At 63.3% G+C, this 46,638-nt stretch carries 46 protein-coding genes, 2 tRNA genes and 1 riboswitch (1 of these 49 running past the window's edge); of the genes, 19 read left to right on the top strand and 29 right to left on the bottom strand.

Annotated elements, in window-relative coordinates; genetic code table 11:
- Window positions 1–74 precede the first annotated feature (74 nt).
- From ACE3QM_RS10055 to ACE3QM_RS10035, 5 genes are all read left to right on the top strand, one after another.
- Window positions 75–150, top strand: a tRNA-Asn gene (locus ACE3QM_RS10055).
- A 20-nt stretch (window positions 151–170) separates the two neighbouring features.
- Window positions 171–246: transfer RNA gene (locus ACE3QM_RS10050), tRNA-Asn, on the top strand.
- An 89-nt stretch (window positions 247–335) separates the two neighbouring features.
- On the top strand, window positions 336–1,184 hold the full coding sequence (locus tag ACE3QM_RS10045; RefSeq protein ID WP_374421583.1) for a DMT family transporter: 849 nt from the start codon (window positions 336–338) through the stop codon (window positions 1,182–1,184).
- Window positions 1,185–1,256: 72 nt separating this feature from the next.
- Window positions 1,257–1,715 carry a large conductance mechanosensitive channel protein MscL gene (gene mscL / locus ACE3QM_RS10040; protein WP_374421582.1) on the top strand — a complete coding sequence of 153 codons (459 nt, stop codon included), beginning with the start codon at window positions 1,257–1,259 and terminating at the stop codon, window positions 1,713–1,715.
- A gap of 34 nt (window positions 1,716–1,749) precedes the next feature.
- Window positions 1,750–1,935: riboswitch (yybP-ykoY riboswitch) on the top strand.
- Window positions 1,934–2,503 carry a TMEM165/GDT1 family protein gene (locus ACE3QM_RS10035; protein WP_048410593.1) on the top strand — a complete coding sequence of 190 codons (570 nt, stop codon included), beginning with the start codon at window positions 1,934–1,936 and terminating at the stop codon, window positions 2,501–2,503. (Overlaps the previous riboswitch by 2 nt.)
- Window positions 2,504–2,565: 62 nt before the next feature.
- On the opposite strand, the gene ACE3QM_RS10030 is transcribed toward ACE3QM_RS10035, so the two are convergent.
- The 3 genes from ACE3QM_RS10030 to ACE3QM_RS10020 all read right to left on the bottom strand — a co-directional run bounded on the left by ACE3QM_RS10030 (window position 2,566) and on the right by ACE3QM_RS10020 (window position 5,582).
- Window positions 2,566–4,386, bottom strand: coding sequence for a methyl-accepting chemotaxis protein (locus ACE3QM_RS10030; RefSeq protein WP_374421581.1), 1,821 nt, complete (start codon window positions 4,384–4,386; stop codon window positions 2,566–2,568).
- 192 nt (window positions 4,387–4,578) lie between these two features.
- Window positions 4,579–5,160, bottom strand: a complete 582-nt coding sequence (locus ACE3QM_RS10025) for a methyltransferase domain-containing protein (protein ID WP_374421580.1) — start codon at window positions 5,158–5,160, stop codon at window positions 4,579–4,581.
- Between the two features lie 29 nt (window positions 5,161–5,189).
- Window positions 5,190–5,582, bottom strand: a complete 393-nt coding sequence (locus tag ACE3QM_RS10020; protein ID WP_231461929.1) for a DUF1289 domain-containing protein — start codon at window positions 5,580–5,582, stop codon at window positions 5,190–5,192.
- A gap of 62 nt (window positions 5,583–5,644) precedes the next feature.
- Between ACE3QM_RS10020 and ACE3QM_RS10015 the strand changes: the two genes are divergently transcribed.
- A complete protein-coding gene (locus ACE3QM_RS10015; protein WP_374421579.1) occupies window positions 5,645–5,929 on the top strand; it encodes a hypothetical protein in 285 nt (94 codons plus the stop codon).
- A 98-nt stretch (window positions 5,930–6,027) separates the two neighbouring features.
- Here the strand turns inward: ACE3QM_RS10015 and ACE3QM_RS10010 are convergent, their stop codons facing one another.
- Window positions 6,028–7,317, bottom strand: a complete 1,290-nt coding sequence (locus ACE3QM_RS10010) for an FAD-binding oxidoreductase (RefSeq protein ID WP_231461930.1) — start codon at window positions 7,315–7,317, stop codon at window positions 6,028–6,030.
- A gap of 114 nt (window positions 7,318–7,431) precedes the next feature.
- Window positions 7,432–8,607, bottom strand: coding sequence for an ABC transporter ATP-binding protein (locus tag ACE3QM_RS10005; RefSeq protein ID WP_231461932.1), 1,176 nt, complete (start codon window positions 8,605–8,607; stop codon window positions 7,432–7,434).
- 744 nt (window positions 8,608–9,351) lie between these two features.
- Between ACE3QM_RS10005 and ACE3QM_RS10000 the strand changes: the two genes are divergently transcribed.
- From ACE3QM_RS10000 to sbcB, 3 genes are all read left to right on the top strand, one after another.
- Complete coding sequence (locus ACE3QM_RS10000; RefSeq protein WP_374421578.1) at window positions 9,352–10,140, top strand: alpha/beta fold hydrolase; 789 nt, start codon at window positions 9,352–9,354, stop codon at window positions 10,138–10,140.
- Between the two features lie 30 nt (window positions 10,141–10,170).
- Entirely contained in the window at window positions 10,171–10,959 is a 789-nt protein-coding gene (locus ACE3QM_RS09995) for an enoyl-CoA hydratase-related protein (RefSeq protein ID WP_048410586.1), read from the top strand.
- Window positions 10,960–11,046: 87 nt separating this feature from the next.
- Window positions 11,047–12,462, top strand: a complete 1,416-nt coding sequence (sbcB, locus tag ACE3QM_RS09990) for an exodeoxyribonuclease I (protein ID WP_374421577.1) — start codon at window positions 11,047–11,049, stop codon at window positions 12,460–12,462.
- A 238-nt stretch (window positions 12,463–12,700) separates the two neighbouring features.
- Here the strand turns inward: sbcB and ACE3QM_RS09985 are convergent, their stop codons facing one another.
- The 3 genes from ACE3QM_RS09985 to ACE3QM_RS09975 all read right to left on the bottom strand — a co-directional run bounded on the left by ACE3QM_RS09985 (window position 12,701) and on the right by ACE3QM_RS09975 (window position 15,942).
- A complete protein-coding gene (locus tag ACE3QM_RS09985; RefSeq protein WP_231461937.1) occupies window positions 12,701–12,976 on the bottom strand; it encodes a hypothetical protein in 276 nt (91 codons plus the stop codon).
- Window positions 12,973–14,016 (bottom strand): DMT family transporter, encoded by a 1,044-nt coding sequence (locus ACE3QM_RS09980; protein ID WP_231461938.1) that lies wholly within the window; start codon window positions 14,014–14,016, stop codon window positions 12,973–12,975. The genes ACE3QM_RS09985 and ACE3QM_RS09980 overlap by 4 nt, the downstream gene beginning before the upstream one ends.
- A gap of 210 nt (window positions 14,017–14,226) precedes the next feature.
- Entirely contained in the window at window positions 14,227–15,942 is a 1,716-nt protein-coding gene (locus tag ACE3QM_RS09975; protein ID WP_374421576.1) for a PAS domain-containing protein, read from the bottom strand.
- Window positions 15,943–16,371: 429 nt separating this feature from the next.
- On the opposite strand from ACE3QM_RS09975, the gene ACE3QM_RS09970 reads away from it, so the two are divergent.
- From ACE3QM_RS09970 to miaA, 4 genes are all read left to right on the top strand, one after another.
- On the top strand, window positions 16,372–17,841 hold the full coding sequence (locus ACE3QM_RS09970) for an aldehyde dehydrogenase family protein (protein WP_374421575.1): 1,470 nt from the start codon (window positions 16,372–16,374) through the stop codon (window positions 17,839–17,841).
- A gap of 49 nt (window positions 17,842–17,890) precedes the next feature.
- Window positions 17,891–19,573: a choline dehydrogenase gene (gene betA / locus ACE3QM_RS09965; protein ID WP_374421574.1), complete on the top strand. Its 1,683-nt coding sequence runs from the start codon at window positions 17,891–17,893 to the stop codon at window positions 19,571–19,573.
- Window positions 19,574–19,600: 27 nt separating this feature from the next.
- Window positions 19,601–19,861 carry a hypothetical protein gene (locus tag ACE3QM_RS09960; protein WP_048410580.1) on the top strand — a complete coding sequence of 87 codons (261 nt, stop codon included), beginning with the start codon at window positions 19,601–19,603 and terminating at the stop codon, window positions 19,859–19,861.
- Window positions 19,862–19,931: 70 nt separating this feature from the next.
- A complete protein-coding gene (miaA, locus tag ACE3QM_RS09955; protein WP_374421584.1) occupies window positions 19,932–20,909 on the top strand; it encodes a tRNA (adenosine(37)-N6)-dimethylallyltransferase MiaA in 978 nt (325 codons plus the stop codon).
- Between the two features lie 16 nt (window positions 20,910–20,925).
- Here the strand turns inward: miaA and ACE3QM_RS09950 are convergent, their stop codons facing one another.
- The 6 genes from ACE3QM_RS09950 to ACE3QM_RS09925 all read right to left on the bottom strand — a co-directional run bounded on the left by ACE3QM_RS09950 (window position 20,926) and on the right by ACE3QM_RS09925 (window position 27,585).
- Complete coding sequence (locus ACE3QM_RS09950) at window positions 20,926–22,143, bottom strand: M23 family metallopeptidase (protein WP_231461944.1); 1,218 nt, start codon at window positions 22,141–22,143, stop codon at window positions 20,926–20,928.
- Window positions 22,144–22,333: 190 nt separating this feature from the next.
- The gene (locus ACE3QM_RS09945) at window positions 22,334–22,681 is read right to left on the bottom strand and encodes a RidA family protein (protein ID WP_048410578.1); all 348 of its coding nucleotides are present in this window, start codon (window positions 22,679–22,681) and stop codon (window positions 22,334–22,336) included.
- A gap of 58 nt (window positions 22,682–22,739) precedes the next feature.
- Window positions 22,740–23,885, bottom strand: coding sequence for a PLP-dependent aspartate aminotransferase family protein (locus tag ACE3QM_RS09940; protein WP_374421573.1), 1,146 nt, complete (start codon window positions 23,883–23,885; stop codon window positions 22,740–22,742).
- Between the two features lie 59 nt (window positions 23,886–23,944).
- Complete coding sequence (locus tag ACE3QM_RS09935) at window positions 23,945–25,321, bottom strand: pyridoxal-phosphate dependent enzyme (protein ID WP_374421572.1); 1,377 nt, start codon at window positions 25,319–25,321, stop codon at window positions 23,945–23,947.
- Between the two features lie 78 nt (window positions 25,322–25,399).
- Window positions 25,400–26,236 carry a class I SAM-dependent methyltransferase gene (locus ACE3QM_RS09930; protein WP_048410575.1) on the bottom strand — a complete coding sequence of 279 codons (837 nt, stop codon included), beginning with the start codon at window positions 26,234–26,236 and terminating at the stop codon, window positions 25,400–25,402.
- Window positions 26,237–26,403: 167 nt separating this feature from the next.
- On the bottom strand, window positions 26,404–27,585 hold the full coding sequence (locus ACE3QM_RS09925) for a fatty acid desaturase (protein WP_269325978.1): 1,182 nt from the start codon (window positions 27,583–27,585) through the stop codon (window positions 26,404–26,406).
- A 222-nt stretch (window positions 27,586–27,807) separates the two neighbouring features.
- On the opposite strand from ACE3QM_RS09925, the gene ACE3QM_RS09920 reads away from it, so the two are divergent.
- Window positions 27,808–29,400 (top strand): YdgA family protein, encoded by a 1,593-nt coding sequence (locus ACE3QM_RS09920; protein WP_048410573.1) that lies wholly within the window; start codon window positions 27,808–27,810, stop codon window positions 29,398–29,400.
- An 80-nt stretch (window positions 29,401–29,480) separates the two neighbouring features.
- Here the strand turns inward: ACE3QM_RS09920 and bfr are convergent, their stop codons facing one another.
- Together bfr and ACE3QM_RS09910 are read right to left on the bottom strand one after the other, a co-directional pair.
- On the bottom strand, window positions 29,481–29,957 hold the full coding sequence (bfr, locus tag ACE3QM_RS09915) for a bacterioferritin (protein WP_048410572.1): 477 nt from the start codon (window positions 29,955–29,957) through the stop codon (window positions 29,481–29,483).
- Between the two features lie 162 nt (window positions 29,958–30,119).
- The gene (locus ACE3QM_RS09910; protein ID WP_082151095.1) at window positions 30,120–30,320 is read right to left on the bottom strand and encodes a bacterioferritin-associated ferredoxin; all 201 of its coding nucleotides are present in this window, start codon (window positions 30,318–30,320) and stop codon (window positions 30,120–30,122) included.
- Window positions 30,321–30,429: 109 nt separating this feature from the next.
- Between ACE3QM_RS09910 and ACE3QM_RS09905 the strand changes: the two genes are divergently transcribed.
- The 3 genes from ACE3QM_RS09905 to mnmA are packed head-to-tail and all read left to right on the top strand — an operon-like array spanning window position 30,430 to window position 32,529.
- Complete coding sequence (locus ACE3QM_RS09905; RefSeq protein ID WP_048410570.1) at window positions 30,430–30,882, top strand: NUDIX hydrolase; 453 nt, start codon at window positions 30,430–30,432, stop codon at window positions 30,880–30,882.
- 22 nt (window positions 30,883–30,904) lie between these two features.
- Window positions 30,905–31,453, top strand: a complete 549-nt coding sequence (locus ACE3QM_RS09900; RefSeq protein WP_231461949.1) for a hypothetical protein — start codon at window positions 30,905–30,907, stop codon at window positions 31,451–31,453.
- Window positions 31,450–32,529 carry a tRNA 2-thiouridine(34) synthase MnmA gene (gene mnmA / locus ACE3QM_RS09895; protein WP_374421571.1) on the top strand — a complete coding sequence of 360 codons (1,080 nt, stop codon included), beginning with the start codon at window positions 31,450–31,452 and terminating at the stop codon, window positions 32,527–32,529. Before ACE3QM_RS09900 ends, mnmA begins: the two co-directional genes overlap by 4 nt.
- 61 nt (window positions 32,530–32,590) lie before the next feature.
- Here the strand turns inward: mnmA and ACE3QM_RS09890 are convergent, their stop codons facing one another.
- On the bottom strand, window positions 32,591–33,853 hold the full coding sequence (locus ACE3QM_RS09890; protein WP_374421570.1) for an MFS transporter: 1,263 nt from the start codon (window positions 33,851–33,853) through the stop codon (window positions 32,591–32,593).
- Between the two features lie 101 nt (window positions 33,854–33,954).
- On the opposite strand from ACE3QM_RS09890, the gene ACE3QM_RS09885 reads away from it, so the two are divergent.
- The gene (locus ACE3QM_RS09885) at window positions 33,955–34,857 is read left to right on the top strand and encodes a LysR family transcriptional regulator (protein WP_374421568.1); all 903 of its coding nucleotides are present in this window, start codon (window positions 33,955–33,957) and stop codon (window positions 34,855–34,857) included.
- Here the strand turns inward: ACE3QM_RS09885 and ACE3QM_RS09880 are convergent.
- Window positions 34,841–35,590: an SDR family oxidoreductase gene (locus ACE3QM_RS09880; protein WP_374421566.1), complete on the bottom strand. Its 750-nt coding sequence runs from the start codon at window positions 35,588–35,590 to the stop codon at window positions 34,841–34,843. The genes ACE3QM_RS09885 and ACE3QM_RS09880 overlap by 17 nt on opposite strands.
- 2 nt (window positions 35,591–35,592) lie before the next feature.
- Entirely contained in the window at window positions 35,593–36,477 is an 885-nt protein-coding gene (locus tag ACE3QM_RS09875) for a prephenate dehydrogenase (protein WP_374421565.1), read from the bottom strand.
- Window positions 36,478–36,591: 114 nt separating this feature from the next.
- On the opposite strand from ACE3QM_RS09875, the gene ACE3QM_RS09870 reads away from it, so the two are divergent.
- Window positions 36,592–36,861 (top strand): DUF4936 family protein, encoded by a 270-nt coding sequence (locus ACE3QM_RS09870; RefSeq protein ID WP_374421564.1) that lies wholly within the window; start codon window positions 36,592–36,594, stop codon window positions 36,859–36,861.
- Here the strand turns inward: ACE3QM_RS09870 and ACE3QM_RS09865 are convergent.
- The 10 genes from ACE3QM_RS09865 to plsX form a co-directional block, all read right to left on the bottom strand.
- Window positions 36,846–37,721: an EAL domain-containing protein gene (locus ACE3QM_RS09865; RefSeq protein WP_374421563.1), complete on the bottom strand. Its 876-nt coding sequence runs from the start codon at window positions 37,719–37,721 to the stop codon at window positions 36,846–36,848. The two genes, ACE3QM_RS09870 and ACE3QM_RS09865, sit on opposite strands and share 16 nt — an antisense overlap.
- Window positions 37,722–37,983: 262 nt before the next feature.
- Entirely contained in the window at window positions 37,984–39,168 is a 1,185-nt protein-coding gene (locus ACE3QM_RS09860) for a dicarboxylate/amino acid:cation symporter (protein ID WP_374421562.1), read from the bottom strand.
- A 191-nt stretch (window positions 39,169–39,359) separates the two neighbouring features.
- Entirely contained in the window at window positions 39,360–40,172 is an 813-nt protein-coding gene (gene pabC / locus ACE3QM_RS09855; RefSeq protein WP_374421561.1) for an aminodeoxychorismate lyase, read from the bottom strand.
- Window positions 40,172–41,464 carry an aminodeoxychorismate synthase component I gene (locus ACE3QM_RS09850; protein ID WP_374421560.1) on the bottom strand — a complete coding sequence of 431 codons (1,293 nt, stop codon included), beginning with the start codon at window positions 41,462–41,464 and terminating at the stop codon, window positions 40,172–40,174. Before ACE3QM_RS09850 ends, pabC begins: the two co-directional genes overlap by 1 nt.
- A gap of 212 nt (window positions 41,465–41,676) precedes the next feature.
- Window positions 41,677–42,918: a beta-ketoacyl-ACP synthase II gene (gene fabF, locus ACE3QM_RS09845; RefSeq protein WP_231461961.1), complete on the bottom strand. Its 1,242-nt coding sequence runs from the start codon at window positions 42,916–42,918 to the stop codon at window positions 41,677–41,679.
- Between the two features lie 180 nt (window positions 42,919–43,098).
- Entirely contained in the window at window positions 43,099–43,338 is a 240-nt protein-coding gene (acpP, locus tag ACE3QM_RS09840) for an acyl carrier protein (protein WP_048410558.1), read from the bottom strand.
- Between the two features lie 106 nt (window positions 43,339–43,444).
- A complete protein-coding gene (gene fabG / locus ACE3QM_RS09835) occupies window positions 43,445–44,182 on the bottom strand; it encodes a 3-oxoacyl-ACP reductase FabG (RefSeq protein ID WP_048410557.1) in 738 nt (245 codons plus the stop codon).
- Between the two features lie 52 nt (window positions 44,183–44,234).
- A complete protein-coding gene (fabD, locus tag ACE3QM_RS09830) occupies window positions 44,235–45,164 on the bottom strand; it encodes an ACP S-malonyltransferase (RefSeq protein ID WP_048410556.1) in 930 nt (309 codons plus the stop codon).
- A 127-nt stretch (window positions 45,165–45,291) separates the two neighbouring features.
- Complete coding sequence (locus ACE3QM_RS09825; protein ID WP_231461962.1) at window positions 45,292–46,251, bottom strand: beta-ketoacyl-ACP synthase III; 960 nt, start codon at window positions 46,249–46,251, stop codon at window positions 45,292–45,294.
- 5 nt (window positions 46,252–46,256) lie between these two features.
- On the bottom strand, window positions 46,257–46,638 hold the 3' end of the coding sequence (gene plsX / locus ACE3QM_RS09820; protein WP_048410554.1) for a phosphate acyltransferase PlsX. Its footprint extends 656 nt past the window's final position; only the last 382 of its 1,038 coding nucleotides appear in the window; its start codon lies beyond the right edge, outside the window; it ends in the stop codon at window positions 46,257–46,259.

Raw genomic sequence — 46,638 nt, 5'->3', positions numbered from 1 at the left:
AGCGACGGACTGTTAATCCGCAGGTCGCAGGTTCGAGCCCTGCTCGGGGAGCCAAAAAACAAGCGCATGGATGATCCCTGATAGCTCAGTTGGTAGAGCGACGGACTGTTAATCCGCAGGTCGCAGGTTCGAGCCCTGCTCGGGGAGCCAAAAAACAAGCGCATGGATGATCCCTGATAGCTCAGTTGGTAGAGCGACGGACTGTTAATCCGCAGGTCGCAGGTTCGAGCCCTGCTCGGGGAGCCAGATTTCTAAAAGCCACAATCGCCAGATTGTGGCTTTTTCCGTTTCAGCTTCCGCCTTACAATCGGTGCACCCACCTACTTGGAATAATAATGATTTCCAGACCGATTGCCTTTGCCGGCGGCGCCATTCTGCTCTGGGCCTCGCTGGCGACGCTTGGCGCCCAGACCCGCTCCCTGCCCCCTTTCTTTGTCGTCGGCATTTGCCTGTTGATCGGCAGCCTGCTCAGCATTCGCCGCTACCGTGACTGGAAGGTTCCGCCACGTACCTTGCTGGTCGGCGTATATGGTTTGTTTGGCTATCACTTCCTGCTCTTCTTCGCGTTCAGGCACGCGCCGGCCATGGAAGCCAATCTGCTGAATTACCTATGGCCACTGCTGATCGTCATGCTGTCGCCCATCCTGTTACCCGGCACCGTGCTACACGGCCGCCACATCCTGGCCGGCATCCTGGGTTTCTGTGGCGCCGCGCTGATCGTCAGCGGCGGCAAGTTCGCGCTGTCCGGCGCTCATCTCGGTGGTTATTTACTGGCCATCGCCGCCGCCATCGTATGGTCGACATTCAGCCTGCTGACCCGTCGCCTGCCCAGCTTCCCAAATAGCGCGGTCGGCGGTTTCTGCCTGCTGTCCGGCCTGCTGTCCCTGTTGTGCCACAGCCTGTTCGAACCCAGCGTCGTCCCAAGCCAGACGCAATGGCTGTCCTTGATCCTGCTCGGCATCGGCCCCATGGGCGGCGCTTTCTTTTTATGGGACCGCGCGCTGAAGGAAGGCGATCCGCGGCAGATCGGGTCCTTGTCTTATGCCACGCCGCTGCTATCCACCCTGCTGCTGATAGGCAGTGGACAAGGTCAGCTCAATGCCGTTGCCGCCAGCGCCATTGTCTTGATCCTGGGCGGCGCCTTATTAGGCAGTCTGCCAAGCCGCGCCGTTTCCACCGCATGATGGTTTGCGGCTATAGAGAAACGGCAGGCTGATGTCTTATAATACTTAACGCTATTTAAACAGAGGTTAACCATGTCCATTATCAAAGAATTCAAAGAATTTGCCATGAAAGGCAATGTCATCGATCTGGCGGTCGGCGTGGTCATTGGCGGCGCCTTTGGTTCCATTGTCAAATCGCTGGTCGACGATGTAATCATGCCGCCCATCGGCCTGTTGATCGGCAATGTCGATTTTTCCAATCTGTTCTTCGTGCTGAAAGAGGGCAGCAAGCAGGTCGGCCCCTACGTATCGGTCGCGGCCGCCAAGCAAGCCGGCGCGGTCACCTTGAATATCGGCCTGTTCATCAATGCCATGGTCAGCTTCACCATCGTCGCCTTCGCCATTTTCATGCTGGTCAAGGCCATCAACCGGCTGAAACGGGAAGAACCCGCCGCCGCGCCGGCTCCCGCCACCAAGGAATGCCCGTTCTGCGCGTCCAGCATTCCGGAAAAAGCTTCCCGCTGCCCGCAGTGCACATCGCAGCTGCAGTAAGACGATTGCCGCGAACCCCCGCCTGATTTACAATCGCCGGGTTCTGGGGGAGTAGCCTCGGCGCAGATGACAGCGCCGGCATGCATCAACACACTTGGCCGCCACGGCCATGGTGCATGCGACGAAGACTTCCGTTTGGCAAGACCCATGACATGTCTGCGCAACGCGGGGCTGCGGCGCAGGCTTGTCATGGCGTATGCGCAGCCCCCGGAGTATTCATGGAAGCCTTTCTCATTTCTACCGGCATCGTTGCCCTGGCTGAAATCGGCGACAAGACCCAATTGTTGGCGCTGATGCTGGCTGGCCGTTACCGCAAGCCCACCCCTATCATCCTTGGTATTTTCGTCGCCACCCTGTTCAACCATTTCGCCGCCGCCGCGGTTGGACACTGGCTGATGAGCAAGATTGGCCCGGACATCATGCGCTGGGGCCTGGGGCTTTCCTTCCTGGCCATGGCCGGCTGGATGCTGATTCCCGACAAGCTGGACGAAGACAGCCGCTTGCTGGAGCGCTTCGGTGTGTTCGGCACCACCTGTATCGCTTTCTTCATTGCAGAGATGGGCGACAAAACCCAACTGGCCACCGTGGCCCTGTCCGCGCGCTTTCCCGAGGCCTTGCTGCTAGTGGTGGCCGGCACCACGCTGGGCATGATGCTGGCCAATGTCCCCGCCGTGCTACTGGGCGAGGTGGCCGCCAAGAAGCTGCCGCAAAAGCTGGTGCACACCGTAGCGGCCTTGTTGTTCGCGGGCCTGGGCGTCATCACCCTGCTGACCCCGCTGCAGCTCTGAAGGCTGGCATGGAAATAAAAACGGAGGCCGCGGCCTCCGTTTTTTTTATCCTACCCGATATCTCAGTGCCGTCCCGCTCCCTGTCCCAGCGACTGCAGCAATTGCTCCGGATTGAAGCCCAGGCGGAAACCGCCCCAGTGCTTGCCGGACAAGATGATGGGCAGTACCACTTCCGACAGTACTTCACCGGTGTCGCGCGTATAGGTTTGCAACAGGAAGGACTGGGTACTGCGCGCCGCGCGCAAACCGGCCACATCCGAGAACTTGCGCTTATCGCGGCTATTGATCAGATCCTTGTCCGGATCGCCGCTCAGGGGCTGGCTGTACCAGCTATTGTGAGTGGGCGCATAACCATTGCTATCCACCGCCAGACAGAACACGCCGCCTGGCACCGATTTGGCCGCGCGGTCGTACACCGGCTGCATCAGCTTCTCCAGCTTGGCATCATACTGGGTGCGGAATTTGGCCGGCTTGCTGCCGGGGATGGCCTGGTAGTTTTGATCGAACAAGGGCACGCCCAGGCCCTGTTGGGCTTCCATCATCGTTTGCAGCTCATCGCGCGCGCCGCGGGCCGCCTGCATGATCTGGTCGAACTCGCCCTCGCCCAGAATGAAGCGCGCCACCAGCTGCTGCACCTGCTCCGCCGCGCCGGACAGCTTGGTGGCCGAGTCCTCGGTGTGATTCAGACGGTCGGTCACCTTGTGGCCCAATTCATGGATTTCCGCCACATGCAGATTGACCTGGCCGTTGGCGGCGACGAATTCCGACATGGTGACCGCGATCTGGCTAAGACTGCTGGCGGTGCTTTCAAAATCCCCCATCATCTTGCTGAAGTGATCGGACGCTTTTGACACGATTTCACGCGCCGACTTGGTATCCTCGGTGATCTGGGCGGTCTCCACCTGAGTTTCCGACACCAGTCCCAGCATACCGTCGATATTGTGCGAGATCTCGTCGGTGGCCTGTTTGACCCGCTCGGCCAACTTGCGCACCTCGTCGGCCACCACGGCGAAGCCGCGGCCGGTTTCGCCGGCTCGCGCTGCTTCAATCGCCGCGTTCAACGCCAACAGATTGGTCTGCTCGGACACGTCCTTGATCAGGTCGACTATGGTCTTGATGCTGGAAGAACGCTGGCTCAGATCATCCACCGTATGGTTGAAATGCCCCACCTTCAGATTGATGTCGTAAATGCTCTCCGCCACTGATTTCAGTTCGGCATAGGACTCGCGCGCCACTTCCAGATTGGCCAGCGTGGTCGCCGAAATCGCCTGGGTCTGATCGGTGACCTGGCCCACGCCCTCGGTGCTCTGATCGCTGGCAGCGCGGACTTGGGTCGCCAATTGGTCCTGCTTACGCGCGCCGTCCAGAGACTCCACCACGTTCTTGCGGGTGCGCGCTGAATCCATTGCAATCCGCACCGTCATCAGCCGAACATTGCTGATGATCTCGCGCATCTTCAGCAGAAAGCGGTTATAGGACAGCGATAGCTCGCGGATTTCGTCATGGGTGATCGTGGGGATGTCCCGGGACAGATCGCCCTCGCCGGCGCCAATCTCATTGAAGATCTGTATGATCATCTTCAATGGCCTGACGATGAGGAAGCGCAGATACCACACCATGAAGGCGATGAAGACAACGCTGACCACCCATAGCGCCAGGGTCCAGAACAAAGCGCCGTCTATGCTGGACTCGATGCCGGCCAGCACTTGCGGCGAGCTGACCTGCCCTTTCAACGACCCCCGTATGTTTTCCAGCACGTAGTAGACATAAGCCACCATGCCCAGCTGAAACAGGCTAATGAAAAAGAAACTGCACAACTTCTTGGTCAACGTATCCCAAAACGTCTTTTCCACCAGGGTATACACGCGCCAGAACCACTGCATGACATCTCCTCTTGCTCCGCAATCCTTGTTCAGCAACGGGAGCTCGCCGGAACCTGCCCGCCCTCGCTCACCGCTGTCGCTTGGAATTATTGTTGTTTATCGACTTCAACCCGCCATCGTAAACGACGACGCGCTTATTGTCGCACTAGTCGGTGGACTATTGATTACCATCAAACCAGCAATGTCAATGTATTACAAATCCCCTGACTTGTGTTGCCTTCTCCACACCATCCAATACTCGCTGCCACCGAATACCGGCACGCCATCCGCCTGCTGCCGCTGACACTCCAACGTAAAAGCCGGCTCCAATAAAGCCCGCAGCGCCGGCATGCTCAAGCCGAACGGCGGGCCGCGTTGCGTGTCGGCAATGAAGAACACACCGGCCAGCACGCCTCCGGGCTTTAGCAGCCGCGCCATTTTGCTGGCGTAATCGGCATGCAGCCGCGGCGGCAACGCGCACAAAAACGCCCGTTCAAACACCGCATCAAAGGGCTTGTCCTCCGCCAGCGCGAAATAATCCGCCTGCCGGATAGAAGCTGCGGCCTGCGGCCATTGGGCCTGGGCGATCGCCACCGCCGCCTCGCTGAAATCGATGGCCAGCACCTGATGGCCACAATCCAGCAGCAGCGGCAGATCCCCGGCGCTGCCACAGCCGGGAATCAAGATTCGCCCCTGCGGCAGGCGCTGGAAAAAATCCAGCTCCGCCGCGCTCATGCGCGCCCCTTCCCAGGGGGTAACGCCATCGCGATAGCGCACATCCCAAAATCCGGTCAAAGAGCTGTCCTGAGCCATAAGCCCTCTCCTCAGTTGCTGTCCGTTTCCGCCTGCTCGCGCAAGAACGCGGCCACTTGCGCCGGTCCCCAGCCGGCGCAGTCGCGCTGACGGGCCGCCTCCTCTCCGCGCCGCCACCACAAGCAGTCCCCATCCATGCGAAACAGCCAGGGCAGGCAGGGAACGCTCATCCACTCGCCATCATCACGCGGGTGGAGTTGCGGCAGGCAGGCGAACACCGCGGCTATCTTCAGACCGCGCTGACGCAGCGGCAGTTGCTGCCACACCAGCTCCCGCTCCGCCTCATCCATGAAGCACCACTGCGAGATCTCGTCGAAGCTACGCGCGCAACCACGGCAGATATCGTCGCCAACCGCGGTGGAACACACGGCGATGCAGGGAGAATCAGGCCGCTTCGCGCTCATGCCCCACCCCCTGCAACAATAATGTCATATTTCTTGACGCACCAAACTAAAGTGTCAGATAAATGAATAGTCATAAAAATAAAATACCATCTGTCATGATCCGCAACGAGACCTTGATTTTCCGCACCCTACGCCTGCTGCAGACCATGCATGTTCAATATTTGGAGGAGCGTGGGCTGTTTTTGGCGCTGACGCGCGAATCGGGCGGCGAGTATAGCGCCGACGTCGTGCATGAGCACCTAGTCTACATGCAGCAAAACGGCCTGCTCAAACCGATACGCACCGCCGACAACCATACCGCCTATGCGCTGGATTGGGGCGGCTACGATTACCTTGACGCGTCCTGAGTACGCTCAAACCCCGCTTCGCCATGAGCTAGTCCTAATACAAAAGGCAGCCTGACGGCTGCCTTGAACGGGCGGGACATCTCCACTCCGGCATTGGATCACAGATAATCGCGCATCCGGAAATAAGCCATGCCCAACACCAGCGCCGGCGTGCGCAGCCATTTGCCGCCGGGGAAGTCATTATGGCGAATCCTGCCGAAAAGATCGAAGCGCGAAGCATCGCCGGCCACCGCCTCCGCCACCACCTTGCCGGCCAAGCCAGTGATATTGACGCCATGGCCGGAGAAACCCTGTAAGTAATAGATATTGCCGTCCAGCCGCCCAAAGTCCGGCGCCCGGTTCACCGTGATATCGCAATACCCGCCCCAGGCGTAATCGATCTTGACATCGGCCAACTGCGGGAACACCCGCAGCATATCGTTGCGCATGCCGGCGGCGAGATTGGCCGGCTCGTGTCCGGAATAGCTGACCTTGCCGCCGAACAAGAGCCGGTGATCGGCGGACAGGCGGTAGTAATCCAGCACAAAGTTGGTATCGCACACCGCCATGTCGTTGGCGATCAAGGCCGCGGCCCTCTCCTTCCCCAAAGGCTCGGTGGCGATCACATAAGTGCCGGCCGGCATGATCTTGCGCTCCAGCTCCGGCACCAGCGCGCCGATATAGGAATTGCAGGCCAGCACCACTTGGCCGCAGTTGACTACGCCGCGCTCGGTCGCCACTTGCGGCCGCGCCCCTCGCGTCAGCCGCAATGCCGGGCTTTGCTCATAAATGGCGACGCCGGCCTCGCGCGCGGCGCGGGCCAGGCCCAGCGTGTAGTTCAATGGATGCAGATGACCCGAGCGCGGATCGAACAAACCGCCCTGATAGCGCTCGCTGGCCAGCCGTGCGCCCAGCTCCGCCTTGCCCCACAGCTGCATGCCGCCATAGCCGTAGACTTGTTCCGCCTCGCGCTGCCAATCCTCCAGCTCCCGCATATGCCGCGGCTTCACCGCCACGCTGACATAGCCGCGACGCCAGTCGCAATCGATGCGGTGCCGGCTGACGCGCTGCTCGATGATTTCCACCGCCTCCACCGACATGTCCCACATCTGCCTGGCCAAGCCATCGCCTAGCTGCGCGCTCAAGGTGTCGATGCCGCAGGCGTAGCCGGCAATCACTTGCCCGCCGTTGCGCCCGGATGCGCCAAAGCCGATGCTCGCGCCTTCCAGCAGCGCCACCGAAAAACCGCGCTCGCGCAAATTCAGCGCCGCCGACAGCCCAGCCAGCCCGCCGCCCACCACGCAGACATCGCAATCGACACGCCCCTGCAACGCCGCTCCGGGCTCCCAGGGCAGAGCGGTGGCGGCGTAATAGGATGGAGCGTGAGCCTGATGGGCAAAGCTAAGCATGAAGACCTCTCAATGAAAGCAGGAATGGCGGCCAAAGCCGGGCGGATCAAACGCCTCGGGAAGAGAAGAAAAAGCGGATGCCATGCGGCATCCGCTGCGGCGCGTGCGTGGGCGCTAGCGCGTCAACACCACCGGCACATCCTGGCGCCAGCTGACGAAGACCGGATCTCCCCAGGTGGGCGCGGTTTCCGCCGCATCGTACCAGCGCGACGAAGGCACCACCGATTTGACGACCTTGCCGCTGGCCAGTTTCACGTGATAGATGGAATAGCTGCCCAGATAGGCGATATCCTCCACCACGCCGGCGGCGGTGTTCGGCCCCGCTGGCAGCGGCTTCACGTCCAGTCTCACATCCTCGGGACGAATGCTGGCCCAGACATGCATGCCCTTGGGGCCGGTGATGCCGTGATCCACGCGGATGTCTCCGCCCAGTTCCTGCGAGCGGATCTCCACCAGATCCGGCTCATCCACCACCACCGCGCCCTCGAAGATATTGCTCTCGCCGATGAATTCCGCGGTGAAGCGACAGTTGGGGTAGTCATAGATTTCCGATGGCGTGCCCACTTGCAGCAGGCAGCCTTCGCTCATGATGCCGATGCGGCTGGCCATGGTCATCGCCTCTTCCTGATCATGGGTGACCATGATGCAGGTCACGCCCACCTGTTCGATGGTATTGACCAGCTCCAGCTGGGTCTGCTGGCGCAGCTTCTTGTCCAGCGCCCCCAATGGCTCATCCAGCAGCAGCAGCTTGGGCCGCTTCACCAGGCTGCGCGCCAGCGCCACCCGCTGCTGTTGGCCGCCGGACAGCTGGTGCGGCTTGCGGTTGGCGTATTTGCGCATCTGCACCAGGTCCAGCATCTTGCCCACCCGCTCGGCGATCTCGTCCCGCGGCACCTTGTCCTGCTTCAGGCCAAACGCCACATTCTGCTCCACCGTCATGTGCGGAAACAGCGCATAGCTCTGGAACATCATATTGACCGGCCGCTCATACGGCTGCAGCCCCTGCATGTCCTCGCCGTCCAGGATGATGCGGCCCGAGGTCGGCGTTTCCATGCCGGCCAGCATGCGCAGCAAGGTGGATTTGCCGCAGCCGGAGCTGCCGAGCAGCGCGAAGATTTCATTCTTGCGGATATCCAGGTCGACATGGTCCACCGCCACATGGTCGCCGAATTTCTTCAGCACGCCGGCAATGCGCAGATAGGCTTTGTCGTCGGAACGGGCATTGGCGGCCTGGAGACTCTGGGCGGCCACGGCGGCCTGGGCCGGCTTGGCGGCAACAGCTTGCGTCATGATGGGCTTCCTCTCTTGCGATCTTGCAGCGGCGGGAGCCGGCTGCGGCTGCCTGTGACACTTTTATATAGATCGTCACGGCAGCGGTCGATTCCTTGCTTGAAATCGCGCCGGTCCAGACCGACGCGCTGACGGGCCTGATGCCCGGCGTCTAAGAGCCTGTTCAAAGTCTCGCGAGCAAGAGCGAGACAAGGCGAAAACGGCTGAGAAAGCGGAATGTACACACGGTACATGAGCATTTCGAAGTCGTTTTCAACGCCGTATCGCCGAAGCACAGCAGACTATGAACAGGTTCTAAGGACCGCCGGGCGGGCCCGCCGCAAGCGCGCGCGGCCATGCCGCCGCAGCCATGCCTGTTGCCAACATGATGTCTCCTCTGTATGGCCGCCATCCGCGCGGCTCGGCGGCCGCGGCGCCGGCAAGCGCCTTTGTCGTTTTAGTCCTGTCTAGAAGACTATGTCACGTTTAATAAATTTGACAACATCTAGCTCCAGCGCCATCAGAAAATCATCACAGCTGTGGCGCGCGCACATCACCCGGCCAAGCCTGTCAAACAAAGAACGCCTCTGCCGAGCCGCTTGCGTCCAGCGGCAGCGCCTGATTCGGAATTGTTTAATTCGTCAAACACCCATCCTGTCCACGCGGCTCAGAAACCCGTCATGGCGCTTGCCGGCTACCCAGCAAGCGCCGCCACGCTCTAGAATGAATTGACGCCGCGCAAGGCCAGAACCGAGGAGCTCCGCCATGCCCTATGCCGAAATCGCCGGACACGATGTCTATTACGAAATGAGCGGCCAGGGCTCCCAGATGCTGGCGCTGTTCAACGGCATCACCATGTCCACCGCCGCCTGGGCCTTGCTGCAGCCGCAGCTGGAGCCCCATTTCCAACTGCTGCGCTTCGACTTCCTGGGCCAGGGACAAAGCGACCATCCCGGCGGGGACAAATATCCGCTGAGCGAACAGGCCGATCTTGCCGCCGGTCTGTTGAATCATTTGGGCATAGATCAGGTCTATCTGACTGGCTTGTCTTACGGCGGCATGGTGGCGCAGCATTTCGCGCACCGTCATCCGCAACGCGTGTCGCGGCTGTTGCTGGCCGCCACGCTGGCGTGGGCCGACAGCGTCAATAACCGCATCAGCGACAGCTGGCTGGCAGCAAATCTCAGCGGCGGCCTGGACTTGCGTTACGCCGTCAGCGTGCCCTGGCTGTTTTCCAGCCGCTTCCTCGCCAGCAACGCCGCCCTGCTTGACGATATGAAGTTGATCGCCGGCATGGTGGACTGGGATGCGGTGATCCGGCTGATCGCGGGCGTCGCCGATCATGACGCGCGCACCTGGCTACACGAGCTGACCATGCCCTGCCATATACTGGTTGGCGACGAGGACCGCCTGACGCCGCTATACCAAGCCGAGCTATTACACGAGCGCCTGCCCGGCGCGCAGCTGGAAATCCTGCCGGGCGTCGCCCATGTGTTGCACATCGAGGCGGCCGACGCGTTTGTCCGCAGCATCATCCGTTTCGGCCAAGGCTGAAACCTCCACCATCAGAACAAGGAAAACCCAATGACCGCCGAGTCCGTTTTGCTTGCCGTTGACCCCAAGGGAATCGCCACCATCACCCTCAACCGCGCCGAACGACTGAACGCGCTGGACGATAGCGGCGTCAGTTTGCTCACCGCCATGCTGGAAACCCTGGCCGAGGATGCCAGCGTGCGCGCCGTGGTGCTGACCGGCAACGGCATCAGTTTCTCCGCCGGCCACGACATCGACTGGATGCGGCGCATGGCCGAGTTCGGCCGCGAGGAGCTGGAACGCCATGCCCGGCTGCTGGCCAGGCTGCTGCGCACGCTGGACACCCTGCCCAAGCCCACCATCGCCAAGATCCAGGGCTCGGCCTTCGGTCTGGGCGCCGGGCTGGTCGCCTGCTGCGACGTGTCCATCGCCGCTTCGGAAGCCTTGTTCAGCTTTTCCGACGTCAAGCTGGGCGTGATCCCGGCGCTGGTGGCGCCCTACATGGTGCGCGCCATCGGCGAACGCGCCACCCGCCGCTACTTCATGACCGCGGAGCGCTTCAACGCCGGCAAGGCCAAGCGCCTGGGCCTGGTGCATCAGGTGGTGGAAGGAGACGAACTGGACATGGCGGTGGACTTCCTGATCAATCACCTGCTGATCAACAGCCCGGCCGCGATGCTGGAAGCCAAGCGGTTGCTGGCCGACATCGCCGGCCAGGAGGTCAGCGAAGCCACGGTGGAAACCTGCATCCAGCGCATCGTCGCCGTTCGCCTGAGCGAGGAGGGCCGCGAGGGGGTGCAGGCCATGCTGGAAAAACGCAAGCCTTCGTGGATGGATTGAAGCCGCACTGACACGCAGGCCAGCGCGGCTGGCCCTGCCGCGCCATGGATGCGACAATGCGGCCAACTTCACCGCATTGTTGCCGCCATGTCCAATCACAGCTTCTTCTGGCACGACTACGAAACCTTCGGCGCCGTGCCGCGCCAGGACCGCCCATCGCAGTTCGCCGGTATTCGCACCGATGCCGACCTCAATGAAATCGGCGAACCGGTGATGCTCTACTGCCGACCGGCGCCCGATTACCTGCCCACCCCGGTGGCCTGCCTGCTGACCGGCATTACCCCGCAATGGTGTTTGCAACACGGCGTGGCCGAGCACGAATTCGCCGGCGTGATCGAACGCGAACTGGCGACGCCGGGCACCATAGGCGTCGGTTACAACTCCATCCGCTTCGACGATGAAGTCACCCGCTTCCTGTTCTGGCGCAATCTGATCGATCCCTATGCGCGCGAATGGCAAAACCAGTGCGGCCGCTGGGATCTGCTGGACCTGGTGCGCGCCACCTTCGCGCTGCGGCCGGAAGGCATCAGCTGGCCGCAGCACGAGGACGGCCGCCCCAGCTTCAAGCTGGAGCACCTGAGCGCCGCCAACGGCCTGGCGCACGAAGCCGCCCACGACGCCTTGTCCGACGTGCGCGCCACCATCGCGCTGGCGCGCCTGATCAAACAGCGCCAGCCCAAGTTGTTCGACTTCTATCTATCGCTGCGCAAGAAGGACGCGGTCAAGGTCCAGCTCAGCCTGCACGATCCCAAGCCGGCGCTGCACATCTCCGGCATGTACGGCGCCGAGCGCGGCAATATGGCGGTGGTGTGGCCGCTGGCGGCGCATCCCTACAATGCCAATGAAGTGATCGTCTGGGACCTGGCCCACGATCCGCGCGAACTGCAAGGCCTGGGACCGGACGCCATCCGCCAGCGCCTGTACACCCGCAGCGAGGACTTGCCGGAAGGCGTGCAGCGCTTGCCGCTGAAGACCGTGCACATCAACAAATCGCCGTTCGTGGTCGCCAATCTCAAGGTGCTGAGTCCGGAGCGCGCCGCGCATTGGAGCATGGACATGGACGCGATCCAGCGCCATGCCGATTACGCGCGCGCGCTGCCGGAACTGACGCCGGTCTGGCGCCAGGTCTACAAGCGCGAAGCCGGGGACGTCCGCGATGTCGATGAAAACCTCTACGGCGGCTTTGTTTCCAATAATGACCGCAAGGTGCTGACCAAGCTGCGCCGGATGTCGGCCGATCAGCTCAGCGGCGAGATGGCCTTTTTCGAAGACGCGCAACTGGCCGAGCTGCTGTTCCGCTACCGGGCGCGCAATTTTCCGCGCTCGCTATCTGGTGAGGAACAACAGCGCTGGCAAGCCTGGCGCCAAACCAAGCTGAACGGCGAAGCTGGACGCGGCTTCCCGCAGTTCCGCCAGGAGCTGGCTGAGGCCCGCGCCGGCGAGCTTGACGCCAAGGCCCAGCACATCCTGGAGCAGTTGGAAGCCTACGCCGCTCAGCTGTAAGAGCCTGTTCAACGCCAGCCATGACGAAACCAGGCCTTGCGGCCGCCAGCGTGAAATGCTCGGCTGCGGGCCGAGCATTTCAAAAACCAATGCGCGCGGCGGACTTTGGGCAGGTTCTCACAACCGGCGCACATAGCGCCTGGCAACGAGCAAGGCCGCCAAACTCAGAACCACGATCAGCGCCATGGCCAAGACACATGCGCCCTCGTAGGCCCAGTAGCCGGACATCACCATCTCCTCAAGCCAGGCCGGTCTGGCGCATGCGCTCCAGACCGAAGGCACTGATCCGGTAATTGAACAATAAGCGCCCATCCTCGGCACGCCAGCGCTCGCTCAGTGCCACGACCAGGCCGCTGGCGCTCAAATCGGCCAGATTGGCTCGCACCATGCCCAGCCAATAAGCGTCCTCCGGCTTGCGGTATTCGCGGCAGATGCGGCCGGCCAGTTCGATATCCCACAAGCCGGGCTGCCTGGCCAAGGCCTGCAGGATAAAACCCTTGATATGGATCTTCATGCCCCCTCCTCCACCAGGCGCACCGCGCCAACGTTGCGCTCGCTGTCCGACACCATCACAAAGCCGCCGGCAATCACCAGCGCGAGGCCGATCAGGAAATACCACTCGGGAAAATTCAAGGTGAACGCGGCGGTGAACAGCGTGGCGAACATCGCGTAGAACGCGCCTATCGCCTGGCCGCGCCCCACGCCTATCAGCGGAAACGATTTGTACCAGGCCACCGCGCAGAAAGCGAAGCTGAGGGCGCCCACCGCCAGATAGAGCAGCGGCCGCCACGCCCACAGCTCGCCGGCCAGGCGGTACACCGGCAGCGGCGTCAGCCAGGCCAGGGCCGGCAGGATCAGCAACACCCAGTACAGCGCCTCGGCGAGATAGCGTATCGTCACTCCGCAATCGGGGTCGGTCACATCCATCGCCCGCCCGACGATGGCGCCTTCCATGCCCCAACCCAGCGCCGCCAGCGCGCCGCCCAGATACCCCAGCCAGCGCGCGCCGCCCTCCGTGTCCAATTCGCCCAGCAAGGCCGGCAGATAGATGGCGACGCCGCCCAATACGATCACCGCGATGCCCAGCGCCGCGCGGCGGCCTATCCGCTCGCGGTACCACAGCCGCGCCAGCGTCGCGCCCACCACCGGATACAACAAGCCGGCTACCGCGGCGAACACCGCGCCCACATAGCCCATGGCCAGGTAGGAACCGAAATTGGCCAGCAAGCCGCCCATTACCGCCGCCAGGAAATACCATTTGGAAATGCCGCCAAACCGCCATAGCGTGCGAAAGAAGTCGGCCAGCTTGCCCAAGGCCGCCAGCCAGAACAATTGAAACACCACCACCAGGCAGGCATGAAAGGCGGTCAGCACCGCCGCCGCCATCAGGAAGTTCGCCGGCGAGCCCTGGCTCAGGCCGGATAGCGGCGTCTCGTGCCAGATCGCGGTGCCCGGCACATACCACGCGCCCCACAATACCGCCGCCCATAAGGCCCAGCCATAACCCCAGCGGGTCCGGCGGCGCAGATACTGCTGTCTGTGCATGCTGCTCATAGCGGTCAGCTCCTGGTTTCGGACGCCGCAGAGCAACACGCGGCGCCTATTCTTGGTTCGAACGCAACAAGACGACATTCATCGGCCTTGCCAGACTAGGCCTAAAAATTACCACAAGTTAATTTTTTTACCAATAGTAAATAAAATTTACACTGACCATGAAAAAAGCCAGCCGACAAACGGCTGGCTTCCGTGACTGCGGAGTACTGCTCAGCGCGGGCCCAAGGCTCCGATCAGACGGCAGAGCACGCCGCCTTCATCTCGCTGCGCCACCAGGGACAGGGCCAGAGGCAGGGTCTTGCCGCCTTCGCCATGCCACAGCACATCCAATTGCGCGCGACTGGAAATATTGAAAATCGCCTCCAGGCTATCCAACCAGCGCTGCCGCGACGCGGCGCGCAAGCCGTCCAGAAAGCGCTGCTCCGCCACCTCCTCCTGGGGCGCGCCAAACAATAGCGTCGCGGCCGACGGCGACAGCCGCAGCCGCCCGGCGGCGAGATCCCACTCCCAGCTGGCCATGCCGATGGACTGCAACGCCAGTTCGCTGCGCTGCCCGGCCGCTTCCAACACGCGGCGCGCCTCGCGGCGCTCGGCCACCTCCTCCACCACCGCGATCAGATGCCAGGGCTCGCCGCTCACGGGATGCCGGCTCAGCGAGGCACTGACATTCACCCAGACATGGCCGCCCTGTTTGCGCAGCAGGCGCTTCTCCAGCGAAAAATGGGCGATCTCCCCGCTCAACAACTGATCCAGCCGCAGCAGATTGTCCTCCAGGTCCTCCGGATGAGTCAGTTGCTGGAACCTCAAGCCCTCCATCTCCGTCGGCGCATAACCCACCATGTCCGCCAGCCGGCGGTTCGCCTTCTGCCAGCGCCCGTCCAGGTCCAAATGCGCCAGACCCAGAGCCGCCTGCTCGAAAATCTCGCGGAAGCGTTCCTCGCTTTCACTGAAGGCCACCGCGGCCTGGCGACTGTCGGTCACGTCCCGGGTCGCGCCTATCATCGCCTCCGCTCGCCCCTCGCCGTACAGCACCTCGCCCTCTTCGTGAATATGGCGGCGGCGGCCATCCGGCAACAGAATGCTGTATTCCACCCGGTAAGGCTGGCGCTCGCCTATCGCCAGCCGGATGGCGGCATCGATGCGCTCGCGGTCCTCCGGCACCATGGCGGCGAAGTAGCGCTCCATCGTCACCTTGAAGGCTTGCGGCTGCCAGCCGAAAATCCGGTAGGCCTCGTCCGACCAGATGCAATCGTCCTTGCCCACGTCCCAGAACCAGCTGCCCAGATGGGCGATGGACTGCGCCTTGTCCAGGATGGCCTGGTTCTGGCGCAAGGCCTGCTCCGCCAGGCAGCGCTGGGTGATGTCGAAGCTGACGCCTATCATCTTCACCGGCCGGCGGTCGGCATCCAGCACGCAGGTGGCGCGCGACGCGATCCAGCGCGTGTCGCCCGCCGGCCAGCGCACGCGGAACTCCGCCTCGTAAGCGGCGCCGGAACGCAAGCATTCCTCCTGCCGCGCCCGCAAGGCCGGCGCGTCGGCAGGTTCCAGCGCGGCCCAGAAATCATTCAGCAGGCGCAGCGGGCGGCCAAACAATTGCTCGGCATTGGCGGAATAGGCCACCGCATCGGTCAGGATGTTCCACTCCCAAGTGACGATGCCGGACACATTCTGCGCGAACTTCATTCGCGCTTCGTTTTCCATGATCTCCGCCAGATGCTTGCGTCGTATTTCGGTCAGTTGCTCATCGCTGCCCGCCGCCGTGGCCAGATCCAGCACCGCCTGCTCGCCATAGCGCAGCCAGACCCAGTTGACCCCGAGAAAATCCGCCAACACCCGCAGCTTGCGATATTCGATTTCGCCACCGCGCGTCCATTTGTGCACGGCGGCGGACGACACGCCCAAGGCCTCCGCCACTTGTTTGAGCATGATGCGCTTGCGCCCCAGCACTTCTTTCAGGCGAAGGGCGAAAGTTTCATCCCCGGCGGCTACAGCGGCTTGACTGACTTGGTTTGGCAACACGGAACTGGTCGCGGCGGCTGGCCGCGCCTCCTGGCTAGTTGGACGCATGACGATGATGGCGCGGCGACGCGCCCAAGCCGCAACCCCGCGGCCGTCAGCCGGCATGTTAACCCAGGGTGGAAAAATCCCGAAGCGGACCATTGCCCTCGATACCGGCAAGCCGGCATCGGCCTCCATCCCGGCTTGACCATAGCTGATATAGCCAAAGCAAATAGATTCGTCATAACCATAGCCGTTTCCGGATTGCAGCTCGCGGCAAAGCAACACTACAATTAAACCAAAGGTAAATTAATTTACCAATGGTTAATTACATTAACTGCATCCGAAAGGCCAAGCATGATCCACACTCAGCTCTTCATCGATGGCCAATGGCGCGACGCCGCCAAGCGGCAAACCCGCCAGATTCTCAATCCCTGCGACGAAACCGTGATCGCGCTTGCCGCCGATGGCGACCGCCGCGACGCCCAGGACGCCATCGCCGCCGCGCGCGCCGCCTTCGACACCGGCTCCTGGCGTGGCAGCACTCCGCGCCAGCGCAGCCGCCTGCTGCTGGACATCGCCCAGTTGCTGGAACGCGACAGCGAAGACCTGGCCGCGCTGGAAACCTTGAACACCGGCAAGACCCTGGCCGAAAGCCGCACCGATATGGGCGATGTCGCCGCCACCTTCCGCTATTTCGCCGGCCTGGTGGCCACCGACAGCGGCCAGGCCAACGCCGCGCCCGAACACATAATCAGCCGCACCCTGCATGAACCGGTGGGCGTCTGCGGCCTGATCACGCCCTGGAACTACCCCTTGCTGCAAGCGGCGTGGAAGATCGCGCCAGCACTGGGCGCCGGCAACTGCGTGGTGCTCAAGCCCAGCAGCCTGACCCCGCTGAGCAGCTGGCGCTTCACCCAATTGCTGACCGAGCTGGACCTGCCTCCCGGCGTGTTCAACCTGGTCAGCGGCGGCGCCGAGGTGGGCGCCGAACTGGCGGAGCACGCCGACGTTGACCTGGTGTCCTTCACCGGCGGCGCCCAGGCCGGGGCCAGCATCATGCGCGCCGCCAGCGGCAACTTCAAACGCATAGGGCTGGAGCTGGGCGGTAAAAACCCGAACATCGTCTGCGCCGACGCCGACCTCGACACCGCCGTCGACTACGCGCTGAACGCCGCCTTCTTCCACGCCGGCCAGGTCTGCTCCGCCGGTTCGCGACTGCTGTTGCAGCAAGAGATTCATGACGAGTTCGTGCGCCGGCTGGCGGAACGGCTACCGCGCATCGTCATCGGCCCCGGCCAGCTGCCGGACAGCCAGATGGGACCGGTTCAATCCGCCCAGCAGCACGACAAGATCCTGAGCCTGATCGCCGCCGGGGTGAAGGAAGGCGCCCGCCTGGTCTACGGCGGCGGCCGTCCGGACGGCGAGCGCTACCGCAACGGTTATTGGCTGCAGCCGACGCTGCTGGCCGATGTCCACGCCGACATGCTCATCGCCAAAGAGGAGATTTTCGGCCCGGTCATTACCGTGGAACGCTTCCACGACGAGGCCGAGGCGCTGCGTCTCGCCAACGGCACGCCATACGGCCTGGCGGCGGCGGTGTGGACGCGGGATCTGGAGCGCGCCAGCCGCATGAGCCGCGCGCTGCGCTTCGGCACCGTCTGGGTCAACGACTATCACCCCTACTTCCCGGAAGCGCCATGGGGCGGCTTCAAGTCCAGCGGCATCGGCCGCGAGCTGTCGCGCATCGGCCTGGACGAATACACCGAGCTCAAGCACAGCTACATCAATCTGGCGCCCAAGCCCATGGGCTGGTTTGGCGCTTGAGCGCCGCTTCGCCCGATCCCGCCTTCGTTCACGTCCTAGGAGAGTCAAGATGAGCACCACTCAGGAATACGACTACATCATCGTCGGCGCTGGTTCCGCCGGCGGCGTGCTGGCGGCGCGGCTGAGCGAGGACAACGATGTCCGCGTGCTGCTGCTGGAGGCCGGCGGGCCGGACTGGCGGCTGGACTGGCGCACCCAGATGCCGGCGGCGCTGGCCTATCCCTTGCAAGGCAGCACCTACAACTGGGCCTATCTGACCGAGCCGGAGCCGCATATGGGCGGGCGCCGCATGGCGCAGGCGCGCGGCAAGGGCCTGGGCGGCTCCTCGCTGATCAATGGCATGGTCTATATCCGCGGCAATGCGCTGGACTACCAGGGCTGGGCCGAGCTGCCCGGCCTGGGCGACTGGAGCTATGCCGACTGCCTGCCCTATTTCCGCAAGGCGGAAAGCTACGATAAGGGCGCCAACGACTATCACGGTAGCGACGGGCCGCTGCATGTCACCACGCCCAAGGCCGGCATCAGCCCCTTGTTCGAAGCCTTCATCCAGGCCGGCGAACAAGCCGGCCACGGCCGCACCGACGATCTGAACGGCTATCGCCAGGAGGGCTTCGGCCCCATGGACCGCACCACCACCGCTAAAGGACGGCGCTGCAGCGTGTCGCTGGCTTATCTGGACACAGCTCGCGACCGCGCCAATCTCTCGGTGCGAACCCGGGCGCTGGCGGACCGCATCCTGTTCGACGGCGCGCGCGCCACCGGCGTGCAATACCTTCAGGGCGAGCGCAGCCACCAGGCCCGCGCCTTGCGCGAAGTCATCGTCTGCAACGGCGCGGTGGCTTCGCCGCAGTTGCTGCTGCGCTCCGGCGTCGGCGACGCCGCCGAACTCGGCCGCCACGAAATCGCCATCGTCGCCCACCTGCCCGGCGTCGGCGCCAATCTGCAGGACCACCTGGAAATGTATCTGCAATACGAATGCCGGCAGCCGGTGTCGCTGTACCCGTCCCTGCGCTGGTGGAACAAGGCCCGCATCGGCGCTCAATGGTATCTGGACGGCAGCGGCGTCGGCGCCAGCAATCACTTCGAGGCCGGCGGCTTCATCCGCAGCGGCGAACACTTCGCCTATCCCAATCTGCAATACCACTTCCTGCCGCTGGCGGTGAATTACGACGGCAGCCACGCCGTCAAGATGCATGGTTTCCAGTGCCACGTCGGCTCGATGCGCTCGCCCAGCACTGGCCACGTCAAGCTGGCCAGCCGCGATCCGTGCGCCAAACCCTTGCTGCAATTCAACTATATGGCGCACGACACCGACTGGCGCGAATTCCGCGCCGCGGTGCGGCTGACGCGGGACATCATCGGCCAGGACGCGCTCGCATCCTTCCGCGGCCGGGAAATCCAGCCGGGCGCCGCGGTGCGCAGCGATCAGGAGATCGACCGCTTCGTCCAAACCCACGCCGAAACCGCGCTGCATCCGTCCGGCAGCTGCAAGATGGGCGCCGCCGACGACCCGATGGCGGTGGTGGATCATCAAGGCCGGGTACACGGCGTGTCCGGCCTGCGCGTGGTGGACGCGTCCATCATGCCGCGCATCGTCACCGGCAATCTGAACGCGCCCACCATCATGATCGCCGAGAAAATCGCGGATCACATTCGCCGGCGGCCGCCATTGCCACGCTCCAGCGCGCCCTTCCACCAGGCTGCCGCCGCGTCGCCAGCGCTGTCCTTGTAGCGCCCCCCTATCCCAGGAGCCGCCGCCATGTACGATTTCATCGGCCTGATTGGAGTCATCAGCTACCTGACCGCCTATGTCGGCCATCAATTGCTGGGCCTGCGCACATCGGACCCGCGCTATTTCGTCCTCAATCTGCTCGGCCCGGTCTGCATCCTGGTTTCCTTGTCCAACCACTTCAACCTGGCCTCCTTCGTCAACCAGTGCATGTGGTTCCTGATCACCCTGGGCGGCTGGTGGCGCGCCAGCCGGCAACGGACGCTGCCGGCGCCGGAGTCCGGCTCCTGAGCCTTGGGTGGACTGTCCGGGCATGGGCCGCTTATGCGACAATCCGATGATTGAACCGCAAGACCCGCCCATGAACGACATCCCGCACGCCATCCTGCTGATGGGCCCCACCGCCTCCGGCAAAACCGGCCTGGCGCTGGAGCTGGCCCGCCATTTTCCGGTGGAGATCGTCAGCGTGGACTCCGCGCTGGTCTATCGCGACATGGACATCGGCACCGCCAAGCCCAGCGCGGCGGAAATGGCGCAATGCCCTCACCACCTGATCGACATCATCAGCCCGCTGCACAGTTATTCCGCCGCCCAGTTCCACGCCGACGCCAACCGGCTGATCCGCGAGATCAACGGCCGCGGCCGGCTGCCCTTGCTGGTGGGCGGCACCATGCTGTATTACAAGGCCTTGCTGGAAGGCTTGTCCGATCTGCCGCGCGCCGACGCGACGCTGCGCGCGCAACTGGACGCCGACGCCGCGCAAGCCGGCTGGCCGGCGATGCATGCGCGGCTGGCGCAACTGGACCCGGACACCGCCGCCCGCCTCAATCCCAATGACTCTCAGCGCATTCACCGCGCGCTGGAGGTCTGCCTGCTCAGCGGCGAGCCGATGTCGCGGCTGCTGGCGCGCGGCAAGGAAGCCGCGGCCGACTTCCGCCTGCTGTCGCTGGGCCTGGTGCCGGCGGAGCGCGCCTGGCTGCATCAACGCATCGCGCAGCGTTTCGAACTGATGCTGGAACAGGATTTCCTGGCCGAAGTCAGGCGCTTGCGCGAGCAGTATCCGGCGCTGACGCTGGAGCTGCCGTCGATGCGCTGCGTCGGCTATCGCCAAGCCTGGGAATACCTGGACGGCATCGGCGATGAACAAGCCTTCATCGACAAAGGCATTGCCGCCACCCGCCAGTTGGCCAAGCGCCAACTGACCTGGATGCGCAGCCTGGACCTGGTGCCGGTCAATGCCCAGCAGCCAAGTCTGGCCGAGCAGCTGTGCGCCGCCGTCGCCGCCTTCCAGGCCGGCGAGCCCTTGCCCGCCGGCCTGCGTTTCGACGGCGCCTACTAAACCGGCCGCGCCCGACTCACCAGGGCCGGCTGGCCGACGCGCACAGCGGTACCACCGGCGCGTTGCTGCCGGTGTCGAGGAAGCCGTCGCTGATCCAGTCGCCGCCGCGGGTGCGGTTCCACACATCGGTGCGCCCCCACACTCCGTCCACCGCCTCGGCGCGCACATGGCATTGCAAGGCGACGCTGTCGCCGCGCTTTACGGAGCCGGTGATGCCCGCGCTCAGGCTGGGCGCCTTGCGCAGATTCACCTGCCCTTCTCCCTTCGCCGGCGTCGCCACGCCGCTGGCGCCGGTCGGCGCGCCTCCGCCGCCGTAATTGTTCAGCAAGCCGCCGACATTGACCCGTGTGCCGTTACGCAGCGCATAACCCTGATAGGCGCGGCTGCCGGCGAAGAACTGCCAACCGCCGAACAGCTTGCCGTTCACCGGCTCGGCTCGACCCTGATACAAGAGGGAGAAATGCACGTGCGGGCCGGTGGTGCTGCCGCCGCACGGCAGGCCATTGCCTATGGTGCCGAGATACGCGCCCGGATTGACCCGCGTCCCGTCCGCCAGCGTATTCAGATTGATCATGTGGTAATAGGTGGACGAGAAGCCGTTGTCGTGCACCAGCTTGACCAAGCCGCTGCCACCGCGCACGCAGCTCTTGTAGATCACCCCGGCCTGAGGCGCCAGCACCCTGCCGTCGCCGCCGGCGAAGTCTATGGAATCGTAAGGCTGGCTCTCGCCGCTATAGCCGTGGGGCCCGCCGGTCATGCGCCAGGCCGCGCCCTGGCGCCAGGGCAGGCCCAGATTGGTGGCATTGGGCGCGAACGGCTGCCCCGGCCTGGCCAGCTGACTGCGCCAAGCCTGTCGTTCTTCCGCGCTCAGCCAGCCGGCCGGCGCCTGCTCCAGCATCGCGGCGAAGCCCGAACTGCTTTCCAGCTCCAGCGTCCAGCCTTGCGCATCGCGCCGCGCCAGGAACAGCCGCGACAAGGGCACATGATCCATCGCCGCTATCGTCGTCATCACCGGCAAGGGCTGGGTCACCGAGCCCAACACCCAGTCGCCGTCCACGCTGTCGCGGTTGATTTCCACCAGCATGTCCAGCTGCTCGCCCTTGGCCAGCGGCAACAAGGGCTGCAAGGCCTTGACCGCCGCCTGGCGCAGCATCGGATCGGGCTGTTTCGACTCCGCCTGCGCGCCGCTGGCCAGCACCGCCAATACCGCCATCGCTAAAGCTGCTTGTTTCATTTCGGGCTCCGTATGGGTTGGGGAAAAACCAAAGCGACGCAATGCCATTAGCATTACGTCGCAAACACTAAGGTTATAGAAACGCCCGTCCTTATTTCCTGCTGGCCTTTGGCCCAGCAGACAGCCCGCGAAAATCGATAAAAAAAGCCCACGTCGCATGACGTGGGCTTTTCATCGAATGGGGGCTTGCTCAGCGTGCGGCCACCAGCTTGATTTCCACCTTCCAGGCCGGGTTGGCCAGCTTGGCTTCCACCGTGGCGCGCGCCGGCACATTGCCGGCCGGCACCCAGGCGTCCCAGGCGGCGTTCATCGCATCGTAGTCAGCGAGATGGGCCAGGAAGATGGTGACATCGACGATCTTGCTCTTGTCCGAATCCAGCTCCGCCAATAGCGCGTCGATTTGGCCCAGCACGTTCTCGGTTTGCGCCTTGGCATCGGCCTCGGTGTTTTCCGGCACCTGGCCGGCCAGGAAGATCAAGCCATTGGTGACCACGGCTTCAGCCAGACGCGCGCCCTGCTTGTGACGATAAATGCTCATGCGATTCCCCTTCTGTGTGTATCGAAGCGATGACGGAATTCTAACCCGGCGCCGCCGGCTATTGCCATGCCTGGCGCAAGTCCTCGATCAGCGCCGCTTCGCCCTCTATGCCCACCGACAGGCGGATCAGATTGTCGGCAATGCCTAGCGCGCGCCGGCGCTCGGCCGGAATAGACGCATGCGTCATCGCCGCCGGCAGGCACACCAGGCTCTCGACGCCGCCCAGGCTCTCCGCCAACGTGAACAGCTTCAGGCGCGCCAGCACCCGCCGCGTCTCTTCGGCGTCGCCTTTCAGATAGAAGGACACCACGCCGCCGTAGCCCCGCATCTGGCTGCGCGCCAGCTCATGCTGCGGATGGCTGGTCAGGCCCGGATACAAGACCCGCTCCACCTGCGGCTGGCTTTCCAGCCAGCGCGCCACCGCCAGCGCATTGCTGTTGTGACGTTCTATTCGCAAGGCCAGCGTGCGCAGGCCGCGCAGCACCAGGAAGCTGGCGAACGGGTCCAGCACCGCGCCCACCGCGTTGTGCAGGAAGGCCAGCCGCTCGGCCAGCTCCGGCCGCTGGCGGCTGACCACCGCGGCGCCGGCGATCACATCGGAATGGCCATTCAGGTATTTGGTGGCGGAATGCACCACGATGTCGAAGCCGAAGGCCAGCGGGCGCTGCACCACCGGCGAGGCGAAGGTGTTGTCCGCCACCGTGATCAGGCCGTGCCGTCGCCCCAAATCGGCCACCGCCGCCAGGTCCACCAGTTGGTTCAGCGGATTGGATGGGGTTTCCACCCAGATCATCCGAGTATTCGGCCGGATCTCCGCCTGCAAGGCGGCGAGATCTTCCGACGCCACATAGCTGATCTCCAACTGCGCGCTTTGCTTGCGCACCTGCTCGAACAAGCGGTAGGTACCGCCGTACAGATCGTTGACCGCGATCAGATGGCTGCCGGCCGGCAGCAGCTCCAGCACCGTGGCGATGGCCGCCAGGCCGGACGGAAAGGCGTAGCCGCGCACGCCGTCTTCCAGCTCGGCCAAGGCGCGCTCCAATGCCTCGCGCGTCGGGTTCTGCGAGCGGGAATACTCGTAGCCGCTATGCTCGCCCGGCGCGTACTGCCGGTAGGTGGAGGTGGCGTAAATGGGCGGAATCACCGCGCCGAACGCATCCTGGTGCAGGCCGGCGGTAATGGACAAAGTATTGAAATCAGTCATGGTCTTTTCTCGCAATGCGGATGGCCGGTCCCGCTTGGACCGACCTGGATCGAGTGGAGCTAAATGGAACGCGAGCGCGGCTGGCGGCGCCAGAACGCCAGCAGATCGGCCTGGGTGATCAGGCCCAGATAGCGCTCGCCGTCCACCATCAGCGCGACATGGCCATCGTTGAAAATATGCAGCAAGTCCTGCAGCGAGGCCTGCGGCGACAGGGTGCGCACTTCGCTGGTCATCGCGCTGCGCACGTTCTGGCGGAAGTTCTCCGGTTCGCCGTGCACCGACAGCAGCAGATCCCATTCGTCCAGGATGCCGACCACCTTGTCGTCGGCCAGCACCGGCAGCTGCGATACATCATGCAAGCGCATGCGCTGGTAGACCACGTTCAAGGGCTCGTCCGGGTGGCAAGACACGGTGCTGCCGTCGGCGTGACGGCGCACGATCAGATCGGTCAGATCGCCCAGCCGCGGCAGTTCCACCAGGCCGTTGTCCACCAGCCAGTCATCGTTGTACATCTTGGACAGATACTTGTTGCCGCTGTCGCACACCAGCGTCACCACGCGCTTGGGCGTGGTCTGGGCGCGGCAATAGCGCAAGGCCGCCGCCAGCAGCGCGCCGGACGAGGAACCGGCCAGAATGCCCTCCCGGCTCAGCAGCAGGCGGGCGCTGTCGAAGCTTTCCTGGTCGCTGATGCGGTAGGCGCGCTTGACCAGGCTGAAATCGGTCTGCGGCGGGATGAAGTCCTCGCCTATGCCTTCGATCAGCCAGCTGCCGGCCTCCCCGTGACGGCCGGTCTCGACATGATCGGCCAGCACCGAGCCCACCGGGTCCGCCAGCACGATTTCCAACTGCGGCGCCTCGCGGCCGAAGAAACGGGTCAGCCCGGTCAGCGTGCCGCTGGAGCCTACGCCCACCACCACCGCGTCCAGTTCGTGGTTCATCTGCGCCCAGATTTCCGGCGCGGTGCCGGTTTCATGCGCCAGCGGGTTGGCCGGATTGTTGAATTGGTCGATGTAGTAAGCGCCCGGCGTGTCCTTGGCGATGCGCGCGGCCAGGTCCTGGTAATACTCCGGGTGCCCCTTGCCCACGTCGGAACGGGTCAATACCACCTCCGCGCCCAGCGCCTGCAGGTGCAAAATCTTCTCGCGGCTCATCTTGTCCGGCACCACCAGCACCAGGCGATAGCCCTTTTGCGCGGCCACCAAGGCCAGGCCCAGGCCGGTATTGCCGGCGGTGGCCTCGACGATGGTGCCGCCCGGTCGCAGCTTGCCTTCGCGCTCGGCTGCGGCAATCATGGACAGCGCCACCCGGTCCTTGATCGAGCCGCCGGGATTGTGGCTTTCCAGTTTCAGATACAACTCGCACAGGCCGGTGTCCAGATGCGCCACCCTCACCAGCGGCGTATTGCCGATCAAGGATAGAACGGATTGGTCTTGCATATTGAAATCTCCTAGCTACAACATATAAATATTGTTTTTAAAAACTTTTTGTTATATTGAAACTAAAAAAATTCCGCCTCACACCACGGCGGTCGCCTGCAGAAAACTATAGAAAAACACCAGCTCCGGATTGCTGCGCAGCTGCCTCAACTCCCGCGTCATCGCCGCCACCAGCGCCGCGTCCACCCGCCCCGCCTCGATCAGCTGATCCGCCGCCGACAGCAGCAGCTCGGTCCAATAGTCCAGCACTTGCTGGCGGCGATGCGGGTCGCGGCTGTCCAGATGCCAGGTCTTGACCTGGGTTTCCACATGACGGAAGCCCAGCCGCAGCAGCATATTGCCCAGCTTGGCGCCGACGAAGGGATCGCCGCCCACCGCCAGTTGGTGATCATTGAAAGCCAGCCAGTACTGCTGCAGATGCGCGGAATAAGGCGATAGAAAGAAGGAGGCGTTCATCGCCTCCGTGGCGTATAGCCGCGCGCCCGGCTTCAGCACGCGGCGTACCTCGGCCAGCACTCGTTCCGGCGACAGCACATGCTCCAGCACCCAGCAGAGGAAGGCGGCGTCGAAACTGGCTGGCTGGAAATCCAGGTCCTCGGCGTCCATGTGCAACAGCCGGGCGCGGTCCTGCCACGGGCTGCCCTGCAGGCGCTGCCGCGCCACCGCCAGTTGGCGTTGGCTGAAATCGACGCCGGTCACTTCCAGATCGGGATAGCGCCGCAGCAGGATCTCGGTCTGCGCGCCAACGCCGCAGCCCACCTCCAGCAACTGGCCGACGCCGGAGAAATCGATGTCTCGATACACCACGGACTCGGAGAAACGCGCCTGACGCACCAGGCGCGCCTGCTCGCTAGCGGAAAAACCATGAATATAGGGCAGCTCGCTCGCCCCGTCGGTCAATTGCAATGTGGCCATGTTCATCTCACGATTTACATCAACATCGCCGCATTATATTCCCAATCATTATTAAAAATATAAATTTTATTTCTTATTTTTATATAAAGAACAAATCTAATCTCCGCTAACGCCAAATGCAAAAAACCCGCAGCACGCTGCGGGTTTCGGCTTAGCCTGGAACAGGCTTAAAGCATCGCGGATTGGCGCAAGCTCATGGAGAAACGCTGCAGCGCGGCAATGCCGGAAGCTTCGGCGCGATTGCACCAGTCCTGCAATTCCTTCAACAGCTGCTCGCGGCTCAGCGTGGAACGTTCCCACAAACGGGTCAATTCCTGGCGCATGGAGTAGACCGTGGCCAGCACCTGGCTATGCTCCAGCAAGGTGGCCAGCTGCATGCGCTCGGTTTCCGGCGTGTCCTTGGCGTCCTGCTTCAGCCACACCTTCATCTTGCGGCTCAGCTTGCTGCCGGAAAAGTCCGGCAGATTGATCTTGTCCAGCTCGCCGCGATACACCTCTTTCAGCTCGCGCGCATAGCGCGAGGCGATGGCGTAGCGGTTGGAGATGATGGCCTGCAAATGCTCCAGGTCCAGTTGCGGGCGCGACGCGTCCTCGGCCAGCCGCGGCGCCACCTTGCGCACCTTGGCCAGGCCCAGGATTTCCAGAATGCGGATATACATCCAGCCGATGTCGAACTCGTACCATTTATACGACAGCTTGGCCGAGGTGCCAAAGGTATGGTGGTTGTTGTGCAATTCCTCGCCACCCACCAGGATGCCCCAGGGGAAGATATTGGTGGACGCGTCCTCGTTCTCGAAATTGCGGTAGCCCCAGAAATGGCCGATGCCATTGATCACCCCGGCCGCCCAGAACGGAATCCACACCATCTGCACCGCCCAGATCGTCAGGCCGACGGGCCCGAACAGCACCAGATTGATCAGCAGCATCAGCACGATGCCCTTGGCGCTGTGGCGGGTGTAGACATTACGCTCCAGCCAGTCGTCCGGCGTACCGTGACCGAACTTGTCCATGATGGACTGGTCCTTGCAGGCGCCGCGGTACAATTCCGCGCCTTCCCACAATACCTTCTTGATGCCCAGCACCTGCGGGCTGTGCGGGTCGTCCGCGGTCTCGCACTTGGCGTGGTGCTTGCGATGGATGGCCGCCCATTGCTTGGTGACCATGCCGGTGGTCAGCCACAGCCAGAACCGGAAGAAGTGGCTGGGAATGGGATGCAGATCGAGCGCGCGGTGCGCTTGGTGACGATGCAGGAAGATGGTGACCGATGCGATGGTGATGTGGGTCAGCACCAAGGCCACCACGATATAGCCCCACCACGGGAGGTCTAGCACGCCGTTTATCCAATTCATGTACTAATCGCGCCTCGTAAAGCAATCTAGAAGAAAGACTCTATTCTATACAAGCGGCCTGCCGATGTCAGACCGTTTTGCTGTTGCGCCGGCAAGCCGCCGCCGCAAACGCCAAACTTGGACCCCGCCGACGCCCCCCGGTTCACGCGCCGGCAGTAACGCAAGCAGCAGGCGATGGTGTACCATAGGGCCTCATTCCATCCTAGTTAAGAAAAAGCGCTAGTGTTGCCAAATCGTCGTCTGATCATTGCCGGCGCCACCCTCGGTGGCCTGTTCGTTCTGTATGGAGGCGCGACCCTGTGGGCCGGCGTCAAGGCGGAGCAGACCTTGCAGGAACAGCACAAGATGCTGGCCGACCTGCCGCTGTTCAAAGTCAAATCCCACAGTTATCAACGCGGCTGGTTCTCTTCCACGGAAACCACCGAGCTGGTGTTCAACCGCCATTTGTCCGGCCCGTATGAAAACATGCTGCCCGACAATGTGAAGCCCTTGCTGAACGCCACCATCAAGTTCACCAACCACGTCAAGCACGGCCCCTTCCCCGGCATCGGCGATTTCGACTTCCGCCCGGGCCGCGCGCTGGTGCGCACTGAGTTCGCGATGAGCGACTCCACCCGCAAGACGCTGGCCAGCTTCTTCGGCGACAAGGAACCCATCACCATCGTCAACCGCCTGGGCTTTGGCGGCGGCGGCGAGCTAGGCGTCACGGTGCCGGCCTTCGACTATGAAGAAGCGCTGTCCGGCGTCAAGATGAAATGGAAGGGCTTCGACCTCAAGCTCGACTACGCCGACGGCTACAAGGAATACAAGACCGAGGCGCTGTCGCCCGGCTTCCTGCTGGAAGCCGCCAGCAAGGGCAGCATCGCCTTCGATGGCGTGCGCTACCTGTCCGACATTCGCCCCGGCAATACCGGCGTCAAGCTGGGCACCAGCGAATTGACCGTGGGCAACGTCCGCCTCAATTCGCGCGAAAGCGTGCCCTACAGCATCAAGCTGAACGAGCTGGTCTATTTGATGACCCGCGTGCGCATCGGCGAATTCATCAATCCGTCCGGCGAGTTCAAGCCGTCCGCGGTAACCTTGAAGGACTTCCGCTACCAGATCGTCACCAGCGAGCAGGACGACTACGTCAATACCCGCGGCAAGCTGAACTTCGCCGAGTTCAACTTCAATGACCACCGCTACGGCCCGATGCGGCTGGACATCTCCGCCAATCACCTGCATGGCCCTACCCTGGTCAAGCTGGACCAGGCCATAGGCCAGATCCCGTTCGAAGGCGTGGACCCGGCGCTGCTGCGCAAGCAATACATCGATACCATCAAGAAGAATGGCATCCCGCTGCTGCAGAACGATCCCAAAGTGGTGATCAACGAGTTCTATCTCAAGATGCCGAGCGGCGAAGCCAAGCTGGAAGGCAGCCTGGGCGTCAAGGGCCTGCAGCCGGCCGACCTCAACGACGCATCGCAATTCCTCAAGCGCTTTGACGTGGACGCCAAGCTCAGCCTGCCGCGCCAGACGCTGGAAGACCTGGTGATCGCTCAGGCGCGCACGCTGTTCACCGTCGACCAAAGCGCCGAGGACCAGCCGAACATGAAGGAAGTGGAAGACCTGGCCAAGAACCTGCTGGACAGCCAGTTAGCGCAGTGGAAGAGCGAGCAGTACATCGTCGAGGACAAGGGCCAGATCAACACCGAGCTCAACTACGGCGCCGGCGTGCTGACCATCAACAAGAAAAAAGTGGCGCTGCCCTGGGAGGAAATCGACCTGGAGCCGCCGCACGACGCGTCTCAGCCCGCCACGACGCAGAAGAAATAACGACGCGCTCGCCATGTGAAAAGGGCTGTCTCGCGACAGCCCTTTTTCTTTGCCGGCCAGTGCTGGCCTCAGCTCGACACTCAGTCCTCGTCGTGCATCTGGCTTTGCAGATAATTCTGCAGGCCAACACTCTCAATCAGGCTCAACTGCGTTTCCAGCCAATCCACGTGTTCTTCCTCGCTCTCCAGGATGTCTTCCAGCAGGTCGCGGGTCACGTAGTCCTTGGCGCTCTCACAGTAGGCGATGGCTTCGCGCAATACCGGCAGCGCGTCCATTTCCAGCTTCAGATCGCACTCCAGCATTTCCTTCGGATTCTCGCCGATATGCAGCTTGCCCAAGTCTTGCAGATTCGGCAGCCCTTCCAGAAACAATACGCGCTCAATCAGCGCATCGGCGTGCTTCATCTCGTCGATGGACTCGTGATACTCGTGTTCGTTGAGTTTCTTCAAGCCCCAGTTCTTGTACATGCGGGCATGCAGAAAATACTGGTTGATCGCGGTCAGTTCGTTCTTGAGAATCTGGTTCAGGTATTTGATGACCTTTTTATCGCCTTGCATCGCGCTCTCCGGAAGAAATGATTCTTCCATTATGACATAGCGCGCGCCAGTCTCAAGGCATCAAGGTCGAAAATAGGATATGCGCGCCGCGAGAATACGGCGCGTGGGGATTTGCAGTCTGCCCGGCCTTGGCCGAGACTAAGCAGGAAGCGAAGGATGAGATCAAGCGGCGCTGCGCGCGGTCGAAGCCGGACCCAGCGCTTGAACAGCCTCCTTGCGAAGTTGATTGGCCATGCAGGCGCATTTGCCGCAATCGGTCGCCACGCCAAGCTCGCGGCTCAAATCGCACATGCGGGTGGCTCCGTTGTGCACCGCTTCGCGGATTTGCTTGTCAGTTACAGCATGGCACAGGCAAACGTACATGGCAGTTCCGGTGGTGTAATGTGGCGCGGGATTGCGTTAAAGTAATCGAGAATCGTTATCAAGAATATAGATTCAAACAAGAATCATTGTCAACAAGAAAGCGCAGACCATGACGCAGTGGAAACCAAATGCGACAGTTGCGGCAGTCATCGAACTGGACGGGCGCTACCTGATGGTGGAGGAAGTGACCAGCGACGGCATCTGCTTCAACCAGCCGGCCGGCCACCTGGAGTATGGCGAGACGCTGGAAGACGCGGTAAAGCGCGAGGTGCTGGAGGAAACCGGCTGGCACTTCCGCCCGCTGGGGCTGGTGGGCATCTATCTGGTGGACCGCCCCAATAGCGACATCACTTATCTGCGCTTCGCCTTCTACGGCCACCCGCTACGACGCGAGGATTATCCGCGGCTGGACGACGGCATTCTGTCGGCGCAATGGCTGAGCCACGAGGAAATCGTCGCGCTGCGCGCGCAGCACCGCAGCCCAGTGGTGCAGCAGTGCCTGGACGATTTCCGCGCCGGCAAGCGCCACCCTCTGTCCATGATCCACCATCTGGGCCGCTAAGCGCCGCGGCCCCGGAGTCTGCATGTCCTTGAGATTATTGTCTTTCCTATTGGCGCTGCTGGCCGGCCTCCCGTGGGCGGCACAAGCCAGCGCCATCAATATCTGCTACCATTACGGCTGCTCCAGACATGCCTACGTAGACATCCCCGCCGAGGCCGATGCCTGGCTCGCCGCCCGCCTGTCCGCCGCCAACAGCCCGGAAACCGAGCGTTCCGCCGTCAGCGACGCCGTCACCGCGCTTTATCACATCGCCGCGCGCACGCTGCCGATCTGGCAGGACAAGGGCGGCAATTTCCGCGACGGGCCGGCCGAAGGCCGCATGGACTGCGTGGACCACAGCAGCAATGTCAGCACCTTCCTCACTTATCTGCAGGACCACGGCTGGCTGCAATACCACACGGTGGGCAAGCCGGCTTGGCGCGCGCCGCTATTGCTGGACCTGCACTACACCGCGGTGCTGCGCGACATGCTTTCCGGCCGGGATTGGGCGGTGGACAGCTGGTTCAAGGACTTTGGGCAAGCCCCGGTGGTGATTGCCCTCGATATTTGGATGGAAGGATTTTCCCCGTGACGGGTAGTAAGAAACGAATTGTCGTCGGCATGTCCGGCGGCGTGGACTCCTCGGTAACCGCCTCGCTGCTGAAACAGCAGGGACACGAGGTGATCGGCGTCTTCATGCAGAACTGGGAAGACGACAACGACGACGAGTACTGCTCGATCAAGCAGGATGCGCTGGACGCGATGAGCGTGGCCGACATCGTCGGCATCGACATGGAGATCGTCAACTTCGCCAAGGAGTACAAGGACCGCGTGTTCTCCTACTTCTTGAAGGAATACTCCGCCGGCCGCACGCCCAATCCCGATGTGCTGTGCAATGCCGAAATCAAGTTCAAGGCCTTCCTCGACTACGCGATGGAACTGGGCGCCGACTGCATCGCCACCGGCCACTACGCGCGCAAGCTGGAGCAGGACGGCACCCACTACCTGATGAAGGCGGTGGACCACACCAAGGATCAGAGCTACTTCCTGTATCGGCTGCAGCAGCATCAGTTGGCCAAGGCCATCTTCCCGCTCGGCGAAATCCGCAAGACCGAAGTGCGCAAGCTGGCCGAGGAAGCCGGCCTGCCCACCGCGGCCAAGAAGGACTCCACCGGCATCTGCTTCATCGGCGAACGGCCGTTCCGTGAATTCCTGCAACGCTATCTGCCCACCAAGCCCGGCGAGATGATACTGCCGGACGGCAAGGTGGTGGGCGAGCATATCGGCCTGATGTATTACACCTTGGGCCAGCGCAAGGGCCTGAATATAGGCGGCGCGCGCGACGGCACCGGCGAACCGTGGTTCGTCGCCGGCAAGGACATCCCCGGCAACAGGCTGATCGTGGTGCAGGGCCACGATCACCCGTTGCTGCTGAAGCCGACGCTGGCGATGGCCGACCTGAGCTGGACGCTGCCATCGGCGCCGGCAGCCGGCGAATACGCGGCCAAGAACCGCTATCGCATGGCCGATGCCGGCTGCAATCTGTCCGCCATCGTCGACGGCCAGGCCAGGCTGACTTTCCGCGACAAGCAATGGGCGGTCACTCCCGGCCAGTCCGCGGTACTGTACGATGGCGACATCTGCCTGGGCGGCGGCATCATTCAATAAGCCCACCGCTAGTCAAAAAGCCCCGCGCCGAATCATCGCCGCGGGGCTTTTCCATTCATCATCAAGATTGCGGCAAGGGTTGCAGCCTCCGCAGGCCCAGGCTGATCGCCAGCATCGCCGTCAGGCACAGCGCCAACACCCCCGCCACCCCGTTCCAGCCGCCGCGCCCCCACATCAGGCCGGACAGCGAGCCCAGCAGGCTGGAACCCAGATAATAGGCGCTCAGGTAAATGGCGGAAGCCAGCGCCCGCCCCTGGCGCGCGCGCAATCCCACCCAACTGCTGGCCACCGAATGGCCAGCGAAAAAACCGAAGGTGAACAGGGCGATGCCGGCCACCAGCAGCACGACGCGATCACTCAAGGTCAGCGCCAGTCCCAGCAACATGGCCAGCACCATCAGCCACAACACATTGCGCCGGCCCAGACGGTCGGACAGCTTGCCGACCCAGGCCGATGACCAGACGCCGACGATATACAGCGAGAACACCAGCCCCAACAGGCTCTGGCTCATATTGAACGGCGGCGCCAGCAGGCGGAAACCCAGGTAGTTATATAGGCTGACGAAGCAGCCGGACAACAGGAAAGCGGACACGAACAGCCAGGGCAGACCGGCATCGCCGAACAAGGCCTTGCCCTCTCGCCACATGCGGCCCAGATCATGCCGGCGTGGCTGGAAGTGCCGTGACGGCGGCAGATTGCGCCAGAACAACCACGCGCCAAGCACGCCGAGCAAGGCCAACGTCAGCAAAGCCCAGCGCCAGCCGAAATGGTCGGCCAGCAAGGAGGCGATGAAGCGGCCGCTCATCCCGCCCAGCGCATTGCCGGCGATGTACAAGCCCATGGAATGGCCCAGCGACTTGGCGTCCACCTCCTCGCTCAGATACGCCATCGCCACCGCCGGCAGGCCGGCCAAGGCCACGCCGAAAGCCGCGCGCAGCCACAACAGATGCTGGAAACTATCCGCCAGCGCCGACAGCAGCATCAGCAGCGCGCCCAGCGCCAGCGCCGCGTTCATCAACGGACGTCGTCCCAGGCGATCCGCCAGCAGGCCGGCGGGAATCAGGCTCAACGCCAGGCTGCCGGTGGCCAAGGACACCACGCCGCTGGACTCGGCCGGTGATAAGGCGAAATCCTGGGAAAACAGCGGCATCAATGGCTGCGCGCCATAGAGCATGGCGAAGGTGCAATAACCACCGGCGAACATCGCCCACGCGGTGGCGCGGAATTCGGCGGTGCCGGCGTGCAGCTTGGCCGGAGAAAGTGACGAGGCGGACGACGGCGATACCACAGAGCGAAGGCAGGAAGACGGCGAATCGGCGGACATGAAAATCTTTCAACACGAAATATATGCTTGAGCTTAGTCTTGGCCAAATTCGCAGTCCAATATATATTTAACCGTCATTTGATACTTTTAAAATATCAATCATGGAACTACGCCATCTGCGCTACTTCGTCACGGTCGCCGAAGAACTGCATTTCACTCGCGCCGCCCAGCGGCTGCACATTGGCCAACCACCGCTCAGCCAGCAGATCCAGGCCTTGGAGACCGAGCTGGGCGTGCGGCTGCTGCGCCGCCACCAGCGCAAAGTGGAGTTGACCGAGGCCGGCCGCCAATTCCTGAGCCGCGCTCAGCGCATTCTCGCCGACACGGAGTTGGCCGCGATGGAAGCCCGGCGCGCCGCGCGTGGCGAGATCGGCGAACTGAGCATAGGTTTCACCTCCTCGTTGCCGCTGTCCCCCATCCTGCACGCCGGCCTGCACGACTATCGTCAGCGCTTTCCGGAAGTCGGGCTAAAACTGTGCGAGATGTTCACCACCGACCAATACCAGGCCTTGCAGCAACGGCGGCTGGACATCGGCTTCGTGCGCTTCAACGGCCTGGAGCCCATGGCGGATATCGCGGTGGTGGAATTGCAGCGGGACGCGCTGCGGGTGGTGATCAGCGCCGAGCATCCGCTGGCCGGTCAACCGGCGCTGCGGCTGGGGCAATTGCGCGGAGAAAGCCTGATCGGCTATCCGCAGGAAGCCGGCACCGGCTTGAACACGGTGCTGCGCGAGCTAGCAAGCCGCCAAGGCATGGACTGGCGGCCGCGGCAGGAGGCCGGCGAGGCCATCACCCAGATCGGCCTGGTCGCCGCCGGGCTAGGCATCGCCATCCTGCCCTCGCCGCTGGAATGCGTGCGGCTTCCCGGCGTGCGCTATCTGCCGCTGCTGGACGAGGGCGCTTATCTGGCGATGGGCCTGGCCACGCGACTGGACGAAGACTCGCCGCTGGTGATCCAGTTTCTGAACTTGATGCGCGAGCGCTGGCTCAACGCCCGCCGCTGACGTCGAGCAGGCTGCCGGTGCAGAAGGAACTGGCATCCGACAACAGCCACAGAATCGCCGCAGCGACTTCTTCGGCTTCGCCGCCGCGCCGCATCGGCACGCTGTCGGCCAGGCGCACCACCCGGCCCGGCTCGCCGCTGCTGGCGTGAATGGAGGTATTGATCAGCCCCGGCCGCACCGCGTTGACACGGATGCCCTCGGCCGCCACTTCGCGCGCCAGGCCCAGGGTCAGGGTATCGATCGCGCCCTTGCTGGCGGCGTAGTCGATGTATTCGCCGGCCGAGCCCAACCGCGAGGCGGCGGAAGACACATTGACGATGGCGCCGCCACTGCCGCCATGGCGGGTGGACATCCGGCGCACCGCCTCGCGGCAGCAGAGAATGGGCCCCAACACATTGCTGCGCAGCACCTGCTCCACCCGTTGCGCCGAGTAATCTTCCAACCGGCCCATAGGCGCGGTCACGCCGGCATTGTTGACCAGGGCGTCGATACGACCGAAGCGTTCCGCCACCGCGTCGAACAGCCCCACAATGTCCGCCTCGAGCGAGACATCGGCGCAAAACGCCTCGGCGTCCGCGCCCGCGCGCCGCAACTCGGCCACCACCGCCTCCGCTCCGGCCAGGTCTTTGCGGTAATTGACCGCGACGCGCCAAGCCTCCGCCGCCGCCAGCCGCGCCGTCGCCGCGCCTATGCCGCGCGAAGCGCCGGTGATCAACACCACCTTATCGTCCATCTTCAACCCTTGCGCATGAATTGCTGATGCCAGCGCGTGCGCGCGGCACGCGCCGCGCCGAAGCGCTCCGCCAGCCGCTCGCCGTCGCCGGCGTCCAGCATCTGGCGCAGTTGCTCCAGCCCGGCGCGGTAGCGGTCCAGCTCCTGCAGCAGCGCGTCGCGATTGGCCAGGCTGATATCGGTCCACATTTCCGGATGGCTGCCGGCGATGCGGGTGAAATCGCGGAAACCAGTGGCGGCGAAATCGAAGCAGCGCTCGGCATCGGCCTTGCCCGCCACCATGTCCACATAGGCGAAGGCCAGCAGATGCGGCAGATGGCTGACGGTGGCGAACACCGCGTCGTGCTCTTGCGCCGTCATCTCATGGATTTCCGCGCCGCAGGCGCGCCATAGCGCCGCCACCCGCTCCACGGCGGCAGGCAATGTTTCCGGCAGCGGCGTCAGCACCACCTTGCGGTTTTCGTACAGGCCGTACTGGGCGGCGGCGGCGCCGGACAAATCGGAACCGGCGATGGGATGCGCCGGCACGCAATGCATTAATTGGCCGGGTAGATGCCGGCGGTACAGTTCCACCACGTCGCCCTTGGTGCTGCCGGCATCGGTGACAATCGCTCCCGGCCGCAACCTCGGCGCCAGCGCCGCCATCAAGCCGCCCATCTGGCCGACCGGCGAAGCCAGCAACACCAGATCCGCGCACGCGGCCACCGCGGCCAGGTCCTGACTGATCTCGTCCACCACCCCCAGCTCCAGCGCCCGCTCCAAGTTTTCCCGGGTGCGGCCGACGCCGATCACATGCCGCGCCAGCCCGGCGCGTTTCAGCGACAAGGCGAACGAACCGCCAATCAGACCCACGCCCACCACTACCAGGGTTTCTATCCCTTGCTGCACCGCTTCTCCCCATCCATGGCCTTGGAACACAGAACGGTTATCATACCTGCCTAACGATGGCTGACAACCACTTCCGTTGCGGCGCGATGACGCCCACGCCTCCAAGGACCAGCGATGAATCACTGCTTGTATTGCTATTTCAAGGCCGACGCCGATGACGCCGCGCTGCTATCCCGCTTGCGGGCATTGCAGTCGGCGTTGCTGGCGCGTACCGGCGTCCCTGGCCGCCTGCTGCGCCGTCGCGACGACGCCGGCACCTGGATGGAAGTGTATGAAGGGATCAGCGACGCCGACGCGTTCCGCCACGCCTGGCTCGAAATCAGCGTCGAATGTGGTCTGGCGGCGCTGAGCCGCCATGAGGAGTGGTTTCAGCCGCTGGCTTGAGAAACGGGCCAGTTCAAGCAATCCGCCGGCCGCGCCAAGTGGAAGCCCTGGACGAAGTCGCAACCGGCGGCGCGGGCGATGTCCAGCTGCATCTCGCTCTCTATGCCCTCGCCCACCACCTTGGCACCGTGCAGCTTCAGGATGGCCACCAGCTCGGTCAGCTTATCGCGCAGCGCCGGCCGCATCAGCGCGCGCCGCATCAACACCTTGTCCAGCTTGACGTAATCAGGCTCCAGCAGCCACACCCGTTCCAGATTGGACGCGCCCTGGCCAAAGTCGTCCAAGGAGATCAAAAAGCCCAGATCGCGGTAGCGCTGCACCGCGCCGTGCAGCCGCACCGGGTCGCTGACCGCGTCCTCGACGATTTCCAGGCAGACATGGCGCGGCTCCACGCCCAGCAGCTGCAGCGCCTCGGCAAAGAACTGCCCGTGGGATTCGCTGACATTCACCAGGTGCTGGGCATTGACGTTGAGCGACAGCACCAGGCCCGGCGGCGGCGACTGCAGCAGGAAATTGAGCAGATGCAGGCAGCGCAGCTGCCGGTCCACATAGACGGTGCGGCGCGGCGTGGTTTCCGCGGCGAACAGCACCGTGGGAATCAACTGGCCGCCAAAGCTGTCCGATACCCGCGCCAGCGCCTCCACCGACCACAAACGCGGCTCGCCGTCCTGCAGACGGTACACCGGCTGGAACACGCTGCGAAAGCGCCAATCCTCGTGCCGGCCGCGCACGCGGCCTTCGCGCCAACACAGCGGCTCCGCCTCGAAGCCATGCCGCGCCAGCATCAGGTTCAGCTCCGGCAGCGCCGCTTGCACGCCCGGATTCGCCATCGCCACTTCACACTCCGCCATCGCCGACATCGCGCCTCCCGGCCTGCGCCAAGATAACCAAAACAAGAAAAAGGGCCGAACATCGTTCGGCCCAAACAAGATACGAGAGAAACCTGCATGCGGTTCCGCAAAACCGGCAGACAGAAAGAGGCCGGCTTCCCGGCGACAGCGCCGCCAACAGCCGCCAGCGCTCTACTGCGCCAGAAAGACCCGCTCAATATACCCGGCTCTCTTTATCTCTAAAAATAATTAAATGCTCGTTATATAGTTCACATAAATCTATGAGTCGAACTCAGACCTGCTGCGATGCCGGCTTGGCTTCCACTTCTTCCACCGACCGGCCCATGATGCGGTCCAGCCACAACGCGATCACGCCGTCGCCGGTGACATTGCAGGCGGTGCCGAAGCTGTCCTGCGCCAGGTAGAGCGCAATCATCAAGGCCAGGCTGGCTTCCGGGAAATGCAGCATGCTGGCCAGAATGCCCAGCGCCGACATCACCGCGCCGCCCGGCGCGCCCGGCGCCGCCACCATGGTCACGCCCAGGAGCAGGATGAAGGGGAACATCACGTCCCAGCTGGGCACGTCCAGACCAGCCGTCATCAGCATCACCGCGGTGGCGCAGGTAACCAGCGTGATGGTGGAGCCGCACAAGTGAATGGTCGCACACAGCGGCATCACGAAATCCGCCACCGGCCCGGACACCTTCATCTGCTTGGCCGAGCGCAGCGCCACCGGAATGGTCGCCGCCGAGGACATGGTGCCCAGCGCGGTCAGATAGGCCGGTAACATATTGCGGATCAAGGACCAGGGATTGCGGCCGCTGGCGAGACCCGTCACCGTGTACAGCAAGGTCAGCCAGATCCAGTGCATCGCTATGGCCAACACCAGCACCACGCCGAAGGTCTTCAGCGTGGAAAACACCGAACCGTCGGCCGCCATCTCGGCGAAAACGCAGGCGATATAGGCCGGCAGCAGCGGAATCAGCACCTTGGCCAACACCAGTTCCACGATGTCCTTGCCCTGGTCCACCACCTCCTTGAGCCGCAGCGCGCGGGTGACGGCGATGCCGAGGCCGAACACGAAGGCCAGCATCAAGGCGGTCATCACATCGAACAGCGGCTTGATCTCCAGCGTGAACAAGGCCTTGATCGCCGCCGGCTTGTCAGTGGCGTGCACACCCTGAGCGATCAGCGACGGCAATACGCCGGAGGCGACAGCGAAAGCCGCCAGCCCTGACAGGATGGTGGAACAATAGGCCAGTCCCACGGTCCAGCCCAGCATCTTGCCGGAATTGGATTCCAGCGCGGCGATGCCGCTCATGATGTAGAACACGATGATCAGCGGAATCATGAAGCCGATGAATTGCCCGAACAGGGCTTTGAAAGTCATCAGCAGGGCCAGCGGGCCGTCCGGGGCCCATAGCCCCAGCGCCAGGCCCACCGCCATGCCGGCCAGTAGTTTAAGAATCAATTTCACGGCAACCTCTCTGAGCTTTGGTCTAATGTTGTTCGCGATCCGCGCATGCGCTTGCCCCATGCCCGGTCCGGGCACGGCGCCAGTCGGAAGAATGGAGATCCGCCCGGCCAGGGCGGCGAGGAGCAAAAATGCAGACGCGGTCTGGGCAGGTCTGTCGTCGATGCCGGGAACTGCCCTCCCGACGTCTAGCTTCAGGCTTGAAGCGACAGGCTGTGTTGCAGGGCGCGCAGCAGCGGATGAGGGCTCCAGCGGCGCTCGCCCAAGCGGGTAATCTGCCAGATACCCATCAGGCTATTGGAGAGAAACACCGCATCGGCGTCAATCAAGCGCTGCATGGAAAGTCGCGTTTCAGTAAAAGAGCGTCCGATATCCAAACAATGCACGGTCAACCAATCCCGCACCGCGCCGTTCACGCCGCAACGGTCCAGCCTGGGCGTGGCGATGGCCTCGCCTTCCAGCACATAGACATTGCTCATCGTGCCCTCCGCCACCCAGCCTTCCATATCCAGCATCAGGCCTTCGGCGATGGCCGGATCTTGCCATTCCGAGCGTGCCAGCACGTTCTCCAGCCGGTTCAGATGCTTGATGCCGGCCAGCGCCGGCTGCAAGGCCAAGCGGGTTTCGCACCAGCGCGCCGTCACGCCCTGTTCGGCGCGCTCCGGCGGATAGCCGTTCCAGGGCGCGGCGCTGACGATGCGGGTGCACAGTGGCGCCTCCGGCATCGCGTAGCCGCGCGCGCCTTCGCCGCGGGTCAGCACGATCTTGGCCGCCGCGCGCGGCAGGCCGTCCGCCGCCGCGGCCAGTTCGGCCAGCAACAGCGCCTCTTCGGGCGGAGGCAGGCGCAGCCGGCGCGCGTCCTCGCACAGCCGCGCGTACTGCCAGGCCCACAGGCGCGGCCGGCCGCTCAGCAGCTCCAGGGTGCGGAACACGCCGTCGCCGTAAGACAGGCCACGGTCCGCCGCCGCGATGCGCTCGTCGGGACGGCCATTGATCAACATCGCCATCAGGCCTGCTCCACGCCCAGCGCCCGCAGCAGGCCGCGCGCCTTGTGGCGGGTTTCCTGCAATTCGCGTTCGGGATCGGAGTCGGCGACGATGCCGCCGCCGGCACGGAAGCGCAGCTTGCTTCCCTCTTGCATGAAGCTGCGGATCAAGATGTTGAAGTCCATGGTGCCGTCGCGGTTCAAATAGCCCAGGCTGCCGGTGTAGGCGCGGCGCGCGCTGTTTTCCAGCTCGCGGATGATCTGCATGGTGCGCACCTTGGGACAGCCGGTGATGGTGCCGCCGGGGAACAGCGCGCGCAGCACATCCGCAGGCGTCACATCGTCGCGCAGCTGGCCGCGGACATTGGATTCGATGTGATGGACATAGGCGTAGCTGGCCACCGCCATCAGTTCGTTGACCTCCACCGTGCCCGGCCGGCTGATGCGGCCCAGATCATTGCGCTCCAGGTCGATCAGCATCACGTGCTCGGCGCGTTCCTTGATGCTGCTGATCAAGCGCTTCTTCAATGCCGCGTCCTCGACCGGGTCCTGTGAACGCGGATGAGTGCCGGCGATAGGCCGCGTCTCCGCCCAGCCGTCGCGCACCCGCACCAGCCGCTCCGGCGAGGAACTGACGATCTGCGCATCGCCAAAATCCGCCAGCGCCGAGAACGGCGCCGGATTGGCGCGGCGCAGAGCGGCGAACAGATCCGGCGCGCTCAGCCCCTCGCCCAGTTCGGCACGCCAGCCACGCGATATATTCACCTGGAACACATCGCCTTCGTAGATGTAGCGCTTGAGGCGGAGCACCGCGTCGGTATACCACTGCGGCGGATCTTCCTCCAGCGCGGCCAAGACCACCGGCTTGGGCTGGAAGCCGGGCTGTTCGGTCACTCGCTGCTCGAGCGCGTGCCAGTCCTCGGCGGTTTCGCCCACCAGCCAGGCCGCCTGCTTGGCTCTATCCACCAGCACCGCGGCCGGCGTGCGCGCCCATACCGCCAGCGGGAAGCTGTCTTCCAGCGCGGCAGGCACTTGCGGCTCGAACTCGGACAACAGATCGTAAGCCAGATAAGCAAACCAGCCGCCGACGAAAGGCAGGCCGTGCGGATTGGACACCGCCTGCGGCTGGAATGCGCGTAGCTGGGCCAGGAAGTCCTGTCCCTCGCCCGCCATGAACACGCGCCGCTCGCGCTGCATCAGCAGCAGGTCCCAGCCGCTGTCGCCGGATGACTGCATCAGGTAGGGGAAATGCTCGCGATCCGCCACGTGCAATGCCAACAGATCGGGGATGAAATCGAGTTTCTGGGTGAACATCTATGATCCTGGGCCGGCAAGGCCCGGCGCTGATTCTGAATTGATAATATTTTTTGCCGCGAAAGCCAAGCCCTGCGCCATGCTCGCGGCCGACCTTGAGAAGCGGTTCAAAGCCTTGTCGGCGAGAAGATGAAAGACTCCTGGCGACAATAAAGAAAAACCGCTGCGAGTGTAACGCAGCGGTCTTGGCTGTCAATCGCCGGATATGGCGATCAAACGCGCTTGAACACCAGGGTGCCGTTGGTGCCGCCGAAGCCGAAGGAGTTGGAAATACCCACTTCTATCTTCATGTCGCGCGCGGTATTGGCCACGTAGTCCAGATCGCAACCGGCCTCCACATCCTGCTCCTGCAGGTTGATGGTGGGCGGCGAAACCTGATTGTGCACCGCCAGGATGGTGTAGATCGCTTCCACGCCGCCGGCGCCGCCCAACAAGTGGCCGGTCATCGACTTGGTGGAGTTGACCACCAGTTTCTTGGCATGGTCGCCAAACGCCAGTTTGATCGCCGTGGTCTCGTTGGCGTCGCCCAGCGGCGTCGACGTGCCGTGCGCGTTCACATACTGCACCTGATCGGCATTGATGCCGGCGTCGCGCAGCGCATTGGCCACGCCGCGCGCCGGGCCCTCGGCGCTGGGCGCCGTGATGTGGTGAGCGTCCGAGCTCATGCCGAAGCCGATCAGCTCGGCGTAGATTTTCGCGCCGCGCTTGACCGCGTGCTCATAATCCTCCAGCACCAGCACGCCGGCGCCCTCGCCCATCACGAAGCCGTCGCGGCCCTTGTCCCAAGGACGCGAGGCCGTGGCCGGATCGTCATTGCGGGTGGACAGCGCCTTCATCGCGGCGAAGCCGCCTATGCCCAAGCGCGAAACCGCGCCTTCGGAACCGCCGGCCACCATCACATCGGCGTCGCCGTACTGAATCATCCGCGCCGCGTCGCCGATGCAGTGCGCGCCGGTGGTGCAGGCGGACACGATGCCATAGGTCGGACCCTGATAGCCTTTCAGGATGGATACCTGGCCGGCGATCAGATTGATCAGCGAACCCGGAATGAAGAAGGGGCCGATCTTGCGCGGGCCGCCCTCCATCAGCGCCACGCCGGTGTCCTCGATCAGCGGCAAGCCGCCGATGCCGGAACCGATGTTGACGCCGACGCGGGTCTTGTCCAGGCCCGGAATATCATCCAGCCCAGCGTCCGCCACCGCCTGCAAGGCCGCGGCGATGCCGTAATGGATGAACAGGTCGTTACGGCGGGCTTCCTTCGGCGAGATATAGTCGCTGATCTCGAAGCCCTTCACTTCGCCTGCGATCTGGCAAGCCATGTCGCTGGCGTCGAAACGGGTAATCTTGGTGATGCCGCTATTGCCGGCCAGCAAATTGGCCCAGCCGGTGGCGACATCATTGCCGACCGGGGACACATGACCCAGGCCGGTTACTACAACTCTGCGTTTTGACACGAAGAATCTCCGTGAGAGATGGGAGGGCAGTCTCCCGAGAGACCACCCGCGCGCCGCGATGCGCTGGCTCTTAGACCGACGATCAAACGCGCGTTTGGCATCCTCTTGGCAAAAGACCTCTGCAAAGAGACCAGAACGGCTCCGGGCAGAGGTCCTAATACCCCCTCGAAAGGGAAGGAATTACTTTTTCAGATGAACGCTGACGTAGTCAACGGCCTGCTGAACGGTGGTGATCTTCTCGGCTTCTTCATCCGGAATTTCGCACTCGAACTCTTCTTCCAGAGCCATTACCAGCTCAACGGTGTCGAGGGAGTCGGCGCCCAGATCGTCCACGAAGGAAGACTCGATTTTGACTTCGGCTTCGTTCACGCCCAGTTGTTCGGCAACGATCTTCTTAACGCGCGCTTCGATGTTTTCCATTTGTTTAAACCCATGACCTTTCTGATTCGGGATAACAAAACCCCGGTATTCTACAAAAAAAAATTAGAGCAGCCTACCTAAATCTCCAGGCGGGCTGCAAGCCTGTTTACGGCATCAACATGCCGCCGTTGACATGCAGCGTCTGGCCAGTGATGTAGCCAGCGCGATCCGACGCCAAAAACGCGGTGGCGTCGGCGATATCCTTGGCATCGCCCAGGCGCCCCAGGGCGATCTGCTCCACCAGCGCCGCGCGTTGCGCTTCCGGCAGCGCACGGGTCATATCGGTGTCGATAAAGCCCGGCGCCACGCAGTTGACGGTGATGTTGCGGCTGCCCACTTCGCGCGCCATCGACTTGGTGAAGCCGATGATGCCGGCCTTGGCGGCCGAGTAGTTGGTCTGGCCCGGGTTGCCGGACACGCCCACCACCGAGGCGATATTGATGATGCGGCCGAAACGCGCCTTCATCATGCCGCGCAGCACGGCCTTGGAGGTCTTGAACACCGACTTCAGATTGGTGTCCATGATGTCGTCCCAGTCCTCGTCCTTCATCCGCATCAGCAGACCGTCGCGGGTGATGCCGGCATTATTGACCAGCACCGCGATCGCGCCGAATTCTTTCTCGATCGATTCAACCAGCGCCTCAATCGCGCCAGCCTCGGTCACGTTCAGCACCCGGCCGGCGCCGCCGTGGGCGGACAAGCGTTCATGGATGCCGGCCGCGCCGGCCTCGCTGGTGGCGGTGCCGATGACGATGGCGCCTTCGGCCGCCAGCGCCGCCGCGATCGCCGCGCCGATGCCGCGCGACGCGCCAGTGACCAGGGCCACTTTGCCTTGCAGGCTCATTGCTGTCTCCTTGCCTTTATCGCGGCCGCGCCGTGGCGCAACCGCATTGTATTCAATTCAGTTCGCCGCGGGCGGCTTCCAGCGCCGCCACATCGGTCAGCGCCAGGCACTTGACGTTGCCGTCTATGCGCTTGGCCAAACCGGCCAGCACTCTGCCCGGTCCGCACTCCGCCATCTGCGTCACGCCGTCGGCGGCCAGCTTCTGGATGGTTTCGGTCCAGCGCACCGGCATGTACAGCTGACGGGTCAAGGCGTCGCGGATTTGCGCCGGTTCGCCGTAGCTGGCGACGTCGGCATTATGCAACACCGGGATGGCCGGCGCGCCGATATGCACTTGCTCCAGTGCCGCCGCCAGCTTCTCAGCCGCCGGACGCATCAGCGAACAGTGCGAGGGCACCGACACCGGCAAGGGCAGCGCGCGCTTGGCGCCGCGGGCCTTGCATTGCTCCATCGCCCGTTCCACCGCGCCTTTATGACCGGCGATCACCACCTGGCCCGGCGAGTTGAAATTGACTGCTTCCACCACTTCGCCCTGAGCCGCTTCCGCGCAGGCGGCGCGGATATCGTCATCGGACAGATTCAGAATGGCCGCCATCGCGCCGATGCCTGCCGGCACCGCGGCTTGCATCGCTTCCGCGCGCAAGCGCACCAGCTTGACCGCTTCCGCGAACGGCAGCGCCGCCGCGGCGACCAAGGCGGTGTATTCGCCCAGGCTATGGCCGGCCACCAGCGAAGGCTGACGACCGTTCAGCTCCTGCCAGGCCAGATAAGTGGCATAGCCGGCGGCCAGCATGATGGGCTGGGTATTGACGGTGGCGTTGATCTCGTCGGCCGAGTCCGCCTGCAGCATCGCCCACAGGTCGACGCTCAGGGCGTCCGATGCTTCGTCAAAAGTGTGTTTCACCACGGGCAGATCGGCGAAGCCGTCCATCATTTTCAAGCTTTGCGAGCCTTGGCCCGGGAACAGAAAAGCAAACGACATAGTCGACTCCTGAGAATTCGACGCAAGAATGACGCAAATCGGCGGCCTCTGCCAAGCCTAGCGATCAAATATCGCCTTGGCTAGTGACCCCACGGTCAGCCGTCCGCCGCTTGCGCCGGATAAGGGATCAGATCTTCAACAGCACCGCGCCCCAGGCGAAACCGCCGCCAATTCCTTCCAGCAGGACAGTCTGGCCACGGCGAATGCGTCCGTCGCGCAGCGCGCAGTCCAGCGCCAGCGGAATGGACGCAGCCGAGGTATTGCCCTGTTGCGGCAATGTGACGATCACGCGCTCCATCGGCAGCCCCAAATGCTTGGCGGTGGATTCGATGATGCGCAGATTGGCCTGATGCGGCACCAGCCAGTCCACTTCGCTCTTGTCGACGCCGGCTTCGGCCAGGGTCTTGGCGGCGATGTCGGACAGGGCCTTGACCGCGAATTTGAATACCGCCGGACCGTCCATGTGCAGATAGGGCATGCCCTGGATCTTGCCGCCGGAAATCTGGGCCGGGGTATTGAGGATGTCTTTGTAGCGGCCATCCGCCGCCAGCTTGGCGTGCAGAATGCCGGGCTCGTCGGAATCGCCCAGGATCACCGCGCCGGCGCCGTCGCCGAACAGCACGCAGGTGCGCCTGTCGTCCCAATCCAGCACCCGGGACATGATTTCCGCGCCCACGACCAAGGCGCGGCGGGCCATGCCGCTCTTGATATAGTTGTTGGCGGTCACCAGCGCGAACATGAAGCCGGCGCATACCGCCTGCACGTCGAAAGCCGGACAGCCGGGAATACCCAGCTTTTCCTGCAGCAAACAGGCGGTGCTGGGGAAAACCATGTCGGGCGTGGTGGTGGCCACGATGATCAGATCGATCTCGTGCTTGTCGATGCCCGCGCTCTGGATCGCGGCTTCCGCCGCCTTGAGCGCGAGATCGCTGGTTTTGTGTTCATCTGCGGCAATATGGCGCGCGTGGATGCCGGTGCGCGAGACTATCCACTCGTCGCTGGTATCCACGCGTTCGGCCAATTGCGCATTGGTGAGCACCTGCTCGGGCAGAAAACTGCCGGTGCCTAGAATGCGGGAATAGCCCATGGTTGTCAGTTCGCTTCCGCCTCGGACTGCTTGAGATTATTTAATTGGTGCGCAATCCGGTCGGCGATGTGACCAATCACGTCGGAGCCGGCTTCCTCGCAAGCCTGTTCCAGCGCGTAACGGAATCCTGTGACATCGGTCCCGCCGTGGCTTTTCACCACGATGCCGCGCAGCCCCAGCAAGCTGGCGCCGTTATAGCGGCGAGGATCGATGCGCTTCTTGAACAGTTTCAACACCGGCAGCGCGGCCAGCGCGCACAAGCGCGTCCACCAGCTGCGGCCGAACTCTTCACGCAGGAATACGGCAAACATGTGAGCCAGCCCCTCAGCTGTCTTCAATGCCACATTGCCGGTAAAACCGTCGCAGACCACCACGTCCACCGTGCCC

This window comes from Chromobacterium sp., assembly GCF_041912965.1.
Classification (GTDB): Bacteria; Pseudomonadota; Gammaproteobacteria; order Burkholderiales; family Chromobacteriaceae; genus Chromobacterium; species Chromobacterium aquaticum.
This window is presented reverse-complemented; position numbering and strand designations above follow the sequence as displayed.

Coding starts and splice junctions, on each gene's coding strand:
- ACE3QM_RS09900 (WP_231461949.1), top strand. CDS start 30,905: ATGTCCTTGAGATTATTGTCTTTCCTATTGGCGCTGCTGGCCGGCCTC.
- ACE3QM_RS09870 (WP_374421564.1), top strand. CDS start 36,592: ATGAATCACTGCTTGTATTGCTATTTCAAGGCCGACGCCGATGACGCC.
- ACE3QM_RS10000 (WP_374421578.1), top strand. CDS start 9,352: ATGCCCTATGCCGAAATCGCCGGACACGATGTCTATTACGAAATGAGC.
- ACE3QM_RS10035 (WP_048410593.1), top strand. CDS start 1,934: ATGGAAGCCTTTCTCATTTCTACCGGCATCGTTGCCCTGGCTGAAATC.
- ACE3QM_RS09945 (WP_048410578.1), bottom strand. CDS start 22,681: ATGAGCATTTATCGTCACAAGCAGGGCGCGCGTCTGGCTGAAGCCGTG.
- ACE3QM_RS09985 (WP_231461937.1), bottom strand. CDS start 12,976: ATGAAGATCCATATCAAGGGTTTTATCCTGCAGGCCTTGGCCAGGCAG.
- ACE3QM_RS09925 (WP_269325978.1), bottom strand. CDS start 27,585: ATGAATTGGATAAACGGCGTGCTAGACCTCCCGTGGTGGGGCTATATC.
- ACE3QM_RS09825 (WP_231461962.1), bottom strand. CDS start 46,251: ATGGGCTATTCCCGCATTCTAGGCACCGGCAGTTTTCTGCCCGAGCAG.
- betA (WP_374421574.1), top strand. CDS start 17,891: ATGAGCACCACTCAGGAATACGACTACATCATCGTCGGCGCTGGTTCC.
- ACE3QM_RS09930 (WP_048410575.1), bottom strand. CDS start 26,236: ATGGCCACATTGCAATTGACCGACGGGGCGAGCGAGCTGCCCTATATT.
- ACE3QM_RS09885 (WP_374421568.1), top strand. CDS start 33,955: ATGGAACTACGCCATCTGCGCTACTTCGTCACGGTCGCCGAAGAACTG.
- miaA (WP_374421584.1), top strand. CDS start 19,932: ATGAACGACATCCCGCACGCCATCCTGCTGATGGGCCCCACCGCCTCC.
- acpP (WP_048410558.1), bottom strand. CDS start 43,338: ATGGAAAACATCGAAGCGCGCGTTAAGAAGATCGTTGCCGAACAACTG.
- ACE3QM_RS10020 (WP_231461929.1), bottom strand. CDS start 5,582: ATGAGCGCGAAGCGGCCTGATTCTCCCTGCATCGCCGTGTGTTCCACC.
- ACE3QM_RS09950 (WP_231461944.1), bottom strand. CDS start 22,143: ATGAAACAAGCAGCTTTAGCGATGGCGGTATTGGCGGTGCTGGCCAGC.
- ACE3QM_RS09975 (WP_374421576.1), bottom strand. CDS start 15,942: ATGCTCAAACAAGTGGCGGAGGCCTTGGGCGTGTCGTCCGCCGCCGTG.
- ACE3QM_RS10010 (WP_231461930.1), bottom strand. CDS start 7,317: ATGCTTAGCTTTGCCCATCAGGCTCACGCTCCATCCTATTACGCCGCC.
- bfr (WP_048410572.1), bottom strand. CDS start 29,957: ATGCAAGGCGATAAAAAGGTCATCAAATACCTGAACCAGATTCTCAAG.
- ACE3QM_RS09970 (WP_374421575.1), top strand. CDS start 16,372: ATGATCCACACTCAGCTCTTCATCGATGGCCAATGGCGCGACGCCGCC.
- sbcB (WP_374421577.1), top strand. CDS start 11,047: ATGTCCAATCACAGCTTCTTCTGGCACGACTACGAAACCTTCGGCGCC.
- ACE3QM_RS09880 (WP_374421566.1), bottom strand. CDS start 35,590: ATGGACGATAAGGTGGTGTTGATCACCGGCGCTTCGCGCGGCATAGGC.
- ACE3QM_RS09850 (WP_374421560.1), bottom strand. CDS start 41,464: ATGTTCACCCAGAAACTCGATTTCATCCCCGATCTGTTGGCATTGCAC.
- ACE3QM_RS09865 (WP_374421563.1), bottom strand. CDS start 37,721: ATGTCGGCGATGGCGGAGTGTGAAGTGGCGATGGCGAATCCGGGCGTG.
- ACE3QM_RS09995 (WP_048410586.1), top strand. CDS start 10,171: ATGACCGCCGAGTCCGTTTTGCTTGCCGTTGACCCCAAGGGAATCGCC.
- ACE3QM_RS09960 (WP_048410580.1), top strand. CDS start 19,601: ATGTACGATTTCATCGGCCTGATTGGAGTCATCAGCTACCTGACCGCC.
- ACE3QM_RS09910 (WP_082151095.1), bottom strand. CDS start 30,320: ATGTACGTTTGCCTGTGCCATGCTGTAACTGACAAGCAAATCCGCGAA.
- pabC (WP_374421561.1), bottom strand. CDS start 40,172: ATGGCGATGTTGATCAATGGCCGTCCCGACGAGCGCATCGCGGCGGCG.
- ACE3QM_RS10030 (WP_374421581.1), bottom strand. CDS start 4,386: ATGCAGTGGTTCTGGCGCGTGTATACCCTGGTGGAAAAGACGTTTTGG.
- ACE3QM_RS09980 (WP_231461938.1), bottom strand. CDS start 14,016: ATGAGCAGCATGCACAGACAGCAGTATCTGCGCCGCCGGACCCGCTGG.
- ACE3QM_RS10045 (WP_374421583.1), top strand. CDS start 336: ATGATTTCCAGACCGATTGCCTTTGCCGGCGGCGCCATTCTGCTCTGG.
- ACE3QM_RS10005 (WP_231461932.1), bottom strand. CDS start 8,607: ATGACGCAAGCTGTTGCCGCCAAGCCGGCCCAGGCCGCCGTGGCCGCC.
- ACE3QM_RS09935 (WP_374421572.1), bottom strand. CDS start 25,321: ATGCAAGACCAATCCGTTCTATCCTTGATCGGCAATACGCCGCTGGTG.
- ACE3QM_RS10015 (WP_374421579.1), top strand. CDS start 5,645: ATGAATAGTCATAAAAATAAAATACCATCTGTCATGATCCGCAACGAG.
- fabG (WP_048410557.1), bottom strand. CDS start 44,182: ATGAGCCTGCAAGGCAAAGTGGCCCTGGTCACTGGCGCGTCGCGCGGC.
- mscL (WP_374421582.1), top strand. CDS start 1,257: ATGTCCATTATCAAAGAATTCAAAGAATTTGCCATGAAAGGCAATGTC.
- ACE3QM_RS09905 (WP_048410570.1), top strand. CDS start 30,430: ATGACGCAGTGGAAACCAAATGCGACAGTTGCGGCAGTCATCGAACTG.
- ACE3QM_RS09890 (WP_374421570.1), bottom strand. CDS start 33,853: ATGTCCGCCGATTCGCCGTCTTCCTGCCTTCGCTCTGTGGTATCGCCG.
- fabD (WP_048410556.1), bottom strand. CDS start 45,164: ATGTCGTTTGCTTTTCTGTTCCCGGGCCAAGGCTCGCAAAGCTTGAAA.
- ACE3QM_RS09940 (WP_374421573.1), bottom strand. CDS start 23,885: ATGACTGATTTCAATACTTTGTCCATTACCGCCGGCCTGCACCAGGAT.